Below are 57,671 nucleotides of genomic sequence, written 5' to 3' on the forward strand. Positions count from 1 at the left end.
TTTTTTGTTGTATCGACAATAATTCTTCCAATTCATTAACAAAGGGGGCAAAAAAATGAGGTTAGTGAAAAAATTTAGTATTCTGGTAGTTTTCTCTATTATACTCTCGATCATTCTGGCAGGTTGTAATTCTGAGGAAGCAGGTAAAGGTTCGGATTCATCAGGGGCTAAGTTAGAAATTTTAAGCTGGTGGACTGCTGGTGGTGAAGCGGAAGCACTAAATGCAGTACTAGATGGTTTTGCAGAAGAGAATCCAGATATTAAGATTGAAAACGCAGCAGTAGCAGGTGGTGGTGGTGCGAACTCTCAGGCAGTACTATCCACTCGTTTACAGGGAGGAGATCCTCCAGCGGTGTTTCAGGCTCAGGGTGGGCCCGATCTTTTGAGATGGCATGATGCGGGATACCTCGATTCGCTAAGTAGTATGTATGAGGAAAATGGATGGTTAGATGTTATTCCTGAAGAGTTAGTAAAGATGAATACGGTAGATGGCGAGATATATGGATTACCATTGAATATTCATAGAAATAACGTAATTTGGTACAACAAGAAGGTATTTGAAGAAAATGGTTTAGAACCTCCAACGACTTTTGAAGAGTTCTTTGCGGTAGCAGAAACATTGAAGGGAAACGGGGTAACGCCTTTTGCTTTAGGAGATAAAAACCCAAGATGGGCAACATTGGTATTTGAAACTATTTTGCTTGATAAACTCGGGGCAGATGGAACAGTTGAGTTATGGACTGGCGAAGTGGACTTCGATACCCCTGAGGTTAGAGAAGCAGTTGAAACTTTTGAGAAAATGTTAAGTTACACAAACGAAAACCATAGTGCGCTTGACTGGCAGGATGCAGCAGAACTTGTTGCGAGTGGAAAAGCTGCCATGCAAATTATGGGAGACTGGTCATCTGGTTTCTATGAAACTAAAGATATGGAGCCTAACGTGGATTATGGATGGGTTCAAACACCAAGTAAAGAAAAGATTTTTAGTATCGTAAACGATTCGATGGGTATGCCAAAAGATATCGATAATCCTGAAGAAGCTAGAAAATTTGTAGAGTATTTAGGATCAACAGAAGCGATGAAGAATTTTAATATCAAAAAAGGTTCCATTCCTGCTCGAACGGATGTGGATATGACTGAGTTTGGAGAATATAGTCAAGCTGCAGCTAAGGACTTTAAAGAAGCAAAAATATATGTTGGTATAGCGGCAGGATCAGCAACACCTGCAGGACATATTGCTAAGGTAGATGAAGCTGTGAATATTTTTGTAACACAAAAAGATGTTGATAGTTTTATTGATTCATTGAATCAAGCTAGATCTCTTATTACTGGGAATTAATTTCAAGCTTTTAAAGAATGCATTTGTTCTAACGCATTTTGACAAACTTACCACAGAGTATATTCTTATTCGATTGAGCACCTAGTGACATATTTTGTGGTAGCTTTGTCTTTTATTTACGGTAATTTCAATTGAGTCATATTGAAATCCTTTATTTTAGAAAACTATTAATTAAAGGTAGAGGGGGGAGTTCTTTGAGTATAACAGACAAACCTGGACAAAAGCGGAGAAAAAATAAACCAATAACAGTAGATAAAATGCTTCCTTTTCTGATTGTGTTACCTTCCGTACTTTTTGTAATTATTTTTGTGTATGTCTTTATAGGATGGACTGGAGTTGTATCTCTTGTTAAATGGAATTCTTTAAAGCCTGATTTTACATTTGTTGGAATAGAGAACTATTTAACTTTATTACAGTCGTTCCGATTTCAATCGGATATTCGGAATATGATCTTCTTTTCACTGTTTTTTATTATTGGTGTAGTTCTTCTTGGACAATTTTTAGCAATCTTACTGGAACAAAATATCAAAGGGAAATGGCTCTATCGAAATATCTTTTTATTTCCTATGGCGATGTCTTTTGTTGTAACTGGGGTTGTATGGAGATGGATATTTAACCCAGAATCTGGGATTAACTTGTTTTTGGGGAAATTCGGTTATTCCCCAGCTTGGTATACGGATATCACAATTATTCCTGGATGGAGTATTTTTAAAATAGACTTTGGGTTATCGGTGGGTTTAATTGCCGTTTTAATTGCAGCTATCTGGCAGATGACTGGTTTTTCGTTGGCTATGTATTTAGCTGGATTAGGGAATGTTCCTCAGGAATTAAAAGAGGCTGCCCTTATGGATGGGGCGAATAAATGGCAGGTGTATGTAAAGATTATCATCCCTCAATTGAAGCCTATCACATTTGGTTTGGTTCTCATTATGTTCCAAATTTCATTGAAAATCTTTGATTTGGTTTACACAATGACAGGATCCGGACCTAATTTTGTGACAGATATGCCAGCAATCTATATGTACGAGACAACGTTTAAGAGTAATTTCTATGCTGAGGGTGCAGCGATTGCCGTCTTTATGCTACTGATGGTGATGATATTTATTGTTCCATTCATGTTCAGACGAAAGGAGGATGCATAATGTCGAAGCTCCTTTCAAAAATCCTGCTATATGGTGTTTTAACATTGGTGGGAATTGTGTTTTTAGTACCGTTCTATGTCCTCATTGTGACAGGTCTTAAATCCTTTGAGGAAGTATCTTTCATGACAATGTGGAATTTACCTAAGGGTCTTAACCTTGCTAGTTTTGCGGAAGCCTTTAAGCAGCTTTATCCAAACTTTTGGAATAGCTTCATAATGGTTGTTCCTGCGACGGTCATCTCGTCTGTATTGGGCTCGTTAAATGGTTACGCCTTATCGAAGTGGAAATTTAAAGGCTCAGAAGTGCTCTTTACCATCCTGTTATTGGGGATGTTCATCCCTTACCAGAGTATTTTGATTCCACTAATTACAACTATTAAGTCTTTAGGATTATATAATACGATACCTGGTTTGGTGCTTGTCCATGTTGTATACGGGTTACCGATGACAACATTGATGTTTAGGAATTTTTATGTTGGAATCCCACAGTCGATGATTGAAGCAGCTCAAATAGATGGCTCAGGATTTTTTCAAACTTATACAAGGGTCATTATGCCGATTTCAATAACTGGTTTTGTGGTAGTAGGAATTTGGCAGTTCACAAATATTTATAATGAGTTTTTGTTCGCGATTACCATCACAGGTCACGACAAACATCCAATTATGGTGGCCTTACAAAACTTAGCGGGCAGTCAGGTTGTCGAGTGGAATGTTCAAATGGCGGGTGCGCTATTGGCGGCCGTACCAACAATGTTGATTTATATTTTTGCAGGAAAATATTTTATAAAAGGTTTACTTGCAGGTTCTGTTAAAGGATAAAACTTATATGAAGAAAGGAAGATTGTATATGAAAAAACTTAGAGTAGGGATTATTGGTAGTGGTGGTATTGCTCAAACGAAGCATATTCCGAATTATTTAAAGTGCTCTGATGATGTGGAGATTGTTGCAGTATGTGATGTCAACCTTTTAAGGGCCCAAGAATGTTCAGAAAAATGGGGAATTCCAAACTATTACAGTGATTATCACGAAATGCTTAATGAGCTGGAAATTGATGCAATCAGTGTGTGCACACCAAACAAATTCCATGCAGAGATTACTAAAGCTGCATTAAAGGCTGGGTGTCATGTTTTATGTGAAAAGCCACCCGCGATCAGTGTTCAAGAAGCGGAGGAAATGGCCCAAACAGCTAGAGATGTAAATAAGTTCTTAACCTTCGGCTTCCATTATAGACACTCTCCTGAAGTAGATTTATTAAAGGAATATGTAAAGAATGATGAATTTGGGTCAATTTATGCCTCACGGGCACAAGCTGTACGACGAAGAGGAATCCCGGGATGGGGTGTATTCACCAATAAAGAGCTGCAGGGTGGTGGAGCTCTTATTGATATCGGTGTACACATGCTTGATACAGCTCTGTATTTAATGGGATACCCCGAACCAGATACAGTACTAGGGGTCACCTATCAAAAAATAGGAAATAAAAAAGGTGTAGGACTAATGGGAGATTGGGATTGGGAAAATTTCTCTGTAGAGGATTTTAGCCGCGGAATGATTATTTTTAAAGATGGTTCATCACTTTCATTGGACGCTGCTTTCGCTGCCAATGTTGAACAGGATGAGGTAATGCAAGTTTCGTTAATGGGAGATAAGGGTGGAGCTGATGTATTTCCGGTTAAAATTTTCCAAGAAAAATATAACTCGTTAATTGATACGACACCAGCATACATGCCGGAAGTGGATTACCATGAAATTCAATTTAAAAGATTTGTAGACTGCTGTATTCATAACATTGAGCCAATTAGCAAACCGGAAGAAGCAGTAATTCTTCAAAAAATAATCAATGGATTATATGAATCTGCAGCAACCGGTGAAGCTGTAAAAATTAAACAAAAACAACAAATCTAGATGATAGGGTGGTATGAACATATGTTAAAAGGATTAAGTACTGCTGGAATTGGTAAGGTAAGCGGATTAAAGGAACACATTCATTTAGCTTCGATTAATGGATTTCATGCGGTTGAGACTACAGCTTTTGAGTTAAGAGAATTTGTGGAAAGTAATGGATTGAAGCAAGCACTGGAATATGTAAAAGAAAAAAATGTAACGATCGGTGCGGTGCAATTGCCGGTAGAGTGGAGAATGGATGACGCTAAGTTTAGAGAAGGTCTAAATGAATTGTTAGAGACTGCTGAATTAGCAAGTAAGTTTGAATGCAAGACATTCTTTACCTATTTCATGCCTTCAACTGATCGTGACATAGCACCCTATTTACTTGAACTTTCAAAGCGCATTCGCTTAATGGGCAGATTAATTCGAGAATATGATATGAACTTAGCTCTCGAATTTGTTGGACCACATCATCTACGCCATAAATGGAAGAATGTCTTTATCTATGATGCTAAGACTACTTTAGAATGGCTTGATTTTATAGGCGAGTCAAACGTAGGGATTGTATTGGATAGTTTTCATTGGTATACGAGTCAAGAAACGATTGAAGATATTTTGGAAATTGAAACAAGTAGAATCAAATATGTTCATTTAAATGATGCCAGACAAATGCCTGTTGAAGATGTTCTGGATAATGATCGGGTATTCCCTGGAGAAGGCGTAATCGATTTAGATGGCTTTCTTAAAGTACTAAAAGAAATTAACTATACAGGGTTAGTCACTCAGGAAATATTGACAATAGAGGAGCCAGAGGAACCTTGTGGGGTATTAGCAAAAAGATCTGGGGAAGCATTTTCAAAAGTATTTAATAAAGCATTTAATCAATTAGTTGAGAATAAGTAGTTGTCGGAATCCACAAAATCAAGGAGTTGGTGGCTTTGAAAATAATGGTTGGGTGCTTTTATCATGAAACGAATACATTTAACCCTTTTCCAACAGTGAAAGAGGATTTTGTGTTTGTTGAAGGTCAAGAGGTTCTTCCCCGGTTAGCAAGTACAGCCATTCTGAAAGAAAACGGGGTAGATGTAATACCGAGTATATATGCTACGGGGTTATCCTCTGGTGTTGTCAAAAAAGAGGCATTTGATTTTTTTACCGAAAGAATCGTTTCTACATTAAAAAGAGAACCTAATTTGGATGGAATTTGGTTGCATTTACACGGTTCCATGGTGGTAGAGGGAATCGGTTCAGGGGAATTAGCGTTATTAAAAGAAGTTAGGAAGTATGTGAACGATGATATCCCAATTTCATTAACCCTTGATATCCATGCCAATATACCAGCTGAACTATCGGAACTGGTCAATATTGTTCGTGCATACCGTACTGTACCTCATACTGACCAGTTTGAAACGGAAAAGCTTACCTCAAAATATTTAATTGATTACATTCAGAAGGGCGAAACGTACACTCCTTCATTTGAAAAATTACCATTAGTCATTTGTGGGGAAAAAGCACTTGGTAATAGCTATCCTTTAAAGGATATTTTTCAAAAGCTAGAAGAGATTGAGAGAATAGATGGAATTGTAACTGCCTCCTTCTTTTTGGGGCATGCATGGAGTGATTCAGTAAATACAGGGGCTTCCATATTTGTTGTACCTGAGTCAAATGAGTTTAAAGGGTTAGCGGCTATAATATTGTCAGAACTTAAAGAGTACATTAGCGATAGACAGAATGATTTTACATTTAGCGCACTTGCATTAGAAACTGAAGATGCAGTTAAAAAGTCATTAGAGGAAAATGTAAAACCAATTTTCGTTTCAGATTCAGGTGACAATACAACTGCAGGAGCTGCTGGATTTAATACCATTTTACTAAGTGAATTTTTATCAAAACAGATTGAGCACAAAAAAGTTCTGATAGCAGCCATTTTTGATTCGGAAGCTTATTCTGAACTAAATAATTTCGAAGTTGGCCAAAAGGTTTCTGTTGAGATTGGTAGAAATGTAGACGAATTAAGTGGGAAGGTAAGAGTTAAAGGTACCTTAAAAGCTAAAGGTGATCTTCTCGGATATTTAAATGCTTCTGATAATAAGGTTGGAGAAGTATGTACTGTATCAACAGGTAATGTCGACGTGGTTGTGGCAAACAGAGGAGAGTCTTTTATAACAATTAATCATTTTACTCGAGCTGGGCTAGACCTAGATATGTATGATGTCATTGTTTTAAAGCAAGGATATTTATTTGATGAGCTAAGTAAAATTTCAAAGCTAGACATCCTTGCATTAACACCAGGAGCAACCTACTTGAATATTAAAAAGTTACCTTATCAAAACATACGAAATGTAACGCAATTGGTATAAAAAAGTATTGTTAAGGAGATATCATAATGGAGATTATTAGAACGAAAGATTATCAGGAAATGTCAGCTAAAGCCTATGAAATAGTGGCAGAGGTTTTAAAAAATAAAAAAGATGCAATTATTAATACAACAACTGGTGCAAGCTATGATGGTTTATTTGAATTGCTGGTTCAGGCAGTTAATAGTGGAGAAGTCGAAATTGATGAGTCTGTGTTTATAAACCTTGATGAGTATATTGCAGAAAGAGAAAAAACGTTTACCGTATATACGTATATGCATAAAAAGTTCTATGATTTAATCGAAAAACATCCAAAGGTTATTGAATTAGTAGATGGAAGTTTAGAAGATCTTCAATCAGAAATTAATCGTTATAAATGTGTACTAGAAGAATACCCAAGGGATTTGCAAATAGTTGGTTTAGGTGTAAATGGCCATTTGGGTGCCAATGAGCCTGGAACTCCGTTTAATTCTCGGCTTTTTTTAGCAGATAGTGATGAATCTACTATTCAAAGTACGATGTTGTACAACAATCTTACTCGTGAAGAAGCACCATCACAAATGATCACATTGGGCTTGGCTGATATTAAGGAAGCTAAGCAGATCTTGTTAGTTGCCTCTGGAGAAAGAAAAGCTCAGGCGGTTAGGGATACGATTGAAGGTCCTATAAGTGTAGATTGTCCGGCAACTGTACTGAGAGATCATCCAAATGTCACTTTTATTATAGATGAAGCAGCAGCCTCGTTATTATCGAAGTGAGAAGATACATTCTATTGAGTGAAGGTTTACATTCTTTACTCGTTTAACAAATTTTGTCTTTGTCTGCTTTTTCGAGTATGGATTTCTACAAGGGGATAATTATGGATAAAAAAATAATCGGTATAGACATAGGAGGGACCAATGTCAAAATAGGCCTCTTAAATTTACAAGGCGATATTCTCAAGAGATGGGAAATTCCCACAATACGTGGTGAAGAGATCATAACTAATATTTGGGAATCGGTCCTTTCAAACGTATCAATTGATGATGTGGAAAATAATATTCTTGGAATTGGGGTAGGTGCTCCTGGCTTTGTAGAAGGAGAAACGGGTATTGTATTTGAAGCTGTTAACTTAAGCTGGAAAAACTTCGAATTAGGGCAACTGTTATCAAACAAGTTTTCTCTTCCTGTAATAGTCGAGAATGATGCAAACTTAGCAGCGCTCGGTGAATATTGGAAAGGTGCGGGAGACCGAGTTGAAAACCTCATTTTTATTACACTTGGAACAGGTGTAGGTAGTGGAATCATTGCGAATGGTGCCATTTTAAATGGTGAAAATGGAACTGCCGGTGAAATTGGCCATATCATTGTAGAACCTAAAGGCTACAATTGTAATTGTGGTCGAGTGGGTTGTCTTGATACAATTTCATCCGCTACTGGAATTGTACGACAGGCAAAGGATAAAATAAAAGAAAATCCAACTAGTAACTTGGCCAGATATGTTCAAGCACGTGGTTCTTTAGACGCAAAAGATATTTTTACTCAGGCACGAAGTGGTGATCAAGATTGTGTTGATATTCTAGAATACACCTCCGAAATGTTAGGAAAGGCACTTGCAAACGCAGCGGCCATCATAAACCCTTCAAAAATCATTATTGGAGGAGGCGTCTCCCAAGCGGGCGACCAACTACTAACTATCACAAAAAAATACTTTATTAAGTACTCACTAGGTAGAATTGGAGATATCACAAACATAGAAATAGCCAAACTCGGCAACAACGCAGGAATCATCGGCGCAGCCTACTTAGTTAATAAAGCCCTCACGGGTCAGAGCGACAACTCTATTGTCCAACAAGATACCTGCCATAAGTAGATTAGTTCTTTAATCTGTTCCTCCCGCAAATAGATTAAGTATAGGGGTAAGAAGAAATGGCGAGTTTTTCATACTAGAGCAGGTCGTTTTATTGATTAACTAAATAGAGATTCTCAAAAAAACTACCATGGCCTGCATTTGATCAATTGCAAATTGAAAAAGTGAGATTTTGCTAGAAGAAAGTTTGAGAACGGAGAGTTCTCTAGATAACTACTTAGGTGGATTGATTCTTTCATAAATAAGGTGAAGTGCTAATTCTTTAAGAAGATAAGCTAAACTGGACAGACTAACACCCTTCTATGAGCTTTTACTACTCCAGTCATGTGGAGGTGGTTGCGCAGTTAGTTTTAAAATAGTTATGCTAGTAAAAACTCATCAACATCTCATGTGTTGCCACATACACTCTGGACATGTTGAAGCGGTAACCAAGTTGGTATTGAAATAATTCAGCAAAGAATATGTTGTAAAGCCGACCCTGAATTCATTATCGAATTTGGGGTCTTTCTTATTTTGTCAGGGGTTTGGTAAGATAAGTCCATCAACCTGTGGGTTGTATGGATTGGTTAATTATTTTATTTATTGAATTTGGTGGTTTCATTGAATATCGAGATTATTATAAAATTACTTAGACAGTCATATAGTAAATGGATAAAATCTGCATAAACTATTGATAATTTCATTGTACTAAATAAGCTAGAAAGGGCTAGCTTATTTAAAGAAATAGCGAAAATACTTCAACGTCTAGCAGCAAAATAAAGCTTATTATAGAGAGTGAAATTAAGTTACTGAGGGAGTTAGTGATGCAAATAAAAACCTTACATAAGGACCTAATTATTGCAAGTGAAAATGGAGTATTGGAGGATGTAAAGCGCCTTCTGCAAGAAGGAGCAAGCATTCATTATAAGGATCAGAGTGGTAGAACCGCCTTAATAGCGGCTACACAAAAAAATAAAATTCCAGTTGTTCAATTGTTATTAGAAGCTGGAAGTGATGTTAATACAAGAGATATTACCCAGCTAACTCCGTTTATTTGTGCAGGTGCAAACGGATTTCATGAAATTTTAAGCATGATGCTTAAATATGCTGCAGATGTCAAAAGTGTAAATCGATTTGGTGGTACAGCTTTACTGCCTTCTAGTGAAAAAGGGTATTTGAAGACGGTTCAAGTTTGTTTAGAGGCGGGAGTTCCAGTCAACCATGTGAATGATTTGGGTTGGTCTGCTTTATTAGAAGCAGTTATTTTAGGAAATGGTGGCCGTTTGTTTTCTGAAGTTATCCAACTTCTTGTTGATGCGGGAGCGGATGTAAACTTGCCAGATAGAGACGGTAAGTCTGCAATTCAGCATGCAGTAGAACTCAATCAACCAAAGGTTGCTAAAATCTTAAACAAGGAATATGTAGAAAATTGTAATATCAAAAAAGCTAAATCACTCTACAAAGAAGATAGGTACGAAGAGGCTATTGCTACCATAAATCATGGCCTTGTAAGTGACTTTGAAAACGTAGATCTATATTTTTATAAAGGGTACTTTTTACAAGAAGCAAAGAGGTATAAAGAGGCACTCACTCAATATGAGAGGGCCTTAGCGATAGATTCAAACGACTTAGATTTTTATTTCTATACTGCTCAATGCTTACGGTTGATGAAAAAACCGGAGGAAGCGCTTGCCGAATATGATAAGGCAAGTGCCCTTGACCCAAATGAAACTTTTTACCGATACCATAAATCAAACTATTTAAGAGAACTTGGTAGACATGAGGAAGCCGTTGCTGAGATGGACAAGCTTTTGGCTCTTCAACCACATCGGTACGATTTCTCATTTCACAAAGCTAACAGCCTAAGGTCACTCGGAAAACATGAAGAGGCGATAGAAGCAATTGAGAATGCAATTAAATATGATCCTACTAATTCTTTGTACCATTTGCACAAAGAACATTCTCTTAAATTACTAGGAAAAAAATAGATTCAAACAAAGGAGAGTACCCCAAATGGCAGAAAGAAATATTTTCAATGAAGAACTTCATAAAGAGAACTCCTACATACTATTAAATGTTCGATTAGAAAGTGGATATCAATTTGAAAATGGTGAGGTTGTTGCAACAGAAACAGAATTGCGAAATATCCAAATTGAGAATGGTGTAATAACAAAAATTCAAGGGATCAATGAGCCTTATAAAAGAGATATTGATATTTATGATGCGAAAGGCATGCTTCTTCTCCCTAGTTTTAAGGAAATGCATATCCACTTAGATAAAACTTATTATGGAGGACCATGGAGAGCGGGTGCAAACCGAAAAACAATATTTGACATGATTGCTTTAGAGGAAGAATTACTTCCAGAGTTACTTCCAACCGCTCAGGAACGAGCTGAAAAACTCATTGAGCGACTCCTTAGCTATGGCTCAACATATATTCGAAGTCACTGTAATATTGACCAAACAATCGGTTTAAATAATCTCGAAAAACTAAAGAATGCTTTAGAGAATTATTCAGATAAGGTTTCATATGAAATCGTGGCTTTCCCACAACATGGATTGCTTCGTTCCAATGCTGAAGGGCTGTTGCGTGAAGCAATGCAGCTTGGGGTCACTCATGTTGGTGGACTTGATCCAACAATTGTTGATGGCAATATGGAAAAATCATTGCAAACCATGGTACAAATCGCAGTTGACTACAATGTGGGCATTGATATACATCTCCACGAAGGAGGGGATACGGGAATAAAAGCTATTACTAGATTGGCAGATTTTACGGAAGAGGCTGGTTTAGCTGGAAAAGTAACGATCAGTCATGCATTTTCACTTGCCCCACTAGCTGAAGTAGAAGGAATTGAGCTTGCAAATCGTTTAGCCTCATTAGGTATCTCAATTGCTTCAACTGTTCCAATAGGTAAAAACGTTATGCCTATCCCACTACTTCAAAAGCAAGGAGTAGAAGTTCTACTTGGAAATGATAGTATTATAGACCATTGGTCACCGTTTGGGATTGGGGATATACTTCGGAAAGCACATCTTGCAGCCCAATTATATGGATGGAGCAATGAGTATAATTTATCCCGATCGTTAGCTCTCGCAACAGGAGGTATTACACCTTTAAATCAAAACGGAGTTCAAATTTGGCCAAAGATTGGTGACGAAGCAACAGCAGTCCTTGTTCAAGCGAGCTGTTCTGCTGAAACCGTTGCCCGTCTGCCAAAGCGTGCTGTTGTATTACGTAAGGGTGTTTTTTCTTCAGGCTCGTTAGAAAAAAAGTAATGCCACATCTTCTGGTTATAGATGGATGAGTTAATGGCTGAATTAATTGGTAATTATCTAGAATGATAGGATATATTTAATGCCTTTGCTATCTATTAGGCTTCATTATATTAAAAGAACGAATTCCGATTTTGGTGGAATTCGTTCTTTTTTGCTTGTTAAGGTGAGTAATTGTATAGAAGAAAATTTGGTAATTAATAATTATATATTCACTCAACATATGAAAATACACATTTCTAAAGTTTGTTAAGTGTCGATTTCTTTTATAACAAACCCTCTTGCAAAGGTATTAAAAATACGTATGAGACGATCTGTCATTTCAGCGGGTGTCACATCAAAATCCTGCGCAATCCAGTCCGTAATTAAACCGGCCGTACCATATGCCATATAACGCTTTTGGGAGTAATCATCAACAGAAGACACGTCGTATTGAATATCAAATTTATTTTTCAATAAATTAAATATCGCTTCAGGAAGTTGTTGGTGAATTTGTGGCAAGGTATCTTCTAAAAGTATTAATGTAAAGTAATCACGGTGATCGTAAATATAATACAACAAATCGAAGGAGTTTGTTGTTAACTCTTTTACTTTTACCCGACTATCGCTTTGGTATTTAGACATGCTGTAATACTGAATGGCTTCAAACATTTCATCCATTAACTCTTCAACAAGCTCATATATGTTTTGATAATACACATAATAGGTTGTTCGATTATATTGTGCATATTCAACGATGTCCTTCACCGTAACAGCACTAAATCCCTTTTTATGTACCATTTCAATAAATGCCTTTTTTAAGAAATTCTTTGTCCTTATTGCTTGGTTAGAATTGGATTTCATCATATTCCTCTCCTATTAGACAGATTTGATGAAAGTGTTGGTTTCTTCAACATTATAGCAAATATTAAGGATGGTTTACACAAAGAGAAACCTAGTAAACTATAAGTGTAGCTAGAATTATTAAAAAATTAGATATGAACAATTTGGAGGAGATAGTATGAGAGGTTGGCTATTTTCAGGTACAAATAAACCACTAGAATTGATTGAAAAAGAAGATCCGAAAGCGATTCCAGGTCACGTTGTGATAGACGTGAAAGCTGCTGGTCTATGCCATTCAGACGTTGCAGCATTACAAGATCCAGGTTGGATGCCACTTTTCCCAAATGGTCCTGTTATTATGGGGCATGAGTTTGCTGGGGTTGTTATTGAAGTGGGTGAAGGTGTTGAAGGTATTAAAGTTGGAGACCGCGTTGGTGCTAACCCAATGAATAGAGAAACAAAAGTAACTGCTGGGTATAACTATGACGGCGGGTATGCAGAAAAAGTACGTGTTCCTGCAGATCAATGCGTAATCATTCCTGAAGGCGTTTCCTTTGTAGAAGGGGCAGCTTCAACAGATGCAGGAATCACGGCGTATCGTGCTCTTTTCAGTATTGGACAAGCTAAAGAAGGTACAAAATTAGGAATCATCGGAATCGGCGGTCTTGGTCAATTTGCTCTACAAATGGCATTAATTAAAGGTTGCGAAGTGTACGCTACAGATGTTTCTGAAGGAGCTCGAAAACTTGCTGAAGAACTAGGAGCTAATAAAGTTTACGATACTGTTCTAGATATGAAAGAAGCAGAATGTGACGTTATTGTTGACTTTGCTGGTTTTGGACAAACAACTTCTGACGCACTGGAAGCTGTAAGACCAAAAGGAACAGTTGTCATTGTTGGTATGGGTAAATTAGAATCAAATATCAACACGTATTTAATGATTACAAAAGAAATTAAGCTTTTAGGAAGTAATGGTGGATCAGTAGAAGACTTAAAAGGTGTATATGATTGCTTCGCTACTGGAAAAATGAATCCAAATCTTATCACAATCCCGTTTGAAGAAGTCGACAAAGGTATAGAAAAACTGAAAAATCATGAAGTAAAAGGACGCTTAGTAGCTGTATTTGAATAAATGTAAGTTTTCTTTATTAAGGTAGAGGTTAGGATAAAAAAATCCTCTGAAATGAAAAAGCTTGTGAAATTTTTTCGTAAAATTTCACAGGCTTTTCTTTTAACATTAGAGAAAAGCGTGAGTGGATTTTGTGAACGTGTAAAGCAATTTTTATTTGGTGCTTGTCAAAAATTAAATTATTGTACAGTTGATACGTTTAAAAGCAAATAGTTTAGCTGAAATTGCCAAACGATTTACTCCTTATATTTGACATCACCTAATTTTGCTACATAATCTATCAAGAAATGAAAGACGATAAGTGGCAAAATTGAACCTATTCCAATATAAAGAATAGAGAATAGTAACCCAAAAATAGTGGTTCTTATAACACCAGTTAGGAAACCTTGGTAGGTATGAGCCATTCCGAACATAAGCGAAGAAAGAATTATAACTAGCCCAATAGACAAACCTGGAAAGAAATAACCTAAAGCAAAGATTAAAAAACCTCTATAAATAATCTCTTCCGTTATTCCCGCCGTTAATGAAACATAGTTCCATATTTTTTTCTCTTTATCAGTAACGGGTAACATTATCCATAAATTTCACTCTCCTCTGATACTTATTTTACCATTTATTTGTAAAAAATTCTTAAAAATAACAATCTTACGAAAACAGTTAAAAAAAGAATCAAAATGTAAGTATGAACCATTGTGATTTTTCTCTATTTGACTTTAACCAAATAATTAGTAGGGGCTTTAAGACTGTACGAGTATCCACCAATCCTTATATAATAGTTTTAAGATGTTTAAGAGGAACACATATGATGTATCTCGCAACTCATACTAAAAGAAGACAACTAACCCATTTGAAGTGAGGGGATGGGAAAATGAAGATGGATGGCCCGGAAGGTCATAAGACAAAACATGAAATAATCGAATCAGGACACAAATCTCGGGAAGAATTACTACAATCCATTCGAAAAGGAGAACAGGAATCTGTTGTCCAATATATAAGCGAATTTAATGAGTTTCTAAGTGAAGAAACAGACACTTTAGATATTATTAAAAGGGTTCCAAGGAATAAAGTACGTGCATTTAAAAACATATTATTATCACATAATACGCTTTACAGCTATTCAGCGGAAAAAGGTGGCTTGAGTGCCTGGCAATGTCATTATTGCTCTGAAAAATACGCAATTATGATTGAGAACGCCAAGTCAACTTCGGAACTAGAAGAGATTCATAAAAGAATGTTAGAAGAGTACTCAGATCCATCTATTCGTTTTGCAACACTTGAAAAAGCAACAATTTCCGAAAAAGCTGAACATTTTATTAGGATGAATTTTTCAGAGGATATCTCTGTTGAGGAAATCTCGCGAAAGCTGCATGTACATCCTTCCCACTTAATGCGTACTTTCAAAAAAGAAAAAGGGATGACAATCAGTCATTATCGAAATTTGATAAGGATAAAGGAAGCAAAGGATTTATTAGCTAATTCTAATCTTTCATTAATCGAAATCACCTTTATTGTAGGTTTTAAAAACCAGCAGTACTTTTCTCGTGTTTTTAAAGAATCAGAAGGCGTAACCCCAAAAGAATATAAACGAAATAATAGGACGTAAAGCTTTTAATCAAATGAAAAATAGGATTAAAAGCTTTTTTCTTATTTAATGCAATTATAGTATAAAAGGATGCTATTTTATTGAAAAAGTAGTTAGAAATTATGCATTAAAATACTAGTATACCAACTAAAACGCTTTCAAAATCACAGAAAGAGGATGATGAAGGGATTTAATAAAAACATCATCTGCACAATTAGTTTGGATAGTGAACACATATAAATCTATTTTTTACATTGGGGGTTACAACATGGAAAAGAAACAGGTTAGAAAATTTGGTTTCCGTGATCAATTTGGATACATGCTAGGGGATGTTGGGGGAGGATTTGCAAACCTTTACATTGGGTCCTTTTTCCTTTTATTCTCCACCTCCGTTCTTGGAGTAAGTCCTTATTTCATGGGTACATTATTTTTAGTTGCACGGATATTTGATGCATTCACAGATGTCATTATGGGAAGTATTCCAGATCGATGGAGATTAGGAAAAAGCGGTGACAAATTCTTACCATATATCAATATTTCAAAATGGTTACTTGCAGCATCAATCTTAATTTCGTTTGCTGATGTCTCAAGTTGGTCATCAACAGCCATTCATGTATGGGTTGTATTTGTTTATTTATTCTATGGAATCGCATACACAGCTGATTCAATTCCTTATGGTTCATTAGCGGCTGTTATTACTGATGATCCAATTGAACGTACGAAATTATCTCGTGCTCGTGCGATTGGTGGCATGGTTGTTGGGATTGGATTTTTATCTTTTGTCCCGATGTTTATCTATGATAAATCTGGAAATCTAGTACCTGAAATGTTTTTCTACATTTCTATCGTATTCAGTATTCTTTCTGTTCTCGCTTATACAGGACTTGTCAAATTAACAACAGAACGTATTCGTGATGACAGACCAGTTGGAACAAAACCTGATTATAAATTCACAGATGCTTTAAAGGCTGCCTTAAAGAATCGACAGTTATTAGGGATGATGGTAGCAAGTGTTGGCTCATTAATTATGATTAACGGAGTTACGCAATTAGCTGCAATTGTGTTCTCAGAATACTACAAAAATCCAGGTGCATTTGCTATTAACTCATTTTTACAAATGGGAGTTACACTGGTATTGTTCATCTTTGTTCCAAGTCTAGTAAAACGATTTGGAAAACGTAATATGGTTATTAGTACTGCAAGTTTCAGTTTAATTGCTTCTACATTGCTGACCATTTTTGTAATTGAGAATGTTTACGTTTATATCGTAGCTTATAATATCGCAACAATCGCAAATATGGTTTTTGTTATGATTGTATGGGCACTCGTTACAGATTGTTTAGATTTTACAGAACTTCAAACTGGTAAACGATATGATGGTACACTTTATTCTATTTATTCTTTCTCACGTAAAGTAGGTATGGGTGTTGGATCAGCACTTGGTAGTTACGCTTTAGGTTGGGTAGGATTTGTTTCTGGACAAACTTCTCAAAGTAAAGAAGTGGCAGAAGGTGTATTACGTATGTATAACGGATTACCTATTTTATCTTTTCTCTTAATGATTATCGGTATTGCGTTAATTTTCAACTTAAATAATAAGAAGGCTGAGGAAATGTATGCTACTTTAAAAGAAAGAAGAGCAGCAAACTCATAAAATTTCACAAAGGACTTTCACAAGAAGGTTCTTTGTTCTTTTAAATATTAATTGGAGATGATAGATTATGAGAACTCGATTTTTATCAAAATGTACAAATGGTGAAGTTGAAGAGTATTTAAAACAAAATGATTTAATTTTTGTGCCAGTCGGTGTTACGGAGACTCATGGAGCACTTCCTCTTGATGCCGAAACTGTTTTTGCAGAAGCTGTTGCGTTAAAAATGGCAGAAGCAACAAACGGACTTGTTCTTCACAATCTCCCATATTTCTTTGCTGGCGGGACAGCAATGGCACGCGGAACGGTTAATATAAGCGTTAAAGATGGGATGAGTTATTTAAACAGCATTGCAAATTCACTTTTAAAGCAAGGTTTTAGAAGACAAGTATATGTAACATGTCATGGCCCTGCTCACATAACTCTTAGCGGCATGGTGCGTGATTTCTTTGAAGAAACAAAAGTTCCAATTCTTTATATGGATATGATAAAAGTATTTGAAGCTGTTGAAGATTTAAGTTACTCATTTATGGAAAAGTTTAACGATATGAGTATCGGTGCATATAAAATCCTTGGCAGATTAGAAGATGTTCCATTGAATGTACCCGAATCAACTTCGGTTACCTATGATGTACAAAGCATGTTAGATGGTATGGGTAAAAACCCAGGTAACCTACTTGGAAAATATGCATTACAATCTGGAGCAATTGGTTCCTACTTTGATAAAGCATCCGATCACTTAGTAACTCCTCTTCTCACATCAGAAGAAGAACGAGAAAAAATTGCACAATCAGGAGTACTTGCATTAGAAGAACTTATTCAAAAATTAGATATGCCAACAGTTGTAGACCTTATTCAAAAAACAGACGAGTATACTCAAAACGACAGTCTTCAGAAATATGGGGAATGGTTATAATTTTAGAAAAAACGAGAATTCATTTTCTCGTTTTTTTAGTGGGTAAAGATATGATTATTATGTATCCAGCTGCAGCCTGATTTTTTTTCTGGCTGTTGCACATCGCTAACTCAATACTTGTTTATATACATTAATATGTCTGATATCAACACTCAAGCCACGTGGAATGTATCTCGCGACTCATTTTAAATTAAAATACGAGTTTTATGTGAAAGAGCCGGAAAGGAATCAGTTAAACCGGTTCTTTTTTTTGCAAATCTATGTGAAAAAACTTCTTGAAAAACGTAACCATTCCTATTATTATAAAAAGTTCTAAATCGAAATTTATAAAATAAAATGGTAGAATCAGATATAATCTACATCATTAAAATAATTATTATTCAGCACCCTATGTGTTGCAATATACATTTGGCAAACACAGAAGAGGCTGTGAAATTGGTATTAAAGGTGTGTCTAACTAAAATAAACATGTCCGATCGAGATCCGGTTTTCGTGAACATAATATTTCCGATTTCCCGATCTTTTTATGTTCAGCCCTTTTCTTGTCTTACTTTCCCAATGTTCACCCATGTTTAGCAAATTGAGAAAACTGTATTTTAACTCCACCAAAAAAGGTTAAGTTCTGTATCCCACTTTTTGTATGATCCATTTTGTGATCATCACTTAACTTATTACAGCAAGATTTGGAAAGTCTAACAAAACCAATTTTGTTATCTTATTATTAATCAAACCAACTTTATTAATTTGAAAGGAGCATTTGCAATAGTCTGGAAACAATATTAAAAATCTGAATCAATAGGTAGTTTTTTAATAGGTGTATAGATGTGGTAGACGGAATCAAGATTGTGAATGTTATCAAAAACTTGAATGAGTTCGATATGTGAATTCTCAGATTCCTGCTTTGAGATTTTTAAAAATCTTGCAAAATCAGTTTTTAAAACATCACCTATGTCAAGTAGATCACCGAAATATTTGAATTTTGCACAGAAAATTTGTGGTACATCAACGGTAAAATAATTAGGTTTATCTATCTGTATATCATGTGGAATCCCGAACAGTACCTTGAAACGAGTTGAATCTGGTTGACAGTCTGAATAGATGACATAACATGAACCATTTATTGTTTCATCAATGTTATTTAGTAGCATTTTTGAATGAGAGCGGATCTTCGCCTTGTAATTATCAGTCGCCAAGTCCACTTCAAAAACTAAGCCACTCACCCTGATTGTTTCGAATTCCGTTAGGGTGAAATCAGTGACAATATCACCATTGATGTTTTTGATGTGTCTTTTAACTACTGAAGGTATCGGCACATGAGATAGGGTCTTATCTTTTGTTCTTAAAGAACTTGGAGTTATACCGTATTGGCGTTTGAATGCGCGGGTGAATGATGATTGAGTTCCAAAATTAAGTTGATAAGCAATATCCGTTAGAGATAAGTTATTATTTTGTATTAATGGTAGTGATGCATTCAATCTTCTGGATAGGATGTAATTGTTCAATGAACAACCCATCATGGCTGAAAAAAGTCTATGAAAATAGTATTTGGACGTCTTGGAGGCTTTAGCAACAGAACTCAATGATAAAGGTTGTTGTATATTCTTTTCAATATAAATCAAAGCATCCTCAATTACTTCATAATAGTCCATAATAACACCTCACATTAATTATTTTTTGATGTTCCGAAATTAGTATAGCATAGGATAGTTGATAAGTAGCTAAATAATTTTTTCAAGGAGGTAAAGATAATGACACAAGATCGAGTGAATGGGATCATAATAGGTATTTTATATATAGTAGCTGCGGTCACTTCAGTCATAGCTGTTGTATATTATCAACCAGTATTGTCAGAACAATGGTATACGTCTGTAGTGGATGGATTTGAAACGAAGGTTTTGATTGGAGTACTAAATGATCTGTTTCTTGTAGTGGCGGCTGTTGGGACGGCTGTCATGCTGTTTCCATATCTTCGTCGTTGGAATGAACATATTGCACTAGGTTATCTTTGCTTCCGATTTATGGAAGCTGTTTTTATCACAATAGGCTTGGTAAGCATATTAGGTTTATTGCATCTTAGTATGTATTATGAAGCAGACAACTTAGATAGTGAAAGTCTTCATGCTTTAGGTTTAATGTTACAATCTTTTCATCGTTGGACTTTTATGTTAGGGCCAAATTTGATGTTAGGCTTAAATACATTCATGTATAGTTATTTACTTTTCAGAACAGGTTTAGTGCCAAAATCGTTAGCGAAATTTGGGATGGTTACAGCCATCTTGGTATTCATAGCCGGTTTACTGGACATGTTTGGTATAGTAGAACCAGTCTCTACAGTAAAAGGTATTATCGCATTACCGGTGGGCGTTTATGAGATGAGTTTGGCTGTATGGTTAATTGTGAAGGGATTTCATAAGCAAAATCTTGAAAAACTAAAAGTGAATTAGTGTTTTAATTACAAGTGCCTCACCACCAGTAAAGTACAATATCGCTTTGGCTTGGGGTCAGGCAATTTTTTGAAGAAAATAGAGTAAGAGTCTTGTCAAAGCTCTACCCGGTAGAATATGTTCAGCCGGTTGATATGTTTGTGAGTACTGAGCATGTGAGAAGTTTCACGAAACTTATATTTTAAAAAAGTAACTAACCATCAGGTGTTGCCTTTTTTGTTCAAAGATAAGAAAATTTGACTTTGAGAATTGTCTGGCCTCAGTGCCTGGCATCTAGTGTACTTCGTTCTTCTTCCTATTGTAAGTCAACATCGAAATACTATTTTCGTGTATCCTTTATATCGGTCGAAACGCTCCAGTCCATACGCCGCTATACGGGGGCCTGCGCTTTTTCATATTCTTGAGTGTAAGGCAATGTTCCTAATGATATAATATTATGTTACTATGTAACTATATTCATAACCTTTATTACTGGGTATTTCGGGGGAGTAGGATGAAACATTATAGCTTTCTTTGGCCTTTGACTGCTGTGATAGTTCCATATATTATTTTTGAATGTTTTAATATAGGTTTTTTAAAAGATTTAACTTTCAATATGCCGATAGGCCACTTTTATATTGTAAGTCTTGTGTCAATTCTAGCTAGTATAATTTCTATCGCGGTTGGGTTTGCTGGAAGAAGAATCCGAAATATTAAAGTGAGTTTTCTAGCATTATCCTTTCTGTCTATGGGTTTAATGTTTTCTATTCATGGGCTTTCTACTCCAAATTTCATACATGGGTACACCCATTTGCCTGGAATCTCTGCTCAATTAAGCATGTTATTGGCAACTTGCTGGATTTGGTTATCATCCTTACCATCTGATAATTCAATTGTTAAATTTTTTTCAAAGCGGCAGCGTAGCCTACTTCCTATATGGATAGTGGCTTTAAGCATATTCTGTATATTAGGATTTCTTAATCCGCATATCGTGGATATTATTCCATTGGATGCAGACCCTTTTAATAGCATTTTGACGATCGTAATCCTACTGTTAAATGGCATTACGATTTATCGCTATTATCAATCGTATAGGTATACAAAATTTCCTTTACAAATATCTATTGTTTATAGCTCGGGCTGGATAATGGTCTCGCAATTGATAATGGTAAGAGGGGTAATATGGAGTTTCGGATGGTGGATCTATCACTTCTTATTACTAGCTTCCATGATCGTTATGATTAGCGGCCTGGTTAAACAGTATGCAGTAAAAGGGACGTTTACTGAATCTATTCGTTCTTTGTTTACTAATGATCCTTTTGAACGAGTAACGAACAGCATCTCGCCAAGTGTTAAAGCTTTGGTGACTGCTACTGAAAAGAAGGATAACTACACAGCAGGTCATACCTTCAGAGTTACGATGTATGCTTTAAAACTTGCAGAAGAGCTTCATTTGAAACCGGAACAACTTCGGGCTATTGTTCAAGGGGGACTTGTTCATGATGTAGGTAAAATTAGTGTCCCCGATGCAATTCTTAATAAGCCGGGAAGACTATCGAATGATGAACGATTTCTAATTGAAAAGCATCCTTTATTTGGCTATGATATGTGCAAGAATCTTGGATTTATGAAGGAAGAATTGAGCATAATCCGGTCCCATCATGAAAAGTGGGATGGCAGTGGGTACCCGGATGGACTAAAAGAGAATGATATTCCTTACTTTGCCCGAATAGTGGCAGTTGTGGATGTATATGATGCCCTTACTTCAGAACGTTCTTATCGTAAAGCGTGGACACATCATGAAGCTATGAAATACTTAAAAGAAAACAAAGGAACCCATTTTGATCCTCAATGTGTGGATGCATGGGAGCAGCTTTGTATAGGTAACCCGACTGTTTTCCAATTCCCTTCACTGTCTATAAAGGAAGCAGGGACCATAAAGAAACTTTCTTTATTTTAGGAAAAAAACAGTATTAAAATATACAATTCTAGTTTATTGCGATAAAAAACTTAATAACTATTTTCCTTAGAAATTAGTTTCGTTATAGTCCCACCACCTTTCGGGTACTCAAATTTAAAATGTAAAATCACCAGCACCCCATGTGTTGCCACATACACTCTGGACAAGTGGAGTGTGTTTTTTAAAGGAAAATAAACCAATTATGCCTGACAACAGTGTTTCAACATGCTATACCACACTGTTTGCCAGGCATCTTTTATTTCTGTCGAGCATTCAGTGAAATGAAAAAACAGGCATTCCGGGCACTTTCCATATGATGTTCCCTAGGCACTCCTACAACACAATCATTGCCAAAACGCTGACAATGCAATACGATATACACTTGTGGAATGATTTTTTAGGAGTTGACACCATGAGATGGATTTTTCAGAAGAAATGGTCAGTTATTGGGATTGCAATTTTTTGTTCGCTTTTGTGGGGGAGTGCCTTTCCTGTTCTAAAGGTAAGTTATGAAGAACTGCAAATGTCCCCAGATGATATAATAGCAAAGGTAGTATTTGCGGGTATTCGCTTTTTACTTGCGGGTTTATTCGTCTTAGGATTTTTATTACTGATAAAGCCGAAAAAAATAGTGGTTTCGAAAAGGAGTTTTCTCATTCTCCTTTTACTGGGGTTGATTCAAACAGCCCTTCAATACTTTTTCTTCTATAACGGATTAGCAAAAGTGTCAGGTATGCAGGGGGCAATTTTGTCGACTGTCGGCACTTTTTTCACCGTTATAATAGCTCACTACTATTATAAAAATGATAGATTAACTTGGAAGAAATCAGTTGGGCTAATTGCTGGTTTCTTTGGAATTGTGGTAGCAAACTGGGGACAAGAGCTTAAAATGAGTTTCCAATGGGATGGAGAAGGATATATGATTCTAGCGGGACTCACTGGTGCGATTGCAACAATAATGGCCAAAGAACTGACTGCTGGCATTGATCCATTTGCCATTACGGGATGGCAGTTGAGTCTTGGGGGACTTGTCATGCTTATTATTGGTCTACCGATGATGCATACAGGTTCAATCACTTTTACGCCATTTGGATGGGGACTATTAATGTACTCTGCTGTACTCTCGGCTGTTGCGTTTGGTCTCTGGTATTCGTTATTAAAATATAATCATGCAGGTGAAATTACAATTTATAAGTTTATTGTACCTGTTTCAGGAACGATACTGTCTGCTATTTTCATACCAGGTGAAAAATTGAATCTGTATATTCTAGTGGCTATTGCTATGGTTGCAATCGGTATTATTGTTTTGAATTATCGCGGAAAAGGGAATAAAGCTATTAAGACCGCAAAAAGAATTGCTTCATAATCCAGTTGATTAGGGGGCCAGCCTAGCACCTTTATTAAAGGCTCAATCTGAGACAGATGCAAATTGAATGATAGACTGAATTAGGTACCTTTTGTTTTATGACAGGTCCTACAATTTAAAAAAAGGAGCTCAAATAATGGATAATAACGATATTTTAATCCGGTTGAGATATGCATTGGAAATAAAAAACAAAGAAATGGCAGAGATATTTAAACTTGGTGGCGTGGAAGTAACAGTACCAGAAGTAATAAAGATACTTACAAAGACTTACGATGATGATGAATATGAGAATGAAGATCAAATAAAATGTACCCACAGTATGTTAGACTCATTTTTAAATGGGCTTATTATTTATAAAAGGGGGAAACAGGAGCCGAAACCAGGACAGCCTAATCCACCAGAACCTCCACTAAAAACAAGTGGAAACGTGAATAATCTCCTTTTAAAGAAAGTCAAAATCGCACTGGCTTTAACGACTGAGGATATGCTAGACGTTTTTGATCATGTAGGGTTAAGGGTAACAAAAGGAGAACTAGGTGCTTTATTACGAAAAGAAGGGCATAAGAACTATAAAGAATGCGGAGATAATTTCGCCAGAAACTTCTTAAAAGGGCTCGCTATCAAATATAGGGGATAAAGACATGATTCATTCTTGCTTAGATAAGACAACTAACCCATTTGTAGTAAGGGGATGGGAAAAAGAAAATGGACGGGCAGGAAGGTCAAATACAGGAATTTAATAAATAACAAAAACAAAACATGAATTAATCGAATCAGGACACAACTATCGGGGAGAATTATTACAATCGTTGCCCGATATATATATGAATTTAATGAGTTTCTAAGTGAAGAAACAGACACTTTAGATATTATTAAAAGAGTTCCAAGGAATAAATTACGTGCATTTAAAAAGATATTATTATCGCAGTCATTATCGAAATTTGGATAAGGATAAAGGACGCAAAGGATTTATTAGCTAACTCTAATCTGCACAATCAGGAGTACTTGTATTATAAGAACTAATTCAAAAATTAGATATGCCAACAGTTGTAAACCTTATTCAAAAAACCGATGATTAAATAGATTGTAATAATAAGGAGTTTTATAACCATGGTTATTTTATTATAGATTATGAAACAATTAGAAAAATTGTCTGCCATACAATAAATTTATTGTATGGCATTTTTATTAGTGTTAGAATATTTGGAACCTAGTTAAATTCCGATATCAAAATGACTTAGTTTTCTAGAAAGATGGGTGAGAACGTGTTAGACGATCGTACAAAAAAGATGGACGTTCACTCAGCTTGGTTACAAGTCTACGTCAGTTCTTTAGAAAAACAAAAACAACTATATAAGAGAACATTAATGGTTGTTGTCTTCTCCCAAATTTTTGGAGGAGCAGGGCTTGCAGCAGGAATAACAGTGGGGGCACTTTTAGCCCAAGACATGTTAGGCACAGATAGCGTAACGGGTATTCCTACGGCGTTATTTACCTTAGGTTCAGCAGGGGCGGCATTATTTGTGGGACGACTTTCTCAAAGCTTTGGGCGGCGTTATGGACTTGCGACAGGGTTTTTGGCTGGAGGTCTTGGTGCCATTGGAGTGGTCATTTCAGCATTAACAAATAGTATTCTGCTTTTATTTATCTCACTCCTTATCTATGGGGCTGGATCAGCTACAAACCTACAAGCACGCTACGCAGGGACTGACTTGGCAAACAGGGCACAAAGGGCTAAGGCTGTTAGCATAGCCATGGTTTCTACCACTTTTGGGGCTGTTGCAGGTCCAAATATGGTAGATGTAATGGGTGAGTTTGCGCTATCTATAGGGATTCCAGCTTTAGCTGGTCCATTTTTATTAGCTGCAGCAGCTTATATACTTGCTGGGTTGGTTCTCTTAATTTTTCTTAGACCAGACCCTTTTCTTGTTGCCAAAGCAATATCAGATGCTCGAAGCTCAACCGGTAATTTACTGACAGAGGAAAATTCGAATGTGTCATTGATAAAAAGAAGAGGCATTATTGCTGGAGCTTCAGTGATGGTTCTAACCCAATTTGTGATGACTGCAATTATGACGATGACTCCCATACATATGGGACGTCATGGATATGGTCTCGATGCAGTAGGAATTGTCATTGGATTTCATATAGGTGCTATGTTTTTGCCTTCTTTAGTTACTGGATTTCTTGTTGATAAAATTGGTCGTGCTACAATGGCCATTGCTTCTAGTGTTACGCTTCTTATCACTGGTATTCTAGCTGCAATGGGACCTGCTGATTCGATGGTAGTACTTATTACTGCACTTGTTTTACTTGGCCTGGGCTGGAATTTCGGTTTAATTAGTGGTACAGCAATTCTTGTAGATGCAACATCACCATTAACCCGGGCTAAAACGCAAGGTTCTGTAGATGTTGGAATTGCCTTGTCAGGAGCAATAGGAGGAGGCTTATCTGGAATAGTTGTAGCACATTCTAGCTATGCAGCCCTTTCAATTGCTGGTGCTGTACTATCATTATTGCTTATTCCAATTGTTATTTGGGCAGGTATTGATAAGCAGAGGAAGTCTAACAAGGTGAAAGTAACTGAAAATTCAGGGTATCATTCGGGTTAAGGAGCACTTAAACTTTTATAATAATTATCACGCGTCATCATCTTCGAAAAAACGAAAAAGGGATGTTTACTGATGGAAAATAAATTTGCTGAAAGAGCTCGTTTAGTAAAATCTTCTGAGACAAGAGAAATACTAAAAATAACAGAAAGACCAGAAATTATTTCCTTTGCGGGAGGCTTGCCAGCCCCAGAGTTGTTTCCTGTAGAAGCTCTTAAGGATGCATGCAATGCTGTAATGAATGAAGATGGTGCGGCTTCCTTTCAATATAGTACAACTGAAGGATATATTCCTTTAAGAGAAACTATTTGTCAAAGAATGGAAGTTGTAGGCATTAGCTCTACTATTGAAAATGTACTTATCACATCAGGATCCCAGCAAGCTATCGATCTTACTGGAAGATTATTTATCAATGAGGGCGATACTATTCTTTGTGAAAGCCCAACCTATCTTGCAGCAATTAATGTGTTCAAATCATATAATGCAAGATTTATTGAAGTAGCCATGGATGATGATGGAATGGTGATGGAGGAGCTTGAGAAAAAGCTGCAAGAACATCCTAACACCAAATTTATTTATACAATCCCGGATTTCCAAAACCCTACTGGTCGCACATTAAAACTCGAAAGACGAAAAAGAATGATTGAGCTTGCTAATCAATATAATGTGTTGGTTGTAGAAGATAATCCCTATGGAGCTATAAGATTCGCCGGAAAAGAACTTCCGCCAGTTAAACATTTTGACACAGATGGTAGAGTGATTTATTTAAGCACTTTCTCAAAGATTTTTACTCCTGGTCTTCGCCTTGGATGGGTTTGTGCAGACAAATCATTCATTGATAAATATGTTGCTTTTAAGCAAATAGCGGACCTACATACTGATAGCTTTGCTCAAAGAATTACAGCAAAGTACCTGGAACTTTACAATATCGAAGAGCACATTGATAAAATCAAAGCTGTTTATAAAGAAAGGTGCACAGCTATGTTATCTTGTATTGAAGATTTTTTTCCAAAAAATTTGTCTTACAGTAAACCAGAAGGTGGATTGTTTATTTGGGTAGAGCTTCCTGAGGCCGTTGATTCATCGAGAATATTTACTGAGTGCTTAAAAAACAATGTTGCCTGTGTTCCTGGTGTGCCATTTTTTCCAAATGGTACACAAAAAAATACATTACGGCTAAATTACTCAAATATGACTATTGAAAAAATCACTGAAGGTATAAAGCGTATAGGAGAAGTATTACATCGTGAATTAGAAAATGAAACTACACATTATATGGTTCAGAACTGACTTCTGACCTAGAAACATCCTGTTTATAAATAAGCAGGAGCTTAAGACTCACTTTATATTTGTGTACCATACAAACTAATCCCTGTATGGTACACGAATAATATAAGTCCCTTGATCTTTGAAAACTTATAGTTATAGTTTTGATTTAAATTTGTATTCCCTCGGACTTAAAAGTTTGGGGGGATTTTTTTATGGTCTATCTTTTATGAAGGCTCTTTTCTAAAAGTTTGTTGCTATTGGAGAAAATAAAACTATTGATTGAAGCGGAAGGTGGCGACTCCTCGAAAATGCATTCGCATTTTCTTCGTGCGTGGGTTTTTTCAAGGAAGCTATTCAAAGTCCAGCGGGAAAAGCGTGAGACTTGAGACCCCGCAGGAGCGATTAGCGACGAGGAGGCTCAAGCCACGCCCACGGAAAGCGTCCACCTCCTCGAAAATGAATTCTCATTTTCTTCGTGCGATGCTAATCAGGGGAGAATTTGCAAAATGCAGCGGAATTCAAATTTGTCGAAAACAACAAAGTTTGCGAAAACAGCCTTTACGAGGAACACTACGTAAAGGTTTATAGTTATCATAGATATAGGTTTGCAGATAGAATAAATATAGGAAATATATGGGTGTGGTAATATGGTAAGGGGTAAGTGTTTAGAGAAATTTAAATTAGAATCGAGAAATTAGATCCAGAATAGAAGCCTTTCGGCAAAAATATTTGAGGAGGCAAGTACATGGATGTTTCATATATTGTTGAACAAATTAATGATCTTTTTAATATAACAAATAAAGAAATCTATTCTAGTGAATCAGGGATTACATACCAGGCAGGTAAAAAAGTTAAAAAGGTAGGATACTGTGTTAACCTAACACTTGAAACGATAGAGGAAGCAAGAATTCATGGAGTCGATATGATGGTGACGCACCACGATGCATGGGATGAAATATTTGGATTAAGAGAGGCATGCATAGAGAAACTAGCAGAGTATGGTATAAGTCACTACTATAACCACTTGCCACTGGATGACTGTGACTTTGGAACAAATGATAGTTTATTAAAAGAATTGAAACTTGAAGTTGTTAAAAGAACCCACGAATGGGAAGGGTTATATTTTGGTAGAATTGCAGAATATGATCAAGAAATTGAATTAAATGAATTCGTAAAAAATATTGAGAATCTGCTTGAAGAACCAGTTAGGTTTTGGCAGTTTAACGACAAAAAAGTGAAGCGAGTGGGCTTAGTCTGTGGTAACGGAGCGCCAACAGCTTGCCTGAAGGAAGCAGTTGAAAATAAGTGTGATGTATACATTACAGGTGAATGCAATTTGTATACGATTCAATATGCGCAGTTCAAAGGGATAAATCTGATCATTGGGAGTCATACTTTTACAGAATTCTTCGGAATTGAAAGTTTAGCATCGAAATTGAATGAGAAGATAAAGGAACTTGAAGTAGTAAGACTTAAAGAAGATCATTATGAAGTGAATATAAAATAAGGACTGTGTTAAATTCAATGTTGGAATTGGAGCTTTATGATTGTAGCGGAAGGCGGCGACTCCAGTGGGAATATCATGAGGTGAAGACCCCGCAGACAAGCTTGCTTGTTGAGGAGGCTGAGGCCATCCCCACGGAAAGCGTCCGCCTGAAGCGGAAATCAACAACAAAGTTTAACTAAAGGCATAATAAGAAATAATAATAGAGAGATACGTATATCTTAATAGAATGTAACTATTAAATTATAGACACATTGATTATATGAAGAACATATCCTTCAAACGGGACGATAGACTTCAAAGTGATAAAGTAATGAACAAGGAGAAAGCAATGAACAATTATAAATTAACCATTCAGTATGATGGTGGCCGTTACAAGGGTTGGCAGCGACTTGGTAATAGTGACAATACGATTCAAGGGAAAATTGAAAATGTGTTAACAGAGCTGGCAGGAGAAAAGATTGAAATCATTGGATCTGGAAGAACGGATGCAGGTGTACATGCTCTTGCTCAAATCGCTAATTTTAAGATGCGTAAACATGCAACGGAAGATGAAGTTATGCATTATTTAAACAGATATCTTCCCAATGACATTAGCGTTGTGGATGTTACGTTAGTTCATGAGCGTTTTCATGCACGCTATAATGCTAAAGACAAAACCTATTTGTATAAGATTTGGAACGAGCAATATCCACATCCCTTCATGCGAAAGTACAGTATGCATGTAGAGGAAAAGCTTGATATCGAAAAAATGAGAAAAGCATCTCAATATTTTATAGGGAAACATGACTTTACTTCCTATTCCAATGCAAAGTCGAAGAAAAAGTCCATGGTACGTGAAATATACTCACTGGAGGTAAATGAAAATGCGGGCTTTATCGAAATTAAAGTGCGAGGCAATGGCTTCCTTTACAATATGGTGAGAAAAATTGTAGGTACGTTAATTGAAGTTGGATTAGGAGAAAAAGATGCGGCTACAATACCAAGTATTCTTGAATCTAAAGAAAGAATTCAAACAGGTCGTATGGCGGATGCTGAGGGGTTGTATTTGGAGAAGGTTGGTTTTTAAACCATCACTAAATTTTCATTCCAAGTGAAGCTTAATCCTGTTGATTCTGGTATATGCTTACAAAGCATACGGAAGGATCCGAAAAAAATCCCATAACAAAAATGGTCGGGCATTATTTTAAAGATAGCTCCGTACGATATAGAACACTAATCACTTAGGTGAATATCATGGTGTGGGAGGTGTTTTATATGAGAGACTCGATCAAGCGAATAGCCCAACAGTTTATCGTTTCCCACTTTCCTGAATCAGATATAGTCTTGATAGGTGGAAGTGCTGTCTCTGGTAATTTAACAAAGGAATCTGATATTGACTTAATTATAATGGATGAAACAGAAACGCCCAGGCTTGAATGTTATCACTTTCTTGGGTGGAAAATAGAAGCATTTATTTATACGGCTTTATCTCTAGAGTTTGAATTTCAAACAGCTAAATATAGCGGGATGCCCACCATCATTAAAATGTGTGCCGAAGGTCTGCTTATAGAAGATAAACAAGGGAATGGAAAGGAAATCCAAAGAGAGGCAAGACTGCTTTATGAACAGGGTCCACAACCTTGGGATGAGGAGAAGATAATTGAGGCGAGGTATGGAATTACTGATTTTTTGTCAGACTTTAGAAGTTCAGAAGACTTTGGAGAAAGCCTGTTTATTTTAAATAAGGTAATAGATACGTTAACTGAACTGATTTTAAGGGCAGATGGTAAGTGGGTTGGTGAAGGAAAGTGGATGGTTAGAAGCCTTAGATTACATGATAAAGATTTGTGCGATAAACTGGTTAAACATACAAGAGCATACATGCATACAAATGATAAAACGGAACTAATTTCATTCATTCAATCCACACTTGACAAGTATGGTGGAGAATTGTTTGTTGGTTATAAAAAATTCTTCTTGTAGATATATACAAACAACTAAAATACTAGTTCAATCTATTAATCTTCGACAAAATTTAGCAAACTTCTGGTCGGTGCACTAAAAATTAAAGAAGCTTTTTTAAAAGTGAACGATCCCTTTTGCTACTCTGGGTCTTCACTCTATACGAATTAATTGTTTGATTTTTAGCTTTCTCCATATTTGTCCCTATCCCCGAGCACCCTTGTGGCATAACCTATAATATCATTCAATAAAGGAGGAATTTTATTATGCCATTCTTCGTAGGTGGTTTCGGTGGTGGTCCTCGTTTCCGTTTCCGTCGAGGTCCTGTTTTTGGTCCTCGCTTTCGTTTCCGTCGTGGTCCTGGTTTTCGTTTTCGCCGTGGCCGATTTTTCTATTAATGGGTTGACACGATTCCTTTGATAAATGTGAGAAGTTTTATTACTAATTGCGGTGTTTAATATATTCCCTCCATAATTTACAACTTGAATACCTATTAAGGTAAACTAAAAACTCGATTAAAAAAAATTAAACATTTCCGATTTCATGTCCAGATTAATAAGGTCCCGGTTTTTCCACGAGAGGAAACCGGGATTTTTCATGTCAATTTCCGATGTTATATATTTCTGAATTAATTGCCTGCCCCTAACAGATTAAAACGAACCAGTACTGTGGGCAGGCCTTTCTATTATTTGGTTATAAAGGTAGCAACAGCTATTCCATTTCATTTATACTTAAGACATAAGAAAATTTTCAATAGTCGCTGAGATTGATTAGTAAAGTGGGGGATGTAAAGTGATTAAAATTGGGGTTATTGGACTTGGAGACATTGCACAAAAAGCGTATCTTCCCGTTTATAGCGGATTAAAGGAGATTGAGTTTCATTTTTACACAAGAAACCAAGACAAATTGCGAACGATTGCAAGCCAGTATCGGTTTGAACATATTCACTCCGACATCAAGTCTCTGGTTGATAGTGGTATTACAGGAGCATTCGTCCATTCGTCGACTTCCTCTCATGAAGAAATTGTACAAATGCTTCTCCATCACGGGATTCATGTGTTTGTGGACAAACCAATTACGGACAATTATGAAGGTGCTCAACGGCTTGTTGAACTGGCGGAAGACAAAGGTCTTATTCTGATGGTGGGTTTTAATCGCAGGTATGCCCCTTCGTATGTAAAGTTGAAGGAAGTGGCGAAGCCAAATATGGTAGTAGTCCAGAAAAACCGCAAAAATCTTCCTGGTGAGCCGAGAACGTTTATTTTTGATGATTTTATCCATGTAGTGGATACGATGAGGTATTTATTTCCACACCCGATTGAAGATTTAGTCGTGAACGGACGCATGGAAAATGGAACCTTATACCACGTTGTACTTCAATTTATTTCTCAAAGCGGCACAGCAATCGGCATTATGAATAGGGATAATGGAGCCACTGAGGAAGTTGCGCAGGTTATGGGTCCTTTGGAGAAGCGGACGGTCACAAATGTAACCACCTTAGTCATTTCGAAAGATATGGAAAATAGTGAGGTTCGAAGCAGTGATTGGGAGCCAACCTTGGTTAAAAGAGGGTTTGAGCAAATGGTTACAGATTTCGTTCATGCCATCAGCACAAATGCAGAACCTGAAATTTCAGCTTGGGATGCACTGGAAACCCATGAAATGTGTGAAGAAATTCTCACGAAACTGGCGGAAATGAAATAGCAAACATGTATGAAACATTATTGCTGGCAACTGAAAACTCCGAAGTCATACTTCAGAGTTTTTTGCTTTTAATAAAATCATATGTTAATAGGAGTTATTATGGTATTAACTGAGTTACTTATATTTATTATGTGTATACGGCTAGTGTTCGGGTTTGTTTACCTAATAGTTGGGACAACAGATGACGAGTACTTAACGAAAACCTCGATGCATATCCTTAATCCTACTACTAAATCAGATATATTCTTTAATAGACTCGTTCGAATTAGCTTTGGTCCAGCACCCAAATTAAACGTGGAAACAATGAATATGCCATTTTTGAAAAGAAAATCAAAGCAATTATGGCTAGTTGTTAAAATGATTGTGTTCTATCCAATCATTTATTATTTGTTTAAATGGGTTCTTGGAGTACTGGGTATCCCAAATATTGTACTGTTTTGTTTAATGGTCTAATTCCCATCGTACAATAGCGGTACGCTACCACAGGTTATGCCATTAGAAAATAAGACCATGTCCTGGGTATGATAGAATGATAGTAAAATTCCGGGTGCTTACTACGAATTTAAGGGAGGCCAACAATGAATATCGGTGTAATTGGTGCGGGAGCCGTCGCGACTTTTTTATTGAAAGAAATCAACCAAAATCATGATGAAAACCTCCGAATTAAAAGTATTTTGGTACGGAATAAGGACAAATATCGATTGTTAGAGTCCAACTTTGGTGTGAAATTGTTTACTGATCTTAGTGCATTTCTCGATTCAGACATCGATATGGTTGTGGAGGCAGCGAACATACATGCAGTGAAAACCTTGGTGCCATCTGTTATTAAGAAAAAAGAGGTAGTGTTAATCAGTGTTGGTGCACTATCAGATGAAGCACTGCTGACAGAAATAAGCCATCTTGTTAATGAGTATAAGCATGCCGTTCATTTGCCGTCTGGCGCGATTGGCGGTTTGGATTTAGTGCAAAATGCAAATGCCCTTGGCACGGTTACAAGCGTTTCATTGACGACTCGCAAGCCTGCCAGTTCGTTAATTGAGGAAGAAATCGCAGAAGCGAAGGTTGTATTTGAGGGAAAAGCAGTTGATGCAATTAAGCAATTTCCAAAAAACATGAATGTCTCGATTGTTCTCTCACTGGCTGGGATAGGTATAGACAAGACGATTGTACGCCTAGTAGCTGATCCACATATTGAAAAGAACATACATCAAGTGGAGATAACAGGAGATTTTGGGGAAGCAACATTTTCTATTACGAATCAGCCACTTCCGGCTAATCCAAAAACAAGCTATTTAGCAGCAATGAGTATTCTGGGGACATTGAAAAGAATAACTGGCAAACTAAGAATCGGTGGGTAAATTAGGGTTCCAACTACTTAATTTTCTAACGTGTCACCATATACTCCACACATATAGAAGCGGTTGGTGGAGGCTGCAAGAACAGAGAAAGATGAATAAAATACAAGTAAGAGCCTGCATTCAAAAAAGGCTCTTTTTTGTAATAGAGCGGGCCTGTAAGGTTCGTTCTTTTTTCACGATTTTAACAGATTAAGATGATACAATAGAAGTGTATATTGAAACCGTAATCATCCGCGTAAGTTTGTATAATTATTTCTTTTGGAGGGTAGCATGAAAAGTTTAAAGAATTATAAGGAAAATTGGGAACAGTTCATTTATGAAGATGACTTAGCACCAACCATCAATCCAATTGTTAAGCTTTCATGGCTTCGTTCAAAAAAGATGGGGATTGACCCATTTCGTACATATGGAACTATTAAATCATTGGACCATGAAAAATATAAGGAACTTGTTAGTATTGCTACACCATTGACGGAAGGTCTTTATTCAATTGTAGCGGGCTCCGGGTTTATGGTCATTCTTTGTAATGAACATGGGCAATTATTAAAAGTAATGGGTGATAAGGAAATACTGCAACATGCAAGCATGATGGGTTTCGTTGAAGGAGCGGATTGGAGCGAGGAAGAAATGGGAACCAATGCCATTGGTACGTCAATCGTGATTGATTCACCACTTCAAATCGTTGCAGAGGAGCATTTTGTGAAAATTTGTCAATCCTGGACATGTTCGGCAGCCCCGATTCACGATAGTACTGGAAAGATTATCGGGGCTTTGAATATGTCTGGACCGAGGGAAAAGGTCAATTCCCATACATTAGGAATGGTTGTTTCAGCTGTTAAAGCCATTGAATATCAATTAAAATTACACGAAAACATGCAAAACATTTTAATGATGCAGAAATTTCTCGAAGCAGCTACAAATAATATCGATGACGCGATTGTCATTACAGACACACAAGGAAAAATAATTATTTCAAATGAACAATTTACACGATTATTTGCGATTAACAGAAACCAACTGGAAAATAAAAAGCTAAGTTCTATTTTCGCTAATCAAATCATAACAACAACTGATAAAGAGCGTTTTTTGGACAAAGAAATATATATAAAACGTCATGAATTGCAACCAAGTATCCATTGTATGGTAAGTAAAATGCCGATTTACCAAGATAATATGTGGCTGGGTTCGATGATTACGCTAAAAGAAATGAAAAAGGTTCGTCACCTAGTGAACCATTTAACAGACCATCGAGCGAAAGTTTCGTTTAGTGAAATTATTGGAGAATCTCGTACATTTCTAAATAAAGTGCAAGAAGCGAAACTGGCGGCCAAAACAAGTTCTACTGTACTGATTCTAGGGGAAAGTGGGACAGGTAAGGATATGATTGCACAAGCAATTCATAATGCAAGTGACCGAAGAAACAAGCCGTTTATCTCGATTAACTGTGGTGGAATCCCACGTGATTTATTAGGAAGTGAGCTTTTTGGGTATGAGGAAGGTGCCTTTATAGGAACGAAAAAAGGGGGAAGACAAGGGAAATTTGAACTGGCAGATGGAGGAACTCTATTTTTAGATGAAATTGGAGAAATGTCCTTGGAGATGCAAGTGCTTTTACTGCGTGTTCTTCAGGATAAGGAAGTAGTACGAATTGGCGGACACAAGGTTATTCCTGTAGATGTGAGAATTATAGCCGCAACCAATCGTAATCTTCGCAAAGAAGTGGAAAAAGGCAGTTTTAGAGAAGATTTATTTTTCCGTTTAAATGTGATGCCTATCGAACTGCCGCCACTTCGAAACAGATTAGCTGATATCCCGATTTTAGTTGAGTTTTTCATCCGTCAGTTTAGTAAAAATCTTAACCGACCTATGCATGTTATTGAACCGGGATTTATTCATGCGTTAATGAAGTATAACTGGCCTGGTAACATCCGGGAGTTACAAAATATTTTAGAGAGAACAATGAACAAAAGTTTAAAGGATGTATTAACATCACAAGATTTACCGAATGAAATCTTTGAAAATATCAATCTGCAGAAACAAGAGGAAACAATCGTTTTAGATCGTAATGAATTAAAAAAGCAAGCAATTATCCATGCGTTGAAAAAACATAAAGGGAACATCCTGCATACAGCTAAATATTTAGGGATTGCAAGAAGTACATTGTATCGACAAATGAAAAAGTATAATATCCAGTAATTGGTGTAGCGTTTTGTAGCGAAGTGTAGCGCTTACATTTTAGAGAAGTGTCTCAAAATGGGACAGTTCTCTTTTTTTATGTAGAATTCAATTTTTCTATGAAGTAGAGAAAACCCTTATTAAATGCGACTTAGAAAATTATTTTTATAGATTTAAAAAAGTTGGCACGCTTCTTGCATTATTAATAGATGTAACAATTCATAAGAGAAAGCAAAGGAGGAAATTAAATTGACTATTTCTATTGATCAACTTAAATGGATGTACGAAACAATGTACAAGATTCGTTATTATGAAGAAAGTATGATGGACGCTTATGCTGAAGGAAAAAATCCTGTCTTTAATATTGGACTAGGTCCTGTACCTGGTGAAATGCACTTATCCAATGGTCAAGAACCGGCAGCGGTGGGTATATGTGCACATTTAAGAAAAGAAGATACAGTTTCATCTCCACACCGTCCACATCACCATGCCATTGCAAAAGGTGTTCACTTGAAAAAAATGACTGCAGAAATGTTTGGTAAAGTGACAGGTTTAAGCAAAGGAAAAGGTGGTCATATGCACATCTTTGATCCAGAAGTCAATTTTTCCTGCGGAGGTATTGTAGGAGCTAATATCCCTCATGCGCTCGGTGCGGCCTTAGTTTCGAAAAAGAGAAAAACAAATGATGTAGCCGTTGCATTCATAGGGGAGGGCGCAGCAAACCAAGGCGCATTCCATGAATCTTTGAATCTAGCTGCACTTTGGAATCTTCCATTAATCGTTGTAGTTGAAAATAATAATTATGGTATTTCTGTATCAAAAGAAGATTCAACAGCCATTGCGTCAAATGATCTGCGGGCGTCAGCATATGGTGCAAAAGGCTATTATGTAAAAGACAATGACCCGATCGCGATGTATGAAGCATCAAAAGACGCTGTCGAACGTGCTCGTAATGGTGAAGGTCCTTCCATTATTGAAATCGAAACATACCGTTTCCTCGGACACTTCCAAGGTGACCCAGAATTGTATCGTGAGAAAAAAGAAGTACCAGAACTAAAAGCAAAAGACCCAATTGTAAAATTACGTAACCTACTCGTTTCTGAATATAACATATCTGAAGAGGATGTAGCTGCACTTGAAAAAAATGCAAAAGAGGTCGTAGATGAAGCCTATGCATTTGCTAGAGAAAGTGAATATCCTCAACCAGAAGCAGCGTTAGAAGATTTATATATTTAAAGAAAAATAACAGGAGAGGTGACTATGATGTTACAAACAAAAAAACGTTTATTAACCGGAAATAAAGCGCTTTCTGAGGCGATTCGTTTGGAAATGGAAAAAGATCAAGAAATTTTTGTTTTGGGTGAAGATGTCGGCAAATATGGCGGGATCTTTGGCTCAACTGAAGGTTTGTATGATAAATTCGGCCCGGAAAGAATAATGGACACTCCTATATCTGAAACGGCATTTATCGGGGCGGCAGTAGGAGCAGCATCACAAGGAATGCGCCCAATCGTAGAATTAATGTTTGTTGACTTCTTTGGTGTTTGTATGGACCAAATTTACAACCAAATGGCAAAAATCCCTTACATGTCTGGTGGGAATGTGAAACTTCCAATGGTTCTGATGACAGGTGTTGGCGGTGGGTACAATGATGCAGCGCAGCACTCCCAAACATTATATGCAACATTTGCTCATATGCCAGGAATGAAAGTGGTAGCCCCAACGACACCTTATGATTTAAAAGGGATGATGATATCAGCGATTCGTGATGATAACCCGGTTGTTTTCATGTTCCACAAAACACTTCAAGGGTTGGGCTGGATGGATCAAATCGATGCTTCCTTAGGACATGTTCCGGAAGAAGCTTATACCGTTCCGCTTGATAAAGCAAAAGTTGTTCGTGAAGGTACAGATGTAACGATTGTAGGGATCCAAATGACAACTGTACAAGCACTTGAAGCCGCGAAAAAATTAGAAGAAGACGGAATTATTGCAGAGGTCATTGATATTCGCTCACTTGTTCCACTTGATAAAGAGACCATTTTGAACTCGATTAAGAAGACACATCGTTTAATGGTTGTTGATGAGGATTATTTATCATATGGATTAACTGCGGAAATTGCTGCTTTAGCTGCTGAACATGGCTTATATGACTTGGATGCGCCAGTGAAAAGAATGGCAATCCCTGATGTTCCAATTCCATACAGTCGTCCGCTAGAACAATATGTATTACCAAATGCAGAAAAAATCTATAAGGCGGCACGGAAACTAGTTAATGAATAAAAACTGTAGTAAAGGAGGCTCACATCATGGCTATCGAAGTAAAACTACCTCGTCAATCTGAAGAAAATGATGAAAGCTTAATCACCTTCTGGCAAGTTTCAGAAGGTGACTATATCGAAAAAGGGGAGACATTAGTAGAAGTTCAAACAGCCAAAGCTGTATCAGAAATAGAGGCACCTGAGTCAGGCTATATTAAGGAAATTAAAAAACAAAGAGGAGATACCGTTAAAGTGGATGAAGTCCTCGTTGTCCTTGATACAAACTCCACAAGTGAAAATGAAGCACAAATAGAAACAGCTGCAACTGTAGAAGTATTGGAGAAGCCTCAAGAAGCAGAAGTAGCGATTGAAGTCAGAGCAACACCGCGAGTAAAAAGACTTGCTAAAGAACTTGGCGTGGACTGGCAAAAGGTGACACCAACTAGTTCAGATGGAAAACTTAGTTTAGACGATATTCGGGAAGCAGCGGACGCATTGAATCAACCAGTTGCAAAAGAACCTGCGATTGAAAAAGTAGTTAGCCAGCCTGTTGAACAAGTGGAGAAGAAAGTACGAACAGTGATTGCTGCACCATCTGTCCGTAAATATGCACGAGAACATAATATTAATTTAGAAGAAATTGAAGCGTTGACTCCAAATGGAAGAGTGACGAAAGCAGATGTGGATCGCGCACTTCAAGCAAATGCAGAAGTATTAACATCTCCATCAACAGTGGATGAAATTATTCCATTTTCAGGTATTCGCAAAGTCATCGCGAATGCAATGGTTCATGCCAAAACAACAATTCCACATGTTACACATTTTGACGAAGCTGAGGTGTCTCGTTTAGTAGACCATAGACAAAAGATGAAGGCGTATTTCAGTGAGGAAGACGTCAAACTCACATACCTAGCTTATATCGTTAAAGCCTTAACAAAGGTTCTTAAAAAGTATCCAATGTTAAATGCTTCACTGGATGAACCAAACGATAGAATTATTCTTCACAAACAATATAATATGGGAATTGCAGTTGATACTGAACGTGGATTAGTGGTTCCTGTTATAAAAAATGCGGATCAAAAATCACTTTTTGATATTGCGAAAGAGATTCAGGAACTTTCTAATAAAGCCAGGGAAGGTTCGATTAAAGCAGATGAAATGTCTGGCGGTACTTGCACAATTTCAAATATAGGTTCTGAACGAGGAGCATGGTTTACTCCTATTATTAATGCACCTCAATCGTGTATTCTAGGATTTGGTCGTATTGAGAAAAAGGTCGTTGTCATTGATGATGCAATTGAGATTAGACCAGTGATGGCCCTGTCCCTAAGCTACGATCACCGCTTAATTGATGGAGCTACAGCACAAAAGGCTGTAAATGAATTTAAAAAATTGGTTCACGAACCTGATTTATTATTAGCCTATTAATTTTATAGAATAGCAATAAGAAAACTGTCCTTGTATTTGAGGGCAGTTTTCTTTGAACAATCTCCTATTTAAGCTTTCTTTTCAGGACTATCATTTTTATAATGGTATGTATTATGTAAAAGAGAGAGGGATTCACATTAATATTCTTTGGGATTTTGACGGAACATTGTTTAACACCTACCCAGCACTAGTTAAGGGTTTTATCCATCTGAGTGGCAGGGATTTGGATCCGAAGGAAGTACTGAAGTGGCTCAAGGTCAACTCGAAAGTAGCCTTTCAACATTATGGAATTGACGAAAGCCAGCGGAAAGAATACACAAAACTCTACAATCAGTATTCCTTTGACAGCCAGCCGTTTGAACACTTAGAAGAGGTTTTACAAATGGCCGATGACAATTTTATTGTAACGCACCGTGACAAGGAGTCTACACTGTTCCTTCTGGAAAAATTCAAGCTGTTACACTATTTTAAGGTGGTTGTATCCGTCGAGGAAGAGGGCTTTACCCGAAAACCACATGCAGCCTCATACCAACATGTGATGAAGGATTATCCGGTAGATTTAGTAATCGGTGATCGCGAACTCGATCTAATTCCAGCTAGAGAATTAGGAATCAAAACGGTTGCCTTTGAAAATCCGGATATTGAGGCAGACTTTCATATCGAGAACTATGCTGACTTCAAAACGAAAGTCTATCCTTATTTATAAAAAGTAATCGTACTTTTGGTATTGCAAGGATATGAGAGGCATCCTTGTCATAACTCCCCCTTTAGCTACAGACCATAATGCGGAGGAAGGAATAGTTAAGAGTAGATAAGATAAGAAGAACTGTAGATGTTTACCAGTCTACAGTTCTTTTGTTCGTTTTGAAGTTGCAATAGAGAATTATAAATAACAAGATAAAATGAATATTTAAGTAAATAATTCAAAATAGATCAGGTGCTTGTCTCTTGATACGTTTGTGTAAGAGGCAGGCCCTTTTTTATTTAGACCAGTATAGGTCACTTAATGACTATCAATAATATTTAACAACCCGAATTGGTGAAAATAAACAGTTATGATTCATTTGATAAAAAGTGTTCAAACGTGGTATAAGTGTAAAAGAAGTAAGAAGCTTTTCTTTTTACAAGATTTAGAACTAGTGTTTCAATGAGAGGATTTGAATTTAAGTATGACGATAGATAATTTTTGGCGCGAACTCCCACGTCCATTTTTTGTGCTTGCACCGATGGAAGATGTGACAGATGTTGTTTTTCGCCATGTGGTGAGTGCAGCAGGGAGACCTGATGTATTTTTTACAGAGTTTACAAATTCGGAAAGTTATTGTCACCCAGATGGGAACCAAAGTGTGCGTGGGAGATTGACTTTTACAGAAGACGAACAACCTATTGTGGCACATATATGGGGGGATAAGCCTGAAAACTTTCGGCAAATGAGTATTGGAATGGCGGAGCTTGGGTTTCGCGGGATCGATATTAATATGGGCTGTCCTGTACCTAATGTGGCATCGAAAGGGAAGGGAGCCGGTCTCATTCTCCGCCCAGAAGTTGCAGCTGAGTTAATCCAAGCTGCAAAAGCAGGAGGATTGCCTGTAAGTGTAAAGACTAGGCTTGGTTATACGGATATAGAAGAATGGCGTGACTGGCTGACCCATATATTGAAACAAGACATTGCGAATCTTTCCATTCATCTGCGTACAAGAAAGGAAATGAGTAAAGTAGATGCGCATTGGGAGATGATTCCGGAGATCAAGAAGCTTCGTGATCAAGTTGCACCAGATACACTTTTGACAATCAATGGGGATATTCCTGACCGTCAAACTGGCTTGGAGCTTGCTAACCAATATGGAGTTGATGGGATCATGATTGGCCGTGGTATTTTTAAAAACCCATTTGCTTTTGAAAAAGAGCCGAGAGAACATAGCAGTAAAGAATATCTTGATCTCTTAAGACTGCAGCTTGACCTCCATGATCAATATTCGAAAATAGAGCCACGTTCATTTAAACCTCTTCATCGATTCTTTAAAATATATGTCAAAGGGTTTCGAGGAGCAAGTGAATTGAGAAATCAATTGATGAATACAGAGTCAACTGATGAGGTTCGTGCATTGCTTGATGAATTTGAGAGTCAAGACATACAATAATGTTAGAAAAAATGAAAGGGCCTGACCCCCACAGACTAAAAGTATTAAAGTACTGTGGAGGCAGGCCTTTCTCTGTCTAAAATGGGCTTTCAGCCGCTTTACTAAATTTTCATTTATACTTAATATAGAAAAAAATTCTTTGATTTTGCAACTTTTTATACAACTGTTTCGTGGGTAGATTGAAGGGGGGAAAGCGGTGGATTTAGATGAGGTATTTGAAGAATATGTAAATGATCTATATCGATACTTATTTTCCCTTTCAAAAAATCACCATACGGCGGAGGATTTAGTCCAGGAAACATTTTACCGGGCATATCTTCAGTTGGTGGAAGATGACATTCTGAATATTAAACCATGGTTGTTTAAGGTAGCTTATCGTGCGTTTATTGATTTTACTCGAAAACATAATCGACTGGTGATTACTGATGAAATACATAATAATCGAGTGACTATGAAAACACCGGAAAATTATCTATTAGAAAAAGAAGGGTTTACCGCACTTATGAACGATATCCATGCTTTGAAGGAAACGGAAATGCATGCACTGATTCTTTGTGACTTGCACCAGTTGAGTTTGAAAGAAGCGGCTGACATTCTTCAAATAAATGTAAATACGCTGAAGAGCCATTTATCAAGGGGTAGAAAAAAGGTGGTTGAAAGGGTCAAGGAAAGGAGGAAACACGATGGATAAAGAGCAAAACCAGAACGATAAGGAACTCTATCAGTCTTTTCTAAATGAATCAATGCAAGACTATGAGAAAAATCATAAGGTGCCTGAAACAAAACAACAAAGACTGATTAAAGCCGGCAAATATCATGCATTACAGACAAATATTATGATTAGCTTGGCTGTTTTACTATTGATTGTGCCTGTACTTACATTAAGCAGCTATTTGTATTACGCAATCGGTGGAAAAGCAAACCATTTAATTGATATCGCAACAAAAACTATATATATAACTGAACCGAATATGAGTTTAGAAGAGATGGAAGTAGAAGAAGATATCGGGTTTTTTACGATGGATCTTTATTTTGATGTATTTAAGCGAATTGGGAAAGAGGATTATCAAGCGGGTGAGTACTCGGTTAGTTTTGCACTGGATAAGCCAAACTTCCCTGAGCGGGATATGAAACTAGAGAGACCACTTCCAAATATAGGAGATATGGAGACTGACATGCTATATCATCCAAGGGGCTCATATGGTAAAACAGTTTCTTCTGATTGGGAAATTCTCGAACATCTTCCGGATGGTACGGTAGGAGAGGTTTATTTATCTTTGTACCAATTAATGAAACCAGAAGAGGTTGAAAAACAGCTTGGAGAAAATGTTGAGGTAAGATGGGTAGCGGTTGATACCGGATTTGAGGATAAGAATTTATATGAAGCGGGATATTCGGTTGCACCAATAGGGTATCCACTACAAGTCGATACCACTACATGGTCACCCTTTAATGGAAGAGTGAAGTCAAACGAAGAGGAATTTTTAGATATTTTAAAATTCCTCGCAAAGGAAGAAAAAATAGCAGAAAAAATATCGCGTGCAAGATCACTAGTTTTAAAAGAAAGAATCCCATACATCGAGAAAAACGGGGTCCAAGTCTATGGAGCAGTTGTCACCGGACCAATTCCGGAACTTAGAAAACTCAAGGATAATCAGATGATCCGATTCATGAAGGTGGGGGAAGTAAAGCTATGGAACTGGAAATGAACAATAAACAAAATGAAAAACAAAGAAGACTGCCTACCATTTCGGGATTCCTTTCCTTCCTGACGGCTCTAATTGCGCTTGCGGGGGTAAATATTACGTTATTGATTGATGTCGATGATTTTCCGCAAATGTTCCTCATTAACCTTCCGCTTGTAGGGCTACTCCTAGGGCTGCTAGGGCTATTTACATCCAAAAGATCTAGGTTATATGCATTTTGGGGGATTGGACTTAGTTTGTTTATTTTAATTTTTACATTTTTGATGATAGGCATATCTTGGGTAGGGATTAATCCTAAGCCTTAATAAAAGGGCCTGCTCCTCACTTTACTAGAGTGTTACCGAAAGGAGGAGCAGGAAAGGCTTTAACTTGTTTATCTTCTGTTATTCTACTATCATTATTGTATGAATATTTTTGGGTTTTATAAAATATATTAAATTATATCTAAAAGGAAACAACCCATAGAGTGAATGCAGGATTCGGAGGATAAATAGGAATGAGCGATGTAAAATTAAGGCCTTTAGAAAGAGTGGACCTAGGATTTGTCCATAAATTAAATATTAATGCAAACATTATGTCCTATTGGTTTGAAGAGCCATATGAGTCATTTGTAGAATTGCAGGATTTGTATGATAAGCATATTCACGATCAGGGTGAAAGAAGATTTATTGTAGAAAAAGGCACTGAAATGGTGGGACTTGTTGAACTTGTTGAGATTGATTATATTCACCGCAGGGTGGAATTCCAAATTATTATTGATCCGAACCACCAAGGAAATGGATACGCGAAGTCTGCGACATATCTCGCAATGGACTATGCGTTTTCTGTATTAAATATGTATAAATTATATTTAATCGTTGATAAAACCAACGAAAAAGCGATTCATATTTATGAACAACTTGGTTTTCAGTTTGAAGGAGAGTTAATTGATGAGTTTTTTGTTGATGGTGAATATCATAATGCAATAAGAATGTGCATGTTTCAGCATCAATACTTTAAAAGGGGTTCTTGAGTGTCAGAGGTCACACACACCAATTCATCTATAAGTTGCATAAAAAAAGTTGGAGTTTTGGCAGGTATGTTCTGCACAAAAACTCCAACTTTTTATTTCTTATTGATATTTCTTGATTAATTCAACGAATTCATTAACGAAACCTTGTAGGAATTCGGTAGTTCCTTCATTAAGCTTACCACTTTCATCTAATAATTCATGTACAGACCCAATATATGCTTCTGGTTGTTGAACAACTGGCATATTTAAGAATGTAAGTACTTGTCGTAAGTGATGGTTTGCACCGAACCCAGCAAGAGCACCTGGAGATTGGCTAATGATCGCTGCAGGTTTGCCATTCCAAACACTTTCTCCATATGGGCGAGATGCTACATCAAGAGCATTTTTTAAAACAGCTGGGATTGAACGGTTATATTCAGGCGTTACAAATAATACCGCGTCTAGTTCTTTAATGGTATTTCGGAATGCTGTAAATTCCGCAGGAGTTTCTAAGTCTCCTTCAAAATCTTGATTAAAAAAAGGAAGGTGGCCAATTTCTACAAACTCTGTTACATATCCTTCTGGAAATAAAGGTGCTACATTATCAGCAACTTGTTTTGAAAACGAATTTTTACGAAGACTACCAAGAATAATGCCAACTTTTGTCATACTATTCATCCATCCTTTAATTTATTTTGACTTCAAGATAATTGTATTGGACTTAAGACAAATAGGCAAAAGAAATGCTTTACCTATTAAAGGTCTGACCCTCACCATACTTTAACGCACCGTGCTGAGGGAAAGGACAAATCTTTAGGATTGTAAATATACCCAATAGGGTATATAATGTGTGCAAGATATAAAATAGGATATTTACTCAATGTAGGGAGGCTTTAATATGCTTGATAAATCCAATCAAAAAAGGGATTGCGCCACAACTGGTTCCTGAGGAATTAGTCGGCCTAACGTTTCTGAGGAAGGAAAATCGGTAAAAAGGCCGATTCCAATATGACCAGGAACATTAGTCTGGCTCCTGGGAGGAGCCATTTACCTCATATATAAAGTATTTACCTAATTTTTGATAAGAAAAGGAGAATTCTCCATGAACCAAATTACTGTCTATACAACTAATACTTGTCCTTACTGTGTGATGATGAAAAACTTCTTAAAGGAGAATGGAATTCCTTTTAAAGAAGTAAACGTCCAACAAGATCGAAATGCCGCCAATCGTTTAGTTAAAACAACAGGCCAGATGGGAGTTCCCCAAACAGAAATAAATGGCCAATGGGTAGTAGGATTTGATCCGGAAAAAGTAATGGAGTTGGTAAAGTAAAAAGAATTTGCTTTGTTATGTTTAATCACGTTCGGATTGCAAAGTCTATCATTATAAGAATAAGGAGGTGTATGTATGCTTCAAATTACACATGCCGCTATCTCAGCGATTACAAATGAAGTGAAGGATATTATTGAGGAAGGTAAAAAGCCCTTTATCCGATTAAAGATGGGAATTGGCTGAGGGGGGCCACAGCTTCGTCTGACTCTGGAAGAGTCGGCTTTAGATGGTGATGAAATCACTGAACAGGATGGAATTCAATTTTTAGTAAATGAAAGAGACAAAGTCTATTTTGAGAACACAAAACTTGATTACGTCCCTGCCCTATTTGGAGGGGGACAATTTAAGGTGCTTCGCGTATAAGGACTTTGATAAAATGATGTTAAAAAGGGCTGAAAAGCTCTTTTTTTTATAAGACTTAGAAAATAAAGCGGTGTTGGGGAATCCCTCTTTCCAAGTTGGCTACAATGGTAGCAAACGAATAGAAGCTGAGTACAAGAAAGGAGGACAACATGTCAGAAGTAAAAGATGAAATTATTTTAAGAGGCCTTAAAGAACATAATTTAAAAAATATAGATTTAAACATACCAAAAGAAAAAATCATCGTATTTACTGGTCTTTCAGGTTCAGGTAAGAGCTCCGTTGTATTTGATACGTTAGCAAGAGAAAGTAGGAGGCAAATGACGTTGAATTATCCTCTCTATGTCAGAAATCAAATGCCAAGGTATGAAAGACCCCACGCCGATCTTATGCAAAACTTAAGCCCAGTTATAGTAGTAGAACAACGACAAATAGGGGGAAGTTCCCGTTCAACAGTAGGCACCTATATGGATATCCATCCATTAATTAGACTATTATTCTCTAGAATAGGAAAGCCATCGATAGGTTCTGCCACGGATTTTTCGAGTCAAAGTTCTTTTGGGAGATGCCCGGAATGTGGCGGATATGGGGAGGTTGTTACACCAGATCTAAATAAGATCATTGATTTCGATAAGTCACTTCGAGAGTATGCAGTGAAATTTAAGCCATTATCGCCTTCAGGATGGCAAGGCAGATGGATGTTGACAGGTGGTTTATTCGATCCTGATAAACCGATCAAAGACTACACAGAAGAAAATCTCCAACTGCTGTTATATGGTCCGCCGAAAGGTGAAAAAGTATATGCACCGTTTCATACAAAAAATGGACCGCAGGATCATGAATGGGATGGATTATTGCCGAGATTTACGCGTCTCTATATTAATAGGGATATCACAAAGCTAAAAGAAGTGTCCCAGGATGATGTCTTTGCCGTATCAACTCGAGTCTTATGCCCAACCTGTCAAGGTTCAGGTCTAAATCCAAAGGTATTAGAATGTAGAATAAATGGCTTGAATATTGCAGAATATGATCAATTAGAGCTTCCAGAATTACTTGTGGAACTAACGAATATTAAAGAACCAATGGGAATATCGATCGCACAACAAGCAATCCCTCATGTCAAACAACTAGTCGATATGGGCCTTGGATATTTGAGTCTATCAAGAAGAATGGGGACCCTTTCCAGTGGCGAAGCCCAAAGGGTAAAAATTGCTCGTCATTTAGGGAGCAGTCTAAACAATATTACCTATATTTTTGACGAGCCAAGTGCAGGACTCCATCCAGAAGAAGTGGATTTGTTAATACAGATGTTAAAAAGGATAAAGGCCCACCATAATACTGTAATCGTTATCGAACACAATTTATCAGTAATAAAAGAAGCAGACGAAATCATAGAAATGGGACCAGGAGCAGGTGTTAACGGTGGTGAAGTAGTCTATCAAGGAGCATTAGAAGGGCTCAAAAACTCACCAACAGCAACAGCTCTAAACCATAAGCTAAACATAAATAAAAGTCCAAAGGCGATAAAAAGCTATTTTACGATTAATCAGGCGAGTAACAATAACTTAAAAAATATAACCGTACATATTCCTAAAAATGTTTTAGTCACTATATGTGGAGTATCTGGATCAGGTAAAAGCTCTATAATGTTGGAAGCGTTCGCGGAAAAGTATGCAGAAACCATCAAGGTGGGACAGGGTAGCATCGGAATCTCAACCCGTTCAACCCTAGCTACTTATATGGGAATCATGGATGATATTCGCTCAATATTTGCGAAAGAAACGGGGCAACCAGCGGGTTTATTTAGCTTCAACTCCCAAGGAGCATGTCCGATCTGCAAAGGAAAAGGGGTCATAACGCCAGACGTTGCCTTTGCAGACCCAGTAACAATCCCTTGTGAGACATGTGGTGGTACGAGATATTCAGAAGAAGCCCTTTCCTATCGATTTCAAGGAAAAAATATAGAGGAGATTTTAGATTTAACAATAGACGAAGCGTTGAATTATTTTACAATACCAAAGATCGTAAAAAGAGTACATACGCTTAAAGACGTTGGATTAGGCTATCTGACCTTAGGGCAGACGACCAGTTCGTTAAGCGGAGGAGAGGTTCAACGTCTAAAACTTGCAAGTCATTTACAGAAAGAAGGACAAATTTATCTCTTAGATGAGCCATCCTTAGGACTGCACACAGAAGATAATGAAAAACTATTAGACGTCTTTAAAAATCTTGTAACTAGAGGTAATTCTGTCATCATAATCGAACACAATCTAAACTTTATAGCAGCGAGTGACTGGGTAATTGAATTGGGTCCTGGAGGAGGAAAGCAAGGGGGACAAGTTATATTTGAAGGGACACCTACAGAGATGTTACATGAAGAGACATTAACAGCGAAATGGTTAAAGAATGCAGTTAGTAAACAATTTAATTAAAAATGAATTAGCATAAAAAAATGAGCTTACATTGTCCTAACGTAAGCTCACTTTTGAATTTATTCTTTATTCATCACACTATGTTTTTTACCATAAGCAAAATAGAAAAGCAGTCCCAAAAGGAACCAAACACCGCAAGCAATCCAGGTAAAGACGGAGAGCTGAGTCATTAAAAATAAACATAACAAGAATGAACAAATCGGTATGAGTGGAAAGAACGGTACTTTAAAACCAATGGAGGGTATATTCTTATTTTTTCGCAGGTAAATAACTCCGAGAGAAACGACTGTAAAAGCTAGTAATGTTCCCATGTTAACCAGTTCTGCTAGCTTGGATAACGGAACGAAACCGGCGCAAAATGCGACAAGTGCTGCAAATACCCATGTATTTTTTACGGGTGTTTTATATCTTTTACTAAGCTCATTCATGCTTTTCGGCAGCAACCCGTCACGTCCAAACGCGTAAAGAAGTCTAGTTCCGCCGTAGGACATAACGAGGATTACTGTCATCATCCCTACAACAGCACCGAGTGAAATAATACCTGCCACCCAATCTTGATGAACCATTTGCATCACGAAGCTAACGGGATCACTAACATTTAACTTTGTATAGGAAACCATCCCAGTCAAGACGAGGGAAACAGCTCCATAAAGAATTGTACAAATAACTAATGATCCAATAATTCCTATTGGCATATTACGTTGTGGGTTCTTTACCTCTTCGGCAGCTGACGATACTGCATCGAAGCCAAGATAAGCGAAGAAAACAAGTGCTGCCCCACTGATAACGCCATTTATTCCGAAGGGCATTATTGGTTGCCAATTAGCAGGCTCTACATAAAAAATACCTACTCCAATAAATAAGAGAATAACACCTATTTTTATAAATACCATGATCATATTAACCTTTGTAGATTCCTTTATTCCGAGCGTTAATAAAAATGCAGTGGCAAATATGATGGCGATAGCAGGTATATTTACATAAGTACCCTCTGCTGGATTAAAAGAACCAGAGATAGCCTTTGGAAGGGTGATATTAAAGCCTTCTAACAAAGCACTTAAATAAGCAGACCATCCAGTTGCAACCGCTGCAACCGCTAAACCGTATTCTAACAATAAAGCCCATCCAACTAACCAAGCGACTACTTCTCCAAATATAATGTAAACATACGTATATGCACTGCCCGTTACTGGTACAGACGAAGAAAACTCTGAATAACACATCGCTGCGAATGCACAGACAATTGCAGCTATAATAAAGGAAAATACAATACCTGGTCCAGCGTGCTCTGCAGCTACTGTCCCTGGAAGGATGAAAATACCTGTTCCGACAATGGCTCCTACTCCAAGCAGCATTAAGTCAAATGCTCCTAACGTTTGTGGCAGCTGGATTTCCCCCTTGTTTTTAAGTAAATCCCCGAGATTTTTTTTCCTGAATAATACATCTTTCATGCTGTAACCTCATTTTTTTGAAATATGTAAAAATACTATATGTTAATGGATAAAAGGTCAACCACTTTTGTCGAATTACCAATATTTTTGTCGAATGATAAATTGTGATTATAGGGTTCATACTAAATAAATATCATGAAAAAATGTCTTGTCTTTTCGAATAAAGCCGATTATAGTAAGGTGGTAATGACAACTGACAAGACACTAGGGAGGGTAAATCATGTCAGAAAAAACAATCTCGAAGCGGAAGCTTCTTGGTATTGCAGGGCTCGGCTGGATGTTTGATGCCATGGATGTCGGAATGCTTTCGTTTATAATTGCAGCACTGCACACTGATTGGGGTTTGACGCCTCAACAGATGGGGTGGATCGGAAGTGTGAACTCAATCGGAATGGCTGTCGGCGCTCTTCTTTTCGGCTTATGGGCGGATAGAATTGGCAGGAAGAATATATTTATTATCACCTTATTATTATTTTCACTTGCGAGTGGTCTTTCAGCATTTACAACAACTCTCTTTGTATTTTTAGTTCTGCGTTTTTTTGTCGGGATGGGGCTTGGTGGAGAATTGCCTGTTGCTTCAACCCTCGTATCTGAGAGTGTGGCGGCGAAAGAACGTGGAAGAGTAGTTGTTCTGCTTGAAAGTTTTTGGGCTTTTGGTTGGTTACTTGCAGCACTTATTTCTTATTTTATAATTCCTTCATATGGCTGGCGTGTCGCACTTATTATTAGTGCTTTACCTGCCTTTTATGCTATCTACTTAAGGCTGAAGCTTCCGGACTCTCCAGCGTTTTCGCGCCAGAAAGTAGAGAAAAGGACGATTGTCCAGAACATCAGAGATGTATGGTCGAAGAAGTATACACGCTCCACATTTGTACTTTGGGTGGTCTGGTTCACGGTTGTTTTTTCATACTATGGAATGTTCCTTTGGTTACCAAGTGTAATGGTGATGAAAGGATTTAGTATGATTCAAAGCTTTGAATATGTTTTAATCATGACCCTTGCTCAGCTTCCGGGTTATTTTACAGCTGCATGGCTGATTGAACGAGTAGGAAGAAAGTTTGTACTTGTTACGTATTTATTAGGAACGGCAGGTGCCGCCCTTGTTTTCGGACAGGCAGAAACGACTGCAGTTCTCATCGTTTCAGGTATCTTTTTATCATTCTTCAACCTTGGTGCATGGGGGGCTTTATATGCTTATACTCCAGAACAATATCCTGCCGTCATTCGTGGGACAGGAGCTGGTATGGCCGCGGCAATTGGACGTGTAGGTGGGATTCTTGGACCGCTCCTTGTTGGTACTCTTGTTTCTGCAGGGCAATCAATTAGTTTCATTTTTACGCTGTTTTGCATAAGCATTGTGATCGGTGTGATTGTACTTGCCTTTTTTGGGAAAGAAACAAAGCAGATTGAATTAACCTAGAAGAAAGAGCTGCCACAGACTCAAAAGCTTATTTGTTTTCCCACATATAACAAGTTGAAATAGTGGTTTACTAGATATTGCTAATAAATAATGGTTGACGGCTTTATAGATATTATTGTAGTATAAAAATTAATTGAATAAGACCTCACTTTTTCAATAGTGAGGTAGAGGCGCGATATTTAACAGTCTTTAGTGGAGTTTGAGAAGCAGTGATGCTAAGGAGAAGGAAATGTCGCCGAAGTGTGTAATATTCTCGGTATTACATGCTGGGTCTGTAGTTAAGAGCTGCAGGACTGTCTCAATAAACCCCCAGGTTTATTGAGTTGTGCTATCTCATTTGGGATAAAAGAGAGGACTTTAGGGAAACGATACAGCGACCTGAGTATATCTCGGGTCGCTTTTTTGTGTCGAAATTTATCAAAAAATAGGAGGAAATACAACATGAGAAATAAAATATCATTATTCATAGTTTTATTGATTTCATCCATTCTATTATTAGCAGGATGTGGGACAAGTAATAGTTCTGATTCTGGATCGTCAGAGGATAAGATATTTAAGGTAGGCCTTGAAGCAGGTTATGCGCCATTTAACTGGACTCAAAACGATGATTCGAACGGTGCTGTTAAAATTCAGGGCTCGAAAGAATATGCGGGTGGATATGACGTAGAAATCGCAAAAAAAGTCGCTGAAGGATTAGGTAAAGAATTAGTTATTGTCAAAACGGAGTGGGATGGACTTGTTCCAGCTTTAACATCAGGGAAAATTGATGCCATCATAGCTGGTATGTCACCGACAGCAGAACGTAAAGAAGCCATTGATTTTTCAAGTAATTACTATACATCCAATTTAGTGATGGTTGTAAAGAAAGGCAGCAAATATGAAAATGCTACTTCTATTCAAGATTTCAATGGAGCAAAAATAACAGCTCAGTTAAATACATTCCACTACTCAGTGATTGATCAAATTGAAGGCGTTGAGAAGAAAACGGCGATGGACAACTTCCCAGCGATGAGAGTTGCTCTTGAATCAGGAATGATTGATGGATATGTTTCTGAGCGTCCTGAAGGAATTAGTGCTTCATCTGCGAATGAGAACTTTGTCATGGTTGAGTTTGAAGAAGGATTTAAAACATCTCCAGATGATACAGCAATTGCTGTTGGAGTTCAAAAGGGCAGTGAATTAACAGATAAAATTAATGAAGTTTTAGCTGGTATTTCAGAAGAAGAACGTACAAGCATTATGGATTCAGCGATTAAAAATCAACCGGCAGCACAATAACACTTACGAGAAACCAGCTGTATGGTTTATAGAATTAGGGAGGAAATAAGATGAGTTTTGAGTGGGTCATTCGAATAATCACAGAAAACTGGCCAATGTTCCTTCGGGGTGCAGGTGTAACACTTTTGATTGCTTTAATTGGGACAATTTTTGGGGCAGTGATTGGATTGTTTGCAGGAGTGATTCGAACAATTCCAATGCCTGAACGTGGAGTGAACAAAGTCATTTTAAAAGTGATTAATGCTATCCTCTCCATTTATATCGAATTCTTCCGTGGAACACCGATGATTGTACAAGCAATGGTCATTTATTATGGTTCGGCGTTAGCATTTGACATTGATATGAATGTGTTTGTTGCTGCGATTATTGTTGTATCAATTAATACAGGAGCTTATATGGCTGAGTATGTTCGTGGTGGGATTGTTTCAATCGATAAAGGCCAGTTTGAAGCCGCACATGCGATTGGAATGAATCATTTCCAAACGATGTGGAATGTTGTATTACCACAGGTTATCCGAAATATTCTACCTGCAACAGGTAATCAATTTGTCATTAACATTAAAGATACGTCCGTTCTGAATGTGATTTCTGTTACAGAATTGTATTTCGTGACAAAATCGATTTCAGGCAATAATTTTAGATATTTTGAATCATTTTTCGTAGCATGTATGATCTATTTTGTGATGACCTTTATTGTTACTAGAATACTATTATACTTTGAAAAAAAATTAGATGGTTCTGATAACTATACGATGATTGGAAACGATAGACCATTACAAGCAAATCAAAATAACTGAAGAAGGAGGAGAGAAAATGGAAAAGATGATTGATATTCAACATTTAAACAAATCCTTTGGAACGCATGAAGTATTAAAAGATATTGATTTCTCCGTCAATAAAGGAGAGGTAGTCTCCATAATCGGTTCCTCAGGATCTGGTAAATCTACTCTTCTTCGTTGTATTAATCTATTAGAAAAACCAAGTGGCGGACAAATTATCTATGATGGTGAAAATATATTAAATGACAAGCATGATGTCGCTTCTTATCGAAGACATTTAGGGATGGTTTTCCAACAATTTAACTTATTTAATAATCATAATGTCCTTGGCAATTGTGTGGTTGGTCAAATAAAAGTACTGAAACGCTCTAAGGAAGAAGCGGAACGAGTAGCGATGAAGTATTTGAAGGTTGTTGGTATGGATAAATATATTAATGCCAAGCCCAAGCAATTATCAGGTGGGCAAAAGCAACGTGTGGCCATCGCAAGAGCTCTTTCCATGGAACCAGATGTGATGTTATTTGATGAACCAACTTCAGCCCTTGATCCGGAAATGGTAGGAGAAGTTCTGAGAGTCATGAAGGAACTCGCTGAATCTGGTCTTACGATGTTAATCGTAACGCACGAAATGGAATTCGCAAAAGAAGTATCGGACCGAGTTGTGTTTATGGACAAGGGTGTCATTGCAGAAGAAGGAAGCCCAGAGCAAATTTTCAATAATCCAACACAAGCCCGTACTAGGGAATTCCTAAAACGTACATTAGTACGATCATAACGAAAAAACTAGACAGTACATGTAAATAATCACAATCATATCGGCCTCGGATTCGAGGCCGATATTGTTTTTGAAAAACATCTTGAATTAAAGAGTCTTGAAATTGATGCAAATAACATTTGGTGCTACAATATAGTCATTCAAATAAACAATTGAAACTTTAAGGGAGTTTAATAAAGTGGAAAATATGAATAGTAGAGTAGATTATATGGGCAAATCCATAAGTTCTGATAGAGAAGCACAAAAACAAGCAGAAGAGGAACAAAACGAGAAATATAGATTAATTGCGGAAAACACAACAGATTTAATTAGTCTTATCGAAGTGGACGGCTCTTTTCAATACACCTCTCCTTCCTTTGAAGCGATTTTAAAATATGACTTAGCTGCGATCAAACAACAAAATCTCTTCGATCTAATCCATCCGGATGATCAAGCGATGGTTAACAAGGAAATAAGGATTTTTTGCAAGCGAAAAAAAACAGTGAGACATATTGAAATTCGTATCCGTGATAACAAAGGGGATTATATTGATATCGAGGCCAGTTTTAGTGTCATCGACAAATCATCCTTTTCTAAAAATGATTTAATTCTCGTTGTCATGCGTGATATCCGATTCAGGAAGATATTCGAACAAAAAATATATCACTTGGCTTTTCATGACACATTAACAAATTTACCGAATCGACGTTCTTTTATGAACGAATTAAATAGAGAAATTCTTGACAGGAAACGCAGAGCTTCGTCGTCTAAAATGTCAGTACTATTCATTGATCTAGATAATTTTAAATCAATTAACGATCAGTGGGGTCATGATGTAGGTGATCAAGTTTTAATTGAAGCCGCTAGAATAATAAAAGATGCAATTCGCCCTAGCGATCTAGCAGGTCGGGTAGGCGGCGATGAATTTATTGTATTGTTAAAGGATATAAAAGATGAAGATGATTTAAAAAAATATGTGACACGAATACTGAAGAAATTTAACTCTCCAATCACCATTTCTGGGCAGGAGCATATTATGACATGCAGTATTGGGGTTGCTACCTATCCTATCGACGGTGACACTTCAAAGGAACTAATTAAGAATGCAGATGATGCCCTTTACAGTGTTAAAAATAAAGGGAAGAATCATTATTTACTTTTTAATAGTGAAATTAAAAATGAATCTTTAGAACGTAGATTGCTCGAAAATGCATTGAGAGTTGGTATAAAAGAAGAACAATTTTATTTGGAATACCAGCCTAAACTAAATATTTCTACTAAACAATTAATTGGTATGGAGGCTTTGGTGAGATGGAAACATCCTGAGCTAGGTACGATACCTCCTGGTAAATTTATATCATTGGCTGAAGAAACGGGATTAATTGTTCCTTTAGGGGAATGGATCTTACGAGAAAGCTGTAGGCAAATGAAGAAATGGCAAGAAATTGGCCATCAATCATTGGTCATTTCGGTCAATGTTTCGATCCGACAGCTTGAGGATACTAATTTTATTCCTTCAGTAAAGAAAATACTAAAAGAAACGAATTTAGACCCAAAATGGCTTGAAATTGAAGTGACAGAAAGTGTATTTATGGATGTGAATGATGCTGCGTCCGTCCTTGAGGAAATCCGCCAATTGGGAATACAAATTTCAATTGATGATTTCGGAACAGGGTATAGTTCGCTTAGTTATCTTAAGCATCTGCCGATAGATACACTAAAGGTCGATGCCTCATTCATTAAAGATATTCATGTAAATGAAGAAAGTAAAGCCATTGTAAAATCGGTTTTAACACTGGCAACAACTTTAGGTTTAAATGTAATTGCTGAAGGAATCGAAATTCAGGAACATGTTAATGCACTAAATAAGGATGGCTTATTGTTTGGACAAGGTTTTTATTTTAGTAAACCATTGAATAGTGAGGCGTTTGAGGAGTATATGGTTGCGGAACTGAATGTCTGAGTGGGACAAGGGGACAAGGTTTCACTTCCCGTTTAACTGGTGGAAAAGTGTACCTGGCCCTTGTCCCTAGATGTATTACCTTGGTTGAGGGTTGACGCTCGTAAGATGAGCATCAAACATATCAATTATTTCTAGGAACCTATCAGCTTCACGGAAAACATGGTCTGCTAATAACGGATGAATGATACTCTTTATTTTACATTGTTCGATTAGATCACGTGCTGTTTTCTTGAAGTCGCGAAGTGATGCGACAGAAACACGATTTTGATCCAGAAATTGATCTAATAGCGGAACAGTTTGGGATTGTGGCCTCATAGATTCTAAATCTCTTGCTTGATACATTAATTGATCAAAATCATTACTAAAATTTCGGGCCATATCAACTAACTTCCTCTCGGATGGATCCAACAAATGGCCAATAAATTTTGCATGATCAGCCATTATTCGTAAGAAGAAGACATTTTCTTTAATAATAGCTTCAGGAAGTGGCTTAAGTTTACCTTCATTTAATTCTATTAATCTTTTTCGAAAATAATTTGCCTCCCTGCTTGTATGGTCAACAAGGAGAGGGAAATTGTTTGCCCCTGGAAGTTTACATGTGAGAATTAAACCTAATATTTTTCGTTTAAATGCAAATATACCAGTTGCGGCTTGCTGTACTTCCGAATTAAATTTCCTTATTTGTTCAGGATCGGTTTGATTGGAAAGGGAATGTGCCATTTGTTCAATGTGTTCGAATATGCGGTAAAATTGATTGGCTTCTTGGATTAACTGAGTGTCTTCGGCTCTAAAACCTAATCGGAGAAATAAAGAATGTTCTTTCATAATCCTAGACCAAAAACGAATTTCATTTAAAGATCGCTCTACAAACATTCCTGAAGTGACGCCGGTATCGGCATGCAAATCTTTATTTCTATTCATTCCAATCCCTCCAATAATCCCAACGATTTACTCTATTCATATGAAATAATGAATAGGAATATACCGGCATTTAATTAGAATGACCTATGCTAAACGAATTAAATAATTGAAGGATATAAGAGCCAATATGTCCTGATTAAAAATGATTATTCAATTCATAATTAACGTATCATCTCCAACTGGCTCAACATGCACATGAACATCGAAAACAT

General features: G+C 37.0%; 51 protein-coding genes and 1 riboswitch (1 of these 52 only partly in view). Of the genes, 44 read left to right on the plus strand and 7 right to left on the minus strand.

Annotated elements, in window-relative coordinates:
* Positions 1-55: 55 nt before the first annotated feature.
* From V7138_RS00805 to V7138_RS00850, 10 genes are all read left to right on the plus strand, one after another.
* Positions 56-1,339: an ABC transporter substrate-binding protein gene (locus V7138_RS00805; protein WP_335393341.1), complete on the plus strand. Its 1,284-nt coding sequence runs from the start codon at positions 56-58 to the stop codon at positions 1,337-1,339.
* A 257-nt stretch (positions 1,340-1,596) separates the two neighbouring features.
* Complete coding sequence (locus tag V7138_RS00810; RefSeq protein ID WP_335393438.1) at positions 1,597-2,481, plus strand: carbohydrate ABC transporter permease; 885 nt, start codon at positions 1,597-1,599, stop codon at positions 2,479-2,481.
* Complete coding sequence (locus V7138_RS00815) at positions 2,478-3,299, plus strand: carbohydrate ABC transporter permease (protein WP_335393440.1); 822 nt, start codon at positions 2,478-2,480, stop codon at positions 3,297-3,299. Before V7138_RS00810 ends, V7138_RS00815 begins: the two co-directional genes overlap by 4 nt.
* A gap of 28 nt (positions 3,300-3,327) precedes the next feature.
* On the plus strand, positions 3,328-4,386 hold the full coding sequence (locus tag V7138_RS00820) for a Gfo/Idh/MocA family protein (protein ID WP_335393343.1): 1,059 nt from the start codon (positions 3,328-3,330) through the stop codon (positions 4,384-4,386).
* A 21-nt stretch (positions 4,387-4,407) separates the two neighbouring features.
* The gene (locus tag V7138_RS00825) at positions 4,408-5,271 is read left to right on the plus strand and encodes a sugar phosphate isomerase/epimerase family protein (protein ID WP_335393345.1); all 864 of its coding nucleotides are present in this window, start codon (positions 4,408-4,410) and stop codon (positions 5,269-5,271) included.
* 44 nt (positions 5,272-5,315) lie between these two features.
* Positions 5,316-6,728: a M81 family metallopeptidase gene (locus V7138_RS00830; RefSeq protein WP_335393442.1), complete on the plus strand. Its 1,413-nt coding sequence runs from the start codon at positions 5,316-5,318 to the stop codon at positions 6,726-6,728.
* Between the two features lie 26 nt (positions 6,729-6,754).
* Positions 6,755-7,483, plus strand: a complete 729-nt coding sequence (locus V7138_RS00835) for a glucosamine-6-phosphate deaminase (protein ID WP_335393347.1) — start codon at positions 6,755-6,757, stop codon at positions 7,481-7,483.
* A 101-nt stretch (positions 7,484-7,584) separates the two neighbouring features.
* Positions 7,585-8,577: an ROK family glucokinase gene (locus V7138_RS00840; RefSeq protein ID WP_335393349.1), complete on the plus strand. Its 993-nt coding sequence runs from the start codon at positions 7,585-7,587 to the stop codon at positions 8,575-8,577.
* Positions 8,578-9,377: 800 nt separating this feature from the next.
* Positions 9,378-10,541 (plus strand): ankyrin repeat domain-containing protein, encoded by a 1,164-nt coding sequence (locus V7138_RS00845; protein ID WP_335393351.1) that lies wholly within the window; start codon positions 9,378-9,380, stop codon positions 10,539-10,541.
* Between the two features lie 25 nt (positions 10,542-10,566).
* Positions 10,567-11,832 carry an amidohydrolase gene (locus tag V7138_RS00850; RefSeq protein WP_335393353.1) on the plus strand — a complete coding sequence of 422 codons (1,266 nt, stop codon included), beginning with the start codon at positions 10,567-10,569 and terminating at the stop codon, positions 11,830-11,832.
* Between the two features lie 246 nt (positions 11,833-12,078).
* Here V7138_RS00850 and V7138_RS00855 read toward each other — a convergent pair whose 3' ends face one another.
* A complete protein-coding gene (locus V7138_RS00855; RefSeq protein WP_335393355.1) occupies positions 12,079-12,672 on the minus strand; it encodes a TetR/AcrR family transcriptional regulator in 594 nt (197 codons plus the stop codon).
* A gap of 157 nt (positions 12,673-12,829) precedes the next feature.
* On the opposite strand from V7138_RS00855, the gene V7138_RS00860 reads away from it, so the two are divergent.
* Complete coding sequence (locus V7138_RS00860; protein WP_335393357.1) at positions 12,830-13,783, plus strand: zinc-binding dehydrogenase; 954 nt, start codon at positions 12,830-12,832, stop codon at positions 13,781-13,783.
* Between the two features lie 233 nt (positions 13,784-14,016).
* Here the strand turns inward: V7138_RS00860 and V7138_RS00865 are convergent, their stop codons facing one another.
* A complete protein-coding gene (locus tag V7138_RS00865) occupies positions 14,017-14,352 on the minus strand; it encodes a CPBP family intramembrane glutamic endopeptidase (RefSeq protein ID WP_335393359.1) in 336 nt (111 codons plus the stop codon).
* A 296-nt stretch (positions 14,353-14,648) separates the two neighbouring features.
* On the opposite strand from V7138_RS00865, the gene V7138_RS00870 reads away from it, so the two are divergent.
* The 3 genes from V7138_RS00870 (at position 14,649) to V7138_RS00880 (ending at position 17,929) form a co-directional block, all read left to right on the plus strand.
* Positions 14,649-15,383, plus strand: coding sequence for a helix-turn-helix domain-containing protein (locus tag V7138_RS00870; protein ID WP_335393361.1), 735 nt, complete (start codon positions 14,649-14,651; stop codon positions 15,381-15,383).
* Between the two features lie 247 nt (positions 15,384-15,630).
* Positions 15,631-17,016, plus strand: a complete 1,386-nt coding sequence (locus tag V7138_RS00875; RefSeq protein ID WP_335393363.1) for an MFS transporter — start codon at positions 15,631-15,633, stop codon at positions 17,014-17,016.
* Positions 17,017-17,083: 67 nt separating this feature from the next.
* A complete protein-coding gene (locus V7138_RS00880; protein ID WP_335393365.1) occupies positions 17,084-17,929 on the plus strand; it encodes a creatininase family protein in 846 nt (281 codons plus the stop codon).
* A 779-nt stretch (positions 17,930-18,708) separates the two neighbouring features.
* Here the strand turns inward: V7138_RS00880 and V7138_RS00885 are convergent.
* Positions 18,709-19,578, minus strand: a complete 870-nt coding sequence (locus tag V7138_RS00885; RefSeq protein ID WP_335393366.1) for a helix-turn-helix transcriptional regulator — start codon at positions 19,576-19,578, stop codon at positions 18,709-18,711.
* A gap of 99 nt (positions 19,579-19,677) precedes the next feature.
* On the opposite strand from V7138_RS00885, the gene V7138_RS00890 reads away from it, so the two are divergent.
* The 23 genes from V7138_RS00890 (at position 19,678) to speG (ending at position 44,789) form a co-directional block, all read left to right on the plus strand.
* Positions 19,678-20,373, plus strand: a complete 696-nt coding sequence (locus tag V7138_RS00890) for a DUF4386 domain-containing protein (protein ID WP_335393368.1) — start codon at positions 19,678-19,680, stop codon at positions 20,371-20,373.
* A 493-nt stretch (positions 20,374-20,866) separates the two neighbouring features.
* Positions 20,867-22,312 (plus strand): HD-GYP domain-containing protein, encoded by a 1,446-nt coding sequence (locus tag V7138_RS00895; protein ID WP_335393370.1) that lies wholly within the window; start codon positions 20,867-20,869, stop codon positions 22,310-22,312.
* Between the two features lie 412 nt (positions 22,313-22,724).
* Entirely contained in the window at positions 22,725-23,678 is a 954-nt protein-coding gene (locus tag V7138_RS00900; protein ID WP_335393373.1) for a DMT family transporter, read from the plus strand.
* A gap of 136 nt (positions 23,679-23,814) precedes the next feature.
* Positions 23,815-24,315, plus strand: a complete 501-nt coding sequence (locus V7138_RS00905) for a DUF1456 family protein (RefSeq protein WP_335393375.1) — start codon at positions 23,815-23,817, stop codon at positions 24,313-24,315.
* A gap of 616 nt (positions 24,316-24,931) precedes the next feature.
* Positions 24,932-26,290 carry an MFS transporter gene (locus V7138_RS00910; RefSeq protein ID WP_438824297.1) on the plus strand — a complete coding sequence of 453 codons (1,359 nt, stop codon included), beginning with the start codon at positions 24,932-24,934 and terminating at the stop codon, positions 26,288-26,290.
* A 72-nt stretch (positions 26,291-26,362) separates the two neighbouring features.
* Positions 26,363-27,577, plus strand: coding sequence for a PLP-dependent aminotransferase family protein (locus V7138_RS00915; RefSeq protein WP_335393377.1), 1,215 nt, complete (start codon positions 26,363-26,365; stop codon positions 27,575-27,577).
* A 724-nt stretch (positions 27,578-28,301) separates the two neighbouring features.
* Positions 28,302-29,063, plus strand: a complete 762-nt coding sequence (locus tag V7138_RS00920; RefSeq protein ID WP_335393379.1) for a Nif3-like dinuclear metal center hexameric protein — start codon at positions 28,302-28,304, stop codon at positions 29,061-29,063.
* A gap of 328 nt (positions 29,064-29,391) precedes the next feature.
* The gene (gene truA / locus V7138_RS00925; RefSeq protein ID WP_335393381.1) at positions 29,392-30,129 is read left to right on the plus strand and encodes a tRNA pseudouridine(38-40) synthase TruA; all 738 of its coding nucleotides are present in this window, start codon (positions 29,392-29,394) and stop codon (positions 30,127-30,129) included.
* A gap of 188 nt (positions 30,130-30,317) precedes the next feature.
* A complete protein-coding gene (locus V7138_RS00930; protein WP_335393383.1) occupies positions 30,318-31,025 on the plus strand; it encodes a nucleotidyltransferase domain-containing protein in 708 nt (235 codons plus the stop codon).
* Positions 31,026-31,270: 245 nt separating this feature from the next.
* Positions 31,271-31,402: a hypothetical protein gene (locus V7138_RS00935; RefSeq protein WP_335393385.1), complete on the plus strand. Its 132-nt coding sequence runs from the start codon at positions 31,271-31,273 to the stop codon at positions 31,400-31,402.
* Between the two features lie 394 nt (positions 31,403-31,796).
* Entirely contained in the window at positions 31,797-32,708 is a 912-nt protein-coding gene (locus V7138_RS00940; RefSeq protein WP_335393387.1) for a Gfo/Idh/MocA family protein, read from the plus strand.
* A gap of 99 nt (positions 32,709-32,807) precedes the next feature.
* A complete protein-coding gene (locus V7138_RS00945; RefSeq protein ID WP_335393389.1) occupies positions 32,808-33,161 on the plus strand; it encodes a hypothetical protein in 354 nt (117 codons plus the stop codon).
* 125 nt (positions 33,162-33,286) lie between these two features.
* Complete coding sequence (nadX, locus tag V7138_RS00950; protein ID WP_335393391.1) at positions 33,287-34,066, plus strand: aspartate dehydrogenase; 780 nt, start codon at positions 33,287-33,289, stop codon at positions 34,064-34,066.
* Between the two features lie 270 nt (positions 34,067-34,336).
* Positions 34,337-36,262, plus strand: a complete 1,926-nt coding sequence (locus tag V7138_RS00955) for a sigma-54-dependent Fis family transcriptional regulator (protein WP_335393393.1) — start codon at positions 34,337-34,339, stop codon at positions 36,260-36,262.
* Positions 36,263-36,490: 228 nt separating this feature from the next.
* Positions 36,491-37,477, plus strand: coding sequence for a thiamine pyrophosphate-dependent dehydrogenase E1 component subunit alpha (locus V7138_RS00960; protein ID WP_335393395.1), 987 nt, complete (start codon positions 36,491-36,493; stop codon positions 37,475-37,477).
* A 27-nt stretch (positions 37,478-37,504) separates the two neighbouring features.
* Positions 37,505-38,524, plus strand: coding sequence for an alpha-ketoacid dehydrogenase subunit beta (locus V7138_RS00965; protein WP_335393445.1), 1,020 nt, complete (start codon positions 37,505-37,507; stop codon positions 38,522-38,524).
* Positions 38,525-38,550: 26 nt separating this feature from the next.
* Positions 38,551-39,930, plus strand: coding sequence for a 2-oxo acid dehydrogenase subunit E2 (locus V7138_RS00970; protein WP_335393397.1), 1,380 nt, complete (start codon positions 38,551-38,553; stop codon positions 39,928-39,930).
* Between the two features lie 52 nt (positions 39,931-39,982).
* On the plus strand, positions 39,983-40,636 hold the full coding sequence (locus V7138_RS00975; protein ID WP_335393399.1) for an HAD-IA family hydrolase: 654 nt from the start codon (positions 39,983-39,985) through the stop codon (positions 40,634-40,636).
* A gap of 463 nt (positions 40,637-41,099) precedes the next feature.
* Positions 41,100-42,071 carry a tRNA dihydrouridine synthase gene (locus tag V7138_RS00980; protein WP_335393400.1) on the plus strand — a complete coding sequence of 324 codons (972 nt, stop codon included), beginning with the start codon at positions 41,100-41,102 and terminating at the stop codon, positions 42,069-42,071.
* Positions 42,072-42,267: 196 nt separating this feature from the next.
* Entirely contained in the window at positions 42,268-42,762 is a 495-nt protein-coding gene (locus tag V7138_RS00985; RefSeq protein ID WP_335393401.1) for a sigma-70 family RNA polymerase sigma factor, read from the plus strand.
* Positions 42,755-43,780, plus strand: coding sequence for an anti-sigma factor (locus tag V7138_RS00990; RefSeq protein WP_335393403.1), 1,026 nt, complete (start codon positions 42,755-42,757; stop codon positions 43,778-43,780). The genes V7138_RS00985 and V7138_RS00990 overlap by 8 nt, the downstream gene beginning before the upstream one ends.
* Complete coding sequence (locus V7138_RS00995; protein WP_335393405.1) at positions 43,765-44,082, plus strand: hypothetical protein; 318 nt, start codon at positions 43,765-43,767, stop codon at positions 44,080-44,082. Before V7138_RS00990 ends, V7138_RS00995 begins: the two co-directional genes overlap by 16 nt.
* Before the next feature lie 191 nt (positions 44,083-44,273).
* Positions 44,274-44,789 (plus strand): spermidine N1-acetyltransferase, encoded by a 516-nt coding sequence (gene speG, locus V7138_RS01000; RefSeq protein ID WP_335393407.1) that lies wholly within the window; start codon positions 44,274-44,276, stop codon positions 44,787-44,789.
* Positions 44,790-44,888: 99 nt separating this feature from the next.
* On the opposite strand, the gene V7138_RS01005 is transcribed toward speG, so the two are convergent.
* Entirely contained in the window at positions 44,889-45,437 is a 549-nt protein-coding gene (locus tag V7138_RS01005; protein ID WP_335393408.1) for an NADPH-dependent FMN reductase, read from the minus strand.
* A 433-nt stretch (positions 45,438-45,870) separates the two neighbouring features.
* Between V7138_RS01005 and V7138_RS01010 the strand changes: the two genes are divergently transcribed.
* Entirely contained in the window at positions 45,871-46,101 is a 231-nt protein-coding gene (locus V7138_RS01010) for a glutaredoxin family protein (protein WP_335393410.1), read from the plus strand.
* Between the two features lie 512 nt (positions 46,102-46,613).
* Entirely contained in the window at positions 46,614-48,893 is a 2,280-nt protein-coding gene (locus V7138_RS01015) for an ATP-binding cassette domain-containing protein (RefSeq protein WP_335393411.1), read from the plus strand.
* A 59-nt stretch (positions 48,894-48,952) separates the two neighbouring features.
* Here V7138_RS01015 and V7138_RS01020 read toward each other — a convergent pair whose 3' ends face one another.
* Positions 48,953-50,344 (minus strand): APC family permease, encoded by a 1,392-nt coding sequence (locus tag V7138_RS01020; RefSeq protein ID WP_335393413.1) that lies wholly within the window; start codon positions 50,342-50,344, stop codon positions 48,953-48,955.
* Positions 50,345-50,564: 220 nt separating this feature from the next.
* Between V7138_RS01020 and V7138_RS01025 the strand changes: the two genes are divergently transcribed.
* The 5 genes from V7138_RS01025 to V7138_RS01045 all read left to right on the plus strand — a co-directional run bounded on the left by V7138_RS01025 (position 50,565) and on the right by V7138_RS01045 (position 56,538).
* Positions 50,565-51,764: an MFS transporter gene (locus tag V7138_RS01025; protein WP_335393415.1), complete on the plus strand. Its 1,200-nt coding sequence runs from the start codon at positions 50,565-50,567 to the stop codon at positions 51,762-51,764.
* A 157-nt stretch (positions 51,765-51,921) separates the two neighbouring features.
* A riboswitch (Lysine riboswitch) is annotated at positions 51,922-52,103 on the plus strand.
* 102 nt (positions 52,104-52,205) lie between these two features.
* Complete coding sequence (locus V7138_RS01030; protein ID WP_335393417.1) at positions 52,206-53,042, plus strand: transporter substrate-binding domain-containing protein; 837 nt, start codon at positions 52,206-52,208, stop codon at positions 53,040-53,042.
* A gap of 50 nt (positions 53,043-53,092) precedes the next feature.
* Complete coding sequence (locus V7138_RS01035) at positions 53,093-53,839, plus strand: amino acid ABC transporter permease (RefSeq protein ID WP_335393419.1); 747 nt, start codon at positions 53,093-53,095, stop codon at positions 53,837-53,839.
* Positions 53,840-53,855: 16 nt separating this feature from the next.
* Entirely contained in the window at positions 53,856-54,596 is a 741-nt protein-coding gene (locus V7138_RS01040) for an amino acid ABC transporter ATP-binding protein (protein ID WP_335393421.1), read from the plus strand.
* A gap of 187 nt (positions 54,597-54,783) precedes the next feature.
* Positions 54,784-56,538 carry a putative bifunctional diguanylate cyclase/phosphodiesterase gene (locus V7138_RS01045; RefSeq protein WP_335393447.1) on the plus strand — a complete coding sequence of 585 codons (1,755 nt, stop codon included), beginning with the start codon at positions 54,784-54,786 and terminating at the stop codon, positions 56,536-56,538.
* A 75-nt stretch (positions 56,539-56,613) separates the two neighbouring features.
* On the opposite strand, the gene V7138_RS01050 is transcribed toward V7138_RS01045, so the two are convergent.
* Positions 56,614-57,459, minus strand: a complete 846-nt coding sequence (locus V7138_RS01050) for a DUF2935 domain-containing protein (protein ID WP_335393423.1) — start codon at positions 57,457-57,459, stop codon at positions 56,614-56,616.
* A gap of 150 nt (positions 57,460-57,609) precedes the next feature.
* On the minus strand, positions 57,610-57,671 hold the 3' end of the coding sequence (locus tag V7138_RS01055) for a cation diffusion facilitator family transporter (protein ID WP_335393425.1). The gene runs 829 nt beyond the window's last position; 62 of the gene's 891 nt are visible here — the last part of the coding sequence; its start codon lies off the right edge, out of view; the stop codon is at positions 57,610-57,612.

It is taken from the genome of Bacillus sp. JJ1533 (assembly GCF_036965045.1).
Taxonomy (GTDB): domain Bacteria; phylum Bacillota; class Bacilli; order Bacillales; family Bacillaceae_L; genus Ferdinandcohnia.

Coding starts and splice junctions, on each gene's coding strand:
- V7138_RS00805 (WP_335393341.1), top strand. CDS start 56: ATGAGGTTAGTGAAAAAATTTAGTATTCTGGTAGTTTTCTCTATTATA.
- V7138_RS00810 (WP_335393438.1), top strand. CDS start 1,597: ATGCTTCCTTTTCTGATTGTGTTACCTTCCGTACTTTTTGTAATTATT.
- V7138_RS00820 (WP_335393343.1), top strand. CDS start 3,328: ATGAAAAAACTTAGAGTAGGGATTATTGGTAGTGGTGGTATTGCTCAA.
- V7138_RS00825 (WP_335393345.1), top strand. CDS start 4,408: ATGTTAAAAGGATTAAGTACTGCTGGAATTGGTAAGGTAAGCGGATTA.
- V7138_RS00830 (WP_335393442.1), top strand. CDS start 5,316: ATGGTTGGGTGCTTTTATCATGAAACGAATACATTTAACCCTTTTCCA.
- V7138_RS00835 (WP_335393347.1), top strand. CDS start 6,755: ATGGAGATTATTAGAACGAAAGATTATCAGGAAATGTCAGCTAAAGCC.
- V7138_RS00840 (WP_335393349.1), top strand. CDS start 7,585: ATGGATAAAAAAATAATCGGTATAGACATAGGAGGGACCAATGTCAAA.
- V7138_RS00845 (WP_335393351.1), top strand. CDS start 9,378: ATGCAAATAAAAACCTTACATAAGGACCTAATTATTGCAAGTGAAAAT.
- V7138_RS00850 (WP_335393353.1), top strand. CDS start 10,567: ATGGCAGAAAGAAATATTTTCAATGAAGAACTTCATAAAGAGAACTCC.
- V7138_RS00855 (WP_335393355.1), bottom strand. CDS start 12,672: ATGAAATCCAATTCTAACCAAGCAATAAGGACAAAGAATTTCTTAAAA.
- V7138_RS00860 (WP_335393357.1), top strand. CDS start 12,830: ATGAGAGGTTGGCTATTTTCAGGTACAAATAAACCACTAGAATTGATT.
- V7138_RS00865 (WP_335393359.1), bottom strand. CDS start 14,352: ATGTTACCCGTTACTGATAAAGAGAAAAAAATATGGAACTATGTTTCA.
- V7138_RS00870 (WP_335393361.1), top strand. CDS start 14,649: ATGAAGATGGATGGCCCGGAAGGTCATAAGACAAAACATGAAATAATC.
- V7138_RS00875 (WP_335393363.1), top strand. CDS start 15,631: ATGGAAAAGAAACAGGTTAGAAAATTTGGTTTCCGTGATCAATTTGGA.
- V7138_RS00880 (WP_335393365.1), top strand. CDS start 17,084: ATGAGAACTCGATTTTTATCAAAATGTACAAATGGTGAAGTTGAAGAG.
- V7138_RS00885 (WP_335393366.1), bottom strand. CDS start 19,578: ATGGACTATTATGAAGTAATTGAGGATGCTTTGATTTATATTGAAAAG.
- V7138_RS00890 (WP_335393368.1), top strand. CDS start 19,678: ATGACACAAGATCGAGTGAATGGGATCATAATAGGTATTTTATATATA.
- V7138_RS00895 (WP_335393370.1), top strand. CDS start 20,867: ATGAAACATTATAGCTTTCTTTGGCCTTTGACTGCTGTGATAGTTCCA.
- V7138_RS00900 (WP_335393373.1), top strand. CDS start 22,725: ATGAGATGGATTTTTCAGAAGAAATGGTCAGTTATTGGGATTGCAATT.
- V7138_RS00905 (WP_335393375.1), top strand. CDS start 23,815: ATGGATAATAACGATATTTTAATCCGGTTGAGATATGCATTGGAAATA.
- V7138_RS00910 (WP_438824297.1), top strand. CDS start 24,932: ATGGGTGAGAACGTGTTAGACGATCGTACAAAAAAGATGGACGTTCAC.
- V7138_RS00915 (WP_335393377.1), top strand. CDS start 26,363: ATGGAAAATAAATTTGCTGAAAGAGCTCGTTTAGTAAAATCTTCTGAG.
- V7138_RS00920 (WP_335393379.1), top strand. CDS start 28,302: ATGGATGTTTCATATATTGTTGAACAAATTAATGATCTTTTTAATATA.
- truA (WP_335393381.1), top strand. CDS start 29,392: ATGAACAATTATAAATTAACCATTCAGTATGATGGTGGCCGTTACAAG.
- V7138_RS00930 (WP_335393383.1), top strand. CDS start 30,318: ATGAGAGACTCGATCAAGCGAATAGCCCAACAGTTTATCGTTTCCCAC.
- V7138_RS00935 (WP_335393385.1), top strand. CDS start 31,271: ATGCCATTCTTCGTAGGTGGTTTCGGTGGTGGTCCTCGTTTCCGTTTC.
- V7138_RS00945 (WP_335393389.1), top strand. CDS start 32,808: ATGGTATTAACTGAGTTACTTATATTTATTATGTGTATACGGCTAGTG.
- nadX (WP_335393391.1), top strand. CDS start 33,287: ATGAATATCGGTGTAATTGGTGCGGGAGCCGTCGCGACTTTTTTATTG.
- V7138_RS00955 (WP_335393393.1), top strand. CDS start 34,337: ATGAAAAGTTTAAAGAATTATAAGGAAAATTGGGAACAGTTCATTTAT.
- V7138_RS00965 (WP_335393445.1), top strand. CDS start 37,505: ATGTTACAAACAAAAAAACGTTTATTAACCGGAAATAAAGCGCTTTCT.
- V7138_RS00970 (WP_335393397.1), top strand. CDS start 38,551: ATGGCTATCGAAGTAAAACTACCTCGTCAATCTGAAGAAAATGATGAA.
- V7138_RS00980 (WP_335393400.1), top strand. CDS start 41,100: ATGACGATAGATAATTTTTGGCGCGAACTCCCACGTCCATTTTTTGTG.
- V7138_RS00990 (WP_335393403.1), top strand. CDS start 42,755: ATGGATAAAGAGCAAAACCAGAACGATAAGGAACTCTATCAGTCTTTT.
- V7138_RS00995 (WP_335393405.1), top strand. CDS start 43,765: ATGGAACTGGAAATGAACAATAAACAAAATGAAAAACAAAGAAGACTG.
- speG (WP_335393407.1), top strand. CDS start 44,274: ATGAGCGATGTAAAATTAAGGCCTTTAGAAAGAGTGGACCTAGGATTT.
- V7138_RS01005 (WP_335393408.1), bottom strand. CDS start 45,437: ATGACAAAAGTTGGCATTATTCTTGGTAGTCTTCGTAAAAATTCGTTT.
- V7138_RS01010 (WP_335393410.1), top strand. CDS start 45,871: ATGAACCAAATTACTGTCTATACAACTAATACTTGTCCTTACTGTGTG.
- V7138_RS01015 (WP_335393411.1), top strand. CDS start 46,614: ATGTCAGAAGTAAAAGATGAAATTATTTTAAGAGGCCTTAAAGAACAT.
- V7138_RS01020 (WP_335393413.1), bottom strand. CDS start 50,344: ATGAAAGATGTATTATTCAGGAAAAAAAATCTCGGGGATTTACTTAAA.
- V7138_RS01025 (WP_335393415.1), top strand. CDS start 50,565: ATGTCAGAAAAAACAATCTCGAAGCGGAAGCTTCTTGGTATTGCAGGG.
- V7138_RS01030 (WP_335393417.1), top strand. CDS start 52,206: ATGAGAAATAAAATATCATTATTCATAGTTTTATTGATTTCATCCATT.
- V7138_RS01035 (WP_335393419.1), top strand. CDS start 53,093: ATGAGTTTTGAGTGGGTCATTCGAATAATCACAGAAAACTGGCCAATG.
- V7138_RS01040 (WP_335393421.1), top strand. CDS start 53,856: ATGGAAAAGATGATTGATATTCAACATTTAAACAAATCCTTTGGAACG.
- V7138_RS01045 (WP_335393447.1), top strand. CDS start 54,784: ATGAATAGTAGAGTAGATTATATGGGCAAATCCATAAGTTCTGATAGA.
- V7138_RS01050 (WP_335393423.1), bottom strand. CDS start 57,459: ATGAATAGAAATAAAGATTTGCATGCCGATACCGGCGTCACTTCAGGA.